Consider the following 56,588-nt stretch of genomic DNA (forward strand, 5'->3'; position numbering starts at 1 on the left):
TCGACCGTGGTGAGGTGACCGACAAGGGCTCGATCAACCAGCGCGCCGTGCTGGCCCACCGCGCCGAGACTGTCGACCTGCTGCACAGCGATGGCCTGCACGCCATCCTGAAACCCGAGTAAACACAACATGGCAACCCGCGGATTTTTCAACGCCTTCGACGACGTCTGGCTTCTCGCCGGCGTGCGCACACCCATGGTCGACTACTGTGGCGCGCTGGGCCACCTCTCGCCCACCGATCTCGGCATCAAGGCCGCGCGCGAAGCGCTGGCCCGAGCCGGCGTGCCGGGTGAACACATCGGCTCGGTGATCGCGGGCAACATGGCGCCTGGCGACTTCGACCAGTTTTTCCTGCCGCGCCACATCGGCCTGTACGCCGGTGTGCCGGTGGAGGTGCCGGCGATCATGGCGCAGCGCATCTGCGGCACCGGCTTCGAGCTGTTCCGCCAGGCGGGTGAACACATCCAGGGCGGCGCGTGCGACGCCGCGCTGGTGGTGGGCACCGAGAACATGACACGCAACCCGATCGCCGCCTTCGACCACCGCACCGGCTTCAAGCTCGGCGCGCCGGTCGGCTTCAAGGACTACATGTGGGAAGCGCTGAAAGACCCGGCGGCGGGCATCAACATGATCCAGACCGCAGAGAACCTGGCGAAGAAGTACGGCATCACGCGCGAGGAAGTGGACGCGTTCGCCTCGGCGTCGTTCGCAAAGGCCGTGGCCGCGCAGGAGAGCGGTTTCCTTGCCGGGGAAATCGTCTCGGTGATCAGCGAGAAGTTCGAACTCGCCGGCTACAAACCACGCGGCATCAAGCTTCAAGGCAAGGTGACCGAAGTGACTTCCGACACCCATCCGCGCGTCTCGCCAGTGGAGGTGCTGGCCAAGCTGCGCGCGGTGTTTGAAGGCGGCGTGCAGACCGGTGGCAACAGCTCGGCGCTGGTGGACGCGGCCGCAGCCTGCGTGGTGGCCTCCGGCTCGTACGCCAAGGAACACGGCAAGCAACCGCTGGCCCGCGTGGTCGCAGCGTCGGCGGTGGGCGTGCCGCCCGAGATCATGGGCATCGGCCCGGCGCCGGCCATTCGCCTGCTGCTGGAGCGCACCGGCCTCAAGCTCGCGGACATCGCCCGTTTCGAAGTGAACGAAGCCCAGGGCGCACAGACGCTGGCCGTGGCGCGCGAACTCGGCATGGACCTGGACCGCCTCAACGTCAACGGTGGCGCCATTGCACTCGGCCACCCGCTGGCCGCCACCGGCGTGCGCCTCACGCTCACGCTGGCGCGCGAACTGCAGCGCAGCGGCCAACGCTACGGCATCGCCAGCGCCTGCGTGGGCGGTGGCCAGGGCATGGCCCTCCTCATTGAAAACCCCTCGGCCTGAAACAAGAAGGACAAGACCATGAACATTCAAGGACATGCCGCCCTCGTCACCGGCGGTGGCTCGGGCCTCGGTGAAGCCACCGCACGCGAACTCGCGCGCCTGGGCGCCAAGGTCGCCGTGCTCGACGTGAACCTGGACAACGCCAAGCGCGTGGCCAGCGAGATCAATGGCATCGCTTGCCACTGCGACATCACCAACACCGAGAGCCTGCAGGCCGCCATGGACGCCGCCACGGCCGCTCATGGCCCGGCCCGCATCCTCATGAACATTGCCGGCATCGGCAGCGCCAGGCGCGTGGTCGGCAAGGACGGCTCGGCCGCGCCGCTGGAAGACTTTGCCAAGGTGGTCACGGTCAACCTGATCGGCACCTACAACGCCAGCCGCCTGTTTGCTGCGGCCTGCGCCAAGCTCGACCCACTGGAAGACGGCGAGCGCGGCGTGATGGTGTTCACCGCCAGCGTGGCCGCGTTCGACGGCCAGGTGGGCCAGCAGGCTTACAGCGCGTCCAAGGGTGGACTGGTGGGCATGACACTGCCGATGGCGCGCGACCTCGCTCAGCACGGCATCCGGGTCTGCACCATCGCGCCGGGCCTGTTCAGCACACCGCTCATGCGCACCCTGCCCGAGCCGGTGCAGGCCTCGCTGGCGGCCAGCATCCCGTTTCCGCCGCGCCTGGGCAAGCCCGAGGAGTTCGCATCGCTGGCCGCCTACATCGTGACCAACACGCACCTGAACGGTGAAGTGATCCGCCTGGATGGCGCCTTGAGGATGGCCCCAAGATGAGCAAGGTTGTCGTCTACGAAGTGGAAGTGATGTTCGGCGACTGCGACCCGGCCGGCATCGTGTTCTTCCCCAACTTCTCGAAGTGGATGGATGCGTCCTCGCTGAACTTCTTCGTGAAGTGCGGCGTGCCGCCCTGGCGCGAACTGGTGAAGACGCGCGGCATCGTCGGCACGCCGCTGCTGGAGATCCACACCAGGTTCATGCGCCCCGCCACCTACGGCGAACGCCTGCAGATCCACACCAGCGTGACCGAGTGGCGCGAGAAGGTGTTCATGCACAGGCATGTGGTGAAACGCGGCGACGACGTGTTGTGCGAAGGCACCGAGACCCGCGCCTTCGTGATCCACCCGCCCGAAGCGCCCGACCGCATCAAGGCCATTCCCGTGCCCGAAGACATCAAGGCACTTTGCAGCTGACCGTTTTTTTCCCCGCCTTTTCCAACCACCCAGAAGGAGACAACCATGAGCACACGCCGCCACTTCATCCAGGCCACCGCCGCCACCACTTTGCTGGGCTCGCTCGGCCTGCAGAGCGCCCACGCGCAAAACCTGGAGCAAGTCAAGATCGTCAACGGGTTTCCTGCCGGCGGCAGCGCCGATGTGACCAGCCGGCGCATTGGAGAGAAGCTGGGCGGCAGCGCCTACACAAAAAACGCCGCCGTGGTGGAAAACAAGACCGGCGCGGCCGGTCGCATTGCGGTGGAAACGGTGAAGAACGCTGCACCCGACGGTGCCACGCTGTTGCTCACGCCGTATTCCATGATGGCGATCTACCCGCACATCTACAAGCAGCTCAGCTACGACCCGTTCAAGGACCTCACCCCCGTGTGCATGGCGTCACTGCTCACGCACGGTCTGGCGGTGGGTCCGATGGTGCCGGCCTCGGTGAAGACGGTGAAAGACTACCTCGCGTGGGCCAAGGCCAACCCGAAGGACGCCAACTACGGCTCGCCGGCCGCAGGATCCACGCCCCATTTCCTGGGCGCGCTGCTCGGACTGGAGAGCGGTGTGGATCTCAAACACGTTCCCTACCGCGGTTCCATCCCCGGCATCACCGACGTGATCGGTGGTCAGCTGGCCAGCATGGTGACGCCGCACGGCGACTTTCTGCCCAACCACCGCGCGGGCAAGCTGCGCATCATCGCCACCTCGGGCAAGACGCGCTCGCCCTTTGTGCCCGAAGTACCCACCTTTGCCGAACAAGGGTTCTCCGACCTCGTGGTGGAAGAGTGGTTCGGCTTCTACGCCCCGGCCAAAACGCCCGCGGCTGTCGTGGCCAGCGCAAACACCGCGATCAATGCCGCGCTGAAGGAGAAGACGGTCATCGATTCGCTGGCCCTCTCGGGCATGGTGCCGATGGGTGGCAGCGCCGACGACATGGCCAAGAGCATGCAGCACTACTTCGAATTCTGGGGTCCGATTGTCAAGAAGATCGGTTTCACCGCCGAATCCTGAACCCGGGAACCGCGCCCATGAGTGACTACCAACCGCAGCCCGAAGCCAGCCTGCGCATCCTCGACGGCGTGTTGAAGGTGAGCGAGCAACTTGCCGCCCTGCCGGCCTTCGCCGACTTTGACGCCGCGCTCTTGCAACAGGTGCTGGGGGAAGCCGGCAAGTTCGTGGGCGAGGTGGTTGCCCCGCTGAACCAGAGCGGCGATGCGGTGGGCGCGCAGTTCAAGGCGGGCGCGGTCATCATGCCGCCAGGGTTTCGCGATGCGTACCAGGCGTTCTGGCAAGCAGGCTGGCCTTCGCTGGCCTGCGCGGTGGAAGACGGCGGCCAGGGTTTGCCCACCGTGGTGGAGGCCGTTCTGCACGAGATGCTGAACGCCGCCAACCACGGCTGGACCATGGCGCCCGGCCTGCTGCACGGCGCCTACGAATGCATTCGCCACCACGGCAGCACCGAACTGAAAGCGCGCTACCTGTCCAAGCTGGCCAGCGGTGAGTGGCTGGCCACGATGTGCCTGACCGAGCCCCACGCCGGCAGCGACCTGGGCCTGGTGCAGACCAAGGCCGTGCCGCTGCCCGACGGGCGCTTTGCACTCAGCGGCACCAAGATCTTCATCTCGGGCGGTGAGCACGACCTCACCGACAACATCGTGCATCTGGTGCTGGCCCGCTTGCCGGACGGACCGCCGGGGCCCAAAGGCCTGTCGCTGTTCCTCGTGCCGAAGTTTCACGAAGACGGCGTGCGGAGTTCAGTTCACTGCGAACGCATTGAGGAGAAGATGGGCATTCACGCCAGCCCGACCTGCGTGATGCGGTTTGACGAAGCCGCTGCGTCCATCGTGGGCGAGCCGGGCAAAGGGCTGAACGCCATGTTCGTGATGATGAACGCCGCGCGCCTGCTGGTCGGCCTGCAAGGCATTGGTCTGCTGGAGGCCGCGTGGCAGAAAGCCGATGCCTACGCGAAGGAGCGTCGGCAGATGCGCGCGCCAGGCAGCAGCAGCAAGGCGGGCGCGGCCGACGTGATCGCCATGCACCCGGCCATGCAGCGCATCCTCCAGACCCAGCGTGCCTGGATCGACGCCGGGCGCGTGATCGCTTACCGCACCGCACTCGAACTTGACCTGCAGAAACACCACCCCGACACCGCACGCCGCGAAGCCGCCGCGCGCTGGTGCAGCCTGGTCACCCCGGTGCTCAAGTCGGCCTGGACCGAGCAGGCCTTCAGCGGTGCCAGCGCGTGCCTGCAGGTGTTCGGTGGCCACGGCTATGTCCGCGAATGGGGCATCGAACAGCATGTGCGCGACGCGCGCGTGGCCATGATTTACGAGGGCACGAACGAGATCCAGGCGATCGACCTGCTGGTGCGCAAGACCCTGCCCGATGGCGCCGCGGCCCTGCAAACCCTGCTTGCCGAGCTCGCCGCCGAACCCGGCCAAAACCCCCGCACCCGGCTGGCGCTGCACGCCTTCAGCGCCTTCGTGCGCGAACAGGTGCTGCCGCGCACCAGCGAGTCGGACGCAGCGCCGGACCAGCCCTTCTGGCTCGCCGACGATTTCCTGCGCGCGCTCGCCCTGCTGCTCATGGCCTGGGCCTGGGACCGCCTGGCCACCGCACCCCACGCTGATGCCACCGCACACGCCGCGTTCTGGCGCTGGGTATGGCCCGAATTCGACATGCGCATGGGCATGATGAACACCACCTTGACGGCCGGGCAGAGCGCCCCGGCTATGCTCTGACGCCATGCCCGAGACTTCCACGCCCACCTCAACCGCCAATGCCATGCGCCGCCCCCGCGGTCCGCGCAAGAACGACACCAGCGAGAGCCTGCTGGTCGATGGCGCCACCGGCAGCGGGGCGGGCGATGCCCCCGAGGTCGACACCTCGTACCTGGAAACCCTGCTGGGCTACAACGCGCGCCGCGCCGCGCTGACCATCATTGCGCTCTTCCTGCGACGCATGGCGCCCTACGATCTGCGCCCGGTCGACTTTTCGGTGCTCACCGTGGTGGCGCACAACCCTGGCGTGACCTCGCGCCAGATCTGCGTCGCGCTGGACATCCTGCCGCCCAACCTGGTGGGCATGGTCAAGGCGCTGCACAAGCGCGGCCTGATCGAACGCCAGCCCCACCCCACCGACCGCCGCGCGCAAGGCCTGCACCTCACGCTGGCCGGCCAGCGACTGCACATCCAGGCCCAAAAGACGGCCACCGAACTGGAGCAGGAAGCCACGCACGCCCTCACGCCGGCCGAGCTGCACACGCTCAGCACCTTGCTGCGCAAGGTCTACCGCCGCCCGAGCGCCTGACAATCCGGGTAAATCCGTAGCGTCGTTCTTTGCGCCACATTGCTGCAGCGCACGCAGCTAGCAAACTGGTAGCAGCTCGCCTTCGTCTCTATAGTTCTCTTTCGGGCCTTCGAAAGGCCCCCAGGAGAATCCGCATGAGTGCCAAAGACAACGCTGCCGTGATCCAGCTCTTCGACCTGCTGGAATCGCGCTACGCCATGCGGGTGATCTGGGCGCTCTCCGACGGCCACCCCCAGACCTTCCGCCTGCTGCAGGACAGCGTGGGCGGCGTCACACCCAACACCCTGAACACCCGCATCAAGGAACTGCGCGCAGCCCGCCTGGTGGACCACAGCGGCCACGGCTACCGCCTCACCACCCAGGGGGCCGAGCTGGCGCGCCGCCTGAGCGAAGTGCAACAGTTCGCGGGCAAATGGGCGCACCAGCAGGCCCGGGTGGCGGCCAGCGCCGCGCCGCAACAGCCCGGCGCCTGATCAGGCGCCGGGGCTCGCCACCACCACCTGGCGCTGCTCACCCAGGCCTCGCGCGCCCAAGGTCATCACGTCCCCCACCTTGAGGTACGTCGGCGGCTTGTGGCCCATGCCCACGCCCGGCGGCGTGCCGGTGGGAATCACGTCGCCGGGCTGCAGCGCCATGAATCGGCTGAGGTAGCTCACGATGGTCTTCACGCCGAAGATCATGGTGCGGGTGTTGCCGGTCTGACGTCGCTCCCCGTTCACTTCAAGCCACAGGTCCACGTCTTGCGGATCGCCCAGTTCGTCGGGCGTGACCAGCCAGGGACCGATGGGGCAGTGTGTGGGGTAGCTCTTTCCCTTGGCCCACTGGCCTTCATATTCCATCTGGTAAGCGCGCTCGGACACGTCGTTGACCAGGCAGAAGCCGGCCACGCAGTCCAGCGCATCGTCTTCGCTCACGTGGAAGGCGCGCCGGCCGATCACGATGCCCAGTTCCACCTCCCAGTCCAGCTTCTGCGCGCCCGGCGGCAGCCAGACGTCGTCGTTCGGACCACAGATGGCGCCACTGTGTTTGTTGAACACGATGGGCTGGCCTGGCGGCTTCAGTCCGGCTTCGGCCGCGTGGTCGGCGTAGTTCAGGCCGATCCCGATCACGTTGCCCACACCGCCCACGCAGGGGCCCAAACGCGTGCCTGGCGGCACGGCGGGCAGGCCGGTCGGGTCGAGCGCGGCCAGCCGGGCCATAGAATCACGCCCCAGGGTGGCCGGGTGGATGTCGGGCACCACACCCGAGAGATCGCGCAGCGTGCCGCTGGCGTCAATCAGACCGGGTTTCTCGGCACCCGCGGGTCCATGGCGAAAGAGTTTCATGGGTTCAACCTGTTGAGTCGTCTGTTGGGGGCCTGTTGGAAGAGGGCCGATTGTGGGGCCCCGGCCCGCCAATCGCCTGTCGCCTCCTTGAAACCGGGCCCACCGCCCCCATGTGACCGCCTACGGCCTGCGTTGCCGACCCTTTTCACGAACTTTTCCATTCACTTCCATGAGCCAAGACAACCAGCCCGCTGACAACGCCTCCCCGGACACCAGTGCGCCCATGAGCCCCGAAGAGGCGATGGCGGCCGCCGCAGTGGCCGAGGCGGAAGCCATGAATGCCCTGAGCCACGAAGTCGCCACCCTCAAGGCACAAAACGCCGATCTGGCCGAGCAGTTCCTGCGCGCCAAGGCCGAGGCCGAGAACACCCGCCGCCGCGCCGAGGAAGAAATCAGCAAGTCGCGCAAGTTCGCCGTGGAGAGTTTTGCCGAAAGCCTGCTGCCGGTGGCCGACAGCCTGGAAGCTGGCCTCGCCATCACCGAGGCCACGCGCGAGCAACTGCGCGAAGGGTCCGAGGCCACGCTCAAGCAGCTCAAGAGCGCACTGGAGCGCCACCGCGTGCTGGAGATCAACCCGGCCGGTTCCACCAAGTTCGATCCGCACCAGCACCAGGCCATCAGCATGGTGCCGGCCGATCAGGAACCCAACACCGTGGTGAGCGTCCTGCAAAAGGGCTACTCCATCGCCGACCGCGTGTTGCGCCCGGCCCTGGTCACGGTCACCGCGCCCAAATAAGTTTTCGGTGCGGTCGCGCTCTTGAAAAGAGCCCGACTTATCCACACCTCATCCACATCGTTTTCAACAATCTTTTTTCTACACGGAGTCACAACATGGGACGAATCATCGGCATTGACCTGGGCACCACCAACTCGTGCGTGTCCATCATGGAAGGCAACACCACCAAGGTGATCGAGAACTCGGAAGGTGCACGCACCACGCCGTCGATCGTGGCTTACCAGGAAGACGGCGAAGTGCTGGTGGGCGCCTCGGCCAAACGCCAGGCCGTGACCAACCCGCGCAACACGCTCTACGCGATCAAGCGCCTGATCGGCCGCAAGTTCACCGAGAAGGAAGTGCAGAAGGACATCAACCTGATGCCCTACTCCATCGTGGCGGCCGACAACGGCGATGCCTGGGTGGAAGTGCGCGGCAAGCAGATCTCGGCCCAGCAGGTCAGCGCCGACATCCTGCGCAAGATGAAGAAGACCGCCGAGGATTACCTGGGCGAGCCGGTGACCGAGGCCGTGATCACGGTGCCCGCGTACTTCAACGACGCGCAGCGCCAGGCCACCAAGGACGCCGGCCGCATCGCGGGCCTGGACGTGAAACGCATCATCAACGAGCCCACCGCTGCGGCCCTGGCCTTCGGCCTGGACAAGCAGGAAAAGGGCGACCGCAAGATCGCCGTCTATGACCTGGGTGGCGGCACGTTCGACGTGTCCATCATCGAGATCGCCGATGTCGATGGCGAGAAGCAGTTTGAAGTGCTGTCCACCAACGGCGACACCTTCCTGGGCGGCGAAGACTTCGACCAGCGCATCATCGACTACATCATTGGCGAGTTCAAAAAGGACCAGGGCGTTGACCTGAGCAAGGACGTGCTCGCGCTGCAGCGCCTGAAAGAAGCCGCCGAGAAGGCCAAGATCGAGCTGTCCAGCTCGGCCGCGACCGACCTGAACCTGCCTTACATCACCGCCGATGCGTCGGGCCCGAAGCACCTGAACATCAAGCTCACGCGCGCCAAGCTCGAAGCCTTGGTGGAAGAGCTGATCGAACGCACGATCGCGCCTTGCCGCATGGCCATCAAGGACGCCGGCATCAGCGTCTCCGACATCCACGACGTGATCCTGGTCGGCGGTATGACCCGCATGCCCAAGGTGCAGGAGAAGGTGAAGGAGTTCTTCGGCCAGGAGCCGCGCAAGGACGTGAACCCCGACGAAGCTGTGGCCGTGGGTGCTGCCATCCAGGGTCAGGTGCTCTCGGGTGACCGCAAGGACGTGCTGCTGCTGGACGTGACTCCGCTGTCTCTTGGTATCGAGACCATGGGCGGTGTCATGACCAAGATGATCCAGAAGAACACCACGATCCCGACCAAGTTCGCGCAGACCTTCTCGACCGCCGAGGACAACCAGCCGGCCGTGACCATCAAGGTGTTCCAGGGCGAGCGCGAGATCGCCTCGGGCAACAAGTTGCTGGGTGAATTCAACCTCGAAGGCATCCCCGCTTCGCCGCGCGGCATGCCGCAGATCGAAGTGTCGTTCGACATCGACGCCAATGGCATCCTGCACGTGGGCGCCAAGGACAAGGGCACCGGCAAGGAAAACAAGATCACCATCAAGGCGAACTCGGGTCTGAGCGAGGCCGAGATCCAGCAGATGGTGAAAGACGCCGAACTCAACGCCGCCGACGACAAGAAGAAGGTCGAACTCGTGCAGGCACGCAACCAGGCCGAGGCCATGGTGCACAGCGTGAAGAAGAGCCTGGGCGAACACGGCGACAAGCTGGACGCAGCCGAGAAGGAAGCCATTGAAGCCGCCTTGAAAGACGCGGAAGAAGCGGCCAAGGGCGAGGACAAGGAAGCCATCGAAGCCAGGACCGAAGCGCTGATGACCGCCAGCCAGAAGCTCGGCGAGAAGGTGTACGCCGCCTCGCAGGCCGAGCAGGCGGCCGCGGCAGGCGCCGAGAGCGCGCAGCAAGGCAACAGCAAGGCGAACGACGACGATGTGGTCGACGCCGAAGTCAAGGAAGTGAAGAAGTCCTGATCGGCTGAGCCTTTCGATCATCCGCCGCGTCAGGGCAACCTGCCGCGGCGTTTGTGTTCCAACCGAACCCCGGGGACCGTTCCCCAAAGACCATGGCTAAACGCGATTTTTACGAAGTGCTGGGCGTGCCCAAGAACGCCGGCGACGACGAGATCAAGAAGGCGTATCGCAAGCTGGCGATGAAGCACCACCCCGACCGCAACCAGGGCGATGCGGCCAAGGCAGCGGAAGAGCGCTTCAAGGAGGCCAAAGAGGCCTACGAGATGCTGTCCGACCCGCAGAAGAAAGCGGCTTACGACCAATACGGCCACGCCGGCGTGGACCCCAACCTGCGCGGTGGTGCGGCCGGCGCAGAAGGCTTTGGCGGCTTCTCCGAGTCGTTCGGCGACATCTTTGGCGACATCTTCGGTGGCGCGCGCGGTCAGCGCAACGGTCGCCAGGTCTACCGCGGCGCCGACCTGTCGTACGCGATGGAAATCTCGCTCGAGGAAGCGGCTGGCGGCAAGGACACGCAGATCCGGATTCCGAGCTGGGACGACTGCGAAACCTGCACCGGCACCGGCGCCAAACCCGGCACCAGCGTCAAGACCTGCAGCACCTGCCACGGCCAGGGCTCGGTGCAGATGCGCCAGGGATTCTTCAGCGTGCAGCAGACCTGCCCGCAGTGCAGCGGCACCGGCAAGATCATTCCCGAGCCCTGCCCCACCTGCCACGGCCAGGGCAAGATCAAGAAGCAGAAAACGCTGGAGATCAAGATCCCCGCCGGCATCGACGACGGCCAGCGCATCCGCAGCACCGGCAACGGTGAGCCCGGCCAGAACGGCGGCCCGTCGGGCGACCTCTACATCGAAGTGCGCCTGCGCAAGCACGACATCTTCGAGCGCGACGGCGACGACCTGCATTGCACCGTGCCCGTGCCCATGACCACCGCGGCCCTGGGTGGCGAGATCGACGTGCCCACCCTGCAAGGCAAGGCCACCATCGACCTGCCCGAAGGCACCCAGAGCGGCAAGACCTTCCGCCTGCGCGGCAAGGGTGTCAAAGGCGTGCGCAGCAGCTACCCCGGCGACCTGTACTGCCACGTGGCGGTGGAAACGCCCATCAAGCTCACGGAGCACCAGCGCAAGCTGCTCAAGGAGCTGGACGAGTCGTTCAAGAAGGGTGGCCACAAGCACAGCCCGAACGACAAGGGATGGTTCGAAAAAGCGAAGTCGTTCTTCAGCTGAAGACCGGCTTCATGAACGCATCGGGGGCGCCGCTTGAGCGGCGCCCCTTTTTTTCTGCTGCGCATCTATGCGCCTCATTGCCAATATCGATTGGCTTATGTCGATAGATTTTGTCAAACTGACGGCCGTGTCTGTTTTTCCGTTTGTGAGGTTTCCATGGCCGCCCTGATCCGACAAGTCCGACCCGTCTGGGCCCAGTTGCAGGAATTCGATCTGCAGGTGCCCGCCCACGCGCTGCGCAACGCGCTGTTGGCCTTGGGTGCCGGCCTGCTGGTGATGGCGGGCTTGGCCGCGCTCAGCACCTTCTGGGCGCCCACCCGCGCCTGGTGGACGGCCGCCGACAACGGCAGCGCCATGGCCGCCGGTGTGCAGGCCTCGCTGCTCGCAGCGGTGGCCACGGCCGTGGGCGCGCTGCCGGTGTTTCTGGTACAGCGGGTGAGCAAGTTGCAGGAGGCCGCGTTGATGTCTTTCTCGGCCGGGATCATGCTGGCCGCGGCCATCTTCGCGCTGCTGTTGCCCTCACTCGATGCCGGGCGCACCCTGTTTGCCGGCATGACCGGTGGGGCCACCGGCGCGGCGGCCCTCAGCGGTGTGGGCCTGGCACTCGGCATGGGCCTGATGTTGGCGATCGACCGCTTCACGCCCCACGAACACGCGGTGCTGCCACCAGCGGCACTCGGTCATACCGGCGCCTGGGGAGCACGGAACGACAGCGCCGCTGTGCAGCGCGCGAAGCTCATGGTGCTGGCCATCCTGATCCACAACGTGCCCGAAGGTCTTGCCGTCGGCGCGGCTTACGCGGGTGTTGGAGAGCCAGGCGGTGCGCAGGCCGGTGCGTCGGTGGCGTTGGCCATCGGGCTGCAGAACATGCCCGAAGGCCTGATCGTGGCCATGGCGCTGCGCACGCTGGGCCGCAGCGCGGCGCAGGCGTGGGGCGTGGCAGCGCTCACGGGCCTGGCCGAACCGCTGGGCGCCATCGTCGGTCTGGTGGTGCTGGGCAGCGTGCCGGTGTTCTATCCGCTGGGTCTCGCACTGGCGGCGGGCGCCATGCTGTTTGTGGTGAGCCACGAGATCATTCCCGAGACGCACCGCAACGGCTTCGAGACCATGGCCACAGCGACGCTGCTCGCAGGCTTCATCTTCATGTTGCTGTTGGATGCGGTTTTGAGTTGACCCCCACGCTCCGTCGCTGCGTGGGTCGCTGCCCCCGAGGGGCGCGGCCTTGTTTGGGAGCGGCCCGGCACGGCGGCCCTCTGAAGCCGAGAGGCGGGGCGTAAGATGACCTGCATGAGCGTACACATCCGATTTCTTGGCGGCGCCGGCACGGTCACCGGCTCCAAATACCTGGTTGAGCACGAGGGCCAGAGCCTGCTGGTCGACTGCGGCTTGTTCCAGGGCTACAAGCAGCTGCGGCTGCGCAACCGCGACCCGCTGCCGGTGATGCCCAACCACATCGGTGCCGTGCTGCTCACCCACGCGCACCTGGACCACAGTGGCTACTTGCCACTGCTGGCCAAGGAGGGCTTTCACGGCAAGGTGTGGTCCACACCGGCCACGCGGGATCTGGCACAGATCCTGTTGCCGGACAGCGGCCACATCCAGGAAGAAGACGCGGCCTTCGCCAACCGCAAAGGCTTTTCCAAACACTCACCAGCGCTGCCGCTCTACACGGAGAGTGACGCGATTCAAAGCCTCAAGCTGTTTCGCACCGTGCCCATGCACCAGGCCTTTGAACCGCTCAAGGGCTGGACCGCGCAATTCTCGGGCGCGGGCCACATCCTGGGCGCAGCGAGCCTGCTGCTGGAGGTGGGCGGGCGGCGCATCCTGTTCTCGGGCGACCTTGGCCGCCCCGACGACGCGCTGATGCTCGCGCCCGACGCGCCGCCCGTGGCCGACGTGGTGGTGTGTGAGTCCACCTACGGCGACCGCGACCACCCCGACGAAGACGTGCTGGCCGAACTCGGCCCCGCCTTGACACGCGTGGCTGCGCGCGGTGGCTCGGCCGTGGTGCCGGTGTTTGCGGTCGGCCGCGCGCAGGCCCTGCTGCACGCCATCGCACAGCTCAAGGCTTCGGGCCAGCTGCCGCACAGCCTGCCGGTCTACCTCGACAGCCCCATGGCCATCCACAGCACCGAGCTGTTTGCGCGCCATCCGGGCGAGCACCGGTTGAACGCAGCGCAGTGCCACGCCATGTCGCAGGTCGCGAAGATGACGCGCACGGCCGACGAGTCCAAGGCCATCGCTCGCCAGCACGGCCCCAAGGTGATCCTGGCCGCCAGCGGCATGGCCACCGGCGGGCGTGTGTTGCACCACCTGGTGCAGTACCTGGGCGACCACCGCAACATGGTGCTGCTCACCGGCTACCAGGCCCCCGGCACGCGCGGGGCCACGCTGGCCAACGGCGGCACGAAGCTGCGCATCCACGGGCAAGACCTGCCGGTGCGCGCTGAAATCGTGCAGCTCCAGTCGGCCTCGGCGCACGCCGACGCCGGGCAGCTCATGGCCTGGCTGCGCGCCCTGCCCCAGCCGCCACGTCGCGTGTTCGTCACCCACGGTGACATGGAAGCCTCCGACCGGCTGCGCCACCGCATCGAAACCGAACTGCGCTGGCAGGCGCTGGTGCCCGAGCACGGCAGCACCTGGGCGGCCTGACACTGCCGCATTCACACCTGCACACACGGCCCATGGAACGCGGCCGCTTCTCCCCACTCTCACCCCGATGAATCTCCAACCTTCCCTCATCCTGGGCGCTGCCCTGCTGTCCTCTGCGGCCTGGGCCCAGCCCCCCACGCCAGCCGCCAACCCCGAATTCGACACCTGCCTGAACACGCTGCGCGCGCCCGCGCGTGCCGCCGGCGTGCGCGACGAGACCTTTGCCCTGCACACGCAGAACCTCGCGCCCGACATGAGCGTGATCGACAAGCTCAACTTTCAACCCGAGTTCCGCACTGCGATCTGGGACTACCTGGCCGGCCTGGTGGACGAAGAGCGCGTGGCCGAGGGCCGCGCCATGCTGGAGCGCCACGCCGAAACGCTCGCGAGGGTGAACGACAAGTACGGCGTGGATCCGGCCACGGTGGTGGCGGTCTGGGGTGTGGAGAGCAACTTTGGCCAGACCTTCGGCAAGTCGCCGCTGGTGCAGTCGCTGGGCACGCTGTCGTGCTTCGGGCGAAGGCAGGCCTACTTCCGCACCGAGTTCTACGCCACGCTGCGCATCCTGCAGGCCGGACACATCGCACCCGAGCGTCTTGTCGGCTCGTGGGCCGGCGCCTTTGGCCACACGCAGTTCATGCCCAGCACCTTCGAGCGCCTCGCAGTGGACTTCGACGGCGACGGCAAGGCAGACCTGATGGACAGCACCAGCGACGCGCTCGCGTCCACCGCCAACTTTCTGGCCAAGGCCGGCTGGCAAAGTGGTCAGCCCTGGGGCTTTGAAGTGAAGCTGCCCCAGGGCTTCAGCACCACCGGCGAAGGCCGCCGCACCAAGCGCGCCATGGGCGAATGGGCAGCGCGCGGCCTCAAACGGGTCGACGGCTCGCCACTGCCTGCCAGCGGCAGCGCCGGCCTCATGACCCCCGCAGGGGCGCAGGGCCCGGCCTTTCTGGTGCTGCGCAACTTCGACGCGATCTACAGCTACAACGCGGCCGAAAGCTACGGTCTGGCCATCGCCCACCTGGCCGACCGGCTGCGCGGCGGCGGCGTGTTCTCCACGCCCTGGCCCACCGACGACCCGGGCATTTCACGCGCCGAGCGTCGCGAAGTGCAAACCCTCTTGATCGCGCGCGGCCACGACATTGGCGCGGTGGACGGCATGCTGGGCGACAAGAGCCGCGCTGCGATCCGCGTGGAGCAGGAGCGGCTGGGGCACGAGGCGAGCGGGCGCGCCGGGCAGAAGCTGTTGAAGGCCTTGCGGGGGGGCTGAGGCTCACCCGGATCCTCACCCCAGCTTCACCGCGGTGCCGCTCACCGCGACCATCATCATCCCGTTGGTCTCACCCAGCACCTCGTAGTCGAAGTCGATGCCGATGACGGCGTTGGCGCCCATTTCGCGCGCCGCTTCGATGAGGTCTTCCACGGCAGCGTCGCGCGCGCCGGAGAGGGCGCGCTCGTAGCCGCCGGCGCGCCCGCCCACCACGTCGCGCACTGAAGAGAACATGTCGCGAAAGATGTTGGCGCCAATGATGGCTTCGCCGTTGACCACGCCCAGGTACTGCGAGCGGTCGATGCCCTCGGGCGTCGTGGTGCTGAGGAAAAAGCCGTCTTTCGCTTTGGAAAACCATCCCATGTGACATCTCCTGTTGGTTTTGCGCGTGGCGCATCGCACGGACATTGTGCAGCGCACGTGCTAGGGTCGGACACAGCCACTTCGGGAACATCCCATGCCAGGCTACCAGGTCAAGACCGAGACCCTGTCGCTCGGCGGCACCGACTGGCACATCCGCTGCCTGATCGACGACCAGCAATTCAACGACACCCACCATGCCGCGGCCGACATCGGTCTGCCTTCGGCGGGCTGGTCGCATTTTGGCCAGGTGTGGCCTTCTTCGCGCGTGCTCGCGCTGGCCATGCTCACGCACCCGCTGGCGGGGCTGCGCGTGCTGGAGATCGGTGCGGGACTGGCGCTGGCCAGCCTGGTGATGCACCGGCGCGGTGCCGATGTGACGGTGAGCGACTGGCACCCGCTGACGGAAGAATTCCTGCGCCACAACCTGATTTTGAACGACCTGGGGCCGCTGCCCTACCAGGCCGGCAACTGGGAGAGCGTGGCGGCCACCGACAACCCCGCGCTGGGCCGCTTTGATCTCATCGTGGGTAGCGACCTGCTCTACGAACGCCAGCAACCGGCGCAACTCGCCGCCTTCATCCACCGCCACGCGGCGGTGGGCGCGCAGATCGTGATCGTCGACCCCGACCGCGGCAACCGCGCCGCCTTTGGCCGCGACATGGGCATGCTGGGGTTCGTGCTCACGATGCAGGCAGCCGGGCGCCAGCTGGAGGACGGCACGGCCTACAAAGGGCGCTTTCTCAGCTTCACACGCTGAAATGCAAACAGCCCGCGGTGCGGGCTGTTTGCATTGCAACAAGTCCGGCCATCTCGGCCGAACCGGTCAGCCGCCCTTTTTGGAGCGCTTGCCGGGGTTCTTCTTGCTGCGGGTGGCCACGCCACGCTCCAGGCTCACGCGCTGACCACGGCCAGGGGAGGTCAGGGACACGCCCGCGACGGGCGTGGGGCGTGGGGTGGCTTTGCGGTCGGCTTCGGTGACGATTTTGTTGCCCATGACTGGATCCTGAGAAAGTTGCGAAAGTGACGGAACCCGCTATTAGGCCACAAGGCCCCGTGCGGGTCAGGTGGCGTTGCCGGCGTTCCAGGTGAACGACGCGTCGGTGGACAGCGCCTCCGGGCGGCGCACGGGCATCAGCCAGCCGTGGGCGGGGTTGGTCTGCGCGGAGATGTCGATGCGCGGCGCCTGGGCCGACACCGGACCGAAGATGGTGGCGAACGACGCGTCGGCCGCGTCGCGCCCCGTGCCGATGCGCACAAAGCCCATGGGAATGGCGGTGCCCGAGGGATCAAACAGGTACCAGCGGTGGCCCAGGTAGACCTCGACATAAGCATGGAAATCGGTCGGACCCAGGGCCGGGTCGGCGCCGAAGTCGATCGCGGTGGTGAAGCGCGCCGGTATGTTGAGCGCGCGACAGAAGGTGATCATGAGGTGCGCAAAGTCGCGGCACACACCTTTGCGGTCGTTGAGCGTGTCCATGGCCGAGGTCATGGAGTTGCTGGTGTTGGACTCGAACGTCACCTGGCTCTGCACCCACTTCTGGATCGCCTCCACGCGCCGGTAGCCCTGTGGCATCTGGCCAAACAACTCGTTGGCCATGGCGGTCACACAGTCGGACTGGCAGTAGCGGCTGGGGTAGATGTAGGTGAGCACATCGGTGGGCAGCTGGTTGATGGGGGTTTCAAACACACTGTCGGGCTGGTCCACGTGGTGCACGATGTCGAGCGTGGCGCGGTAGCGCAGTTGCAACGGGCCGGGATTGGCGGTCAGTCGCAGGATGCGCGTGCGCGTGGCGGCGTCGGTGTACGACACCAGGGGCACCGGCTGGCTGACCTGCAGTTCTTCCCACACCACGGTCTGCTGTGGGGAATGCGCGGCCTGCACGTTGAAGATGAAGTCGGCGCTGGGCTGGTTGACCTGGTACTGCAGGTCGATGGCGAGGTGGATGCGAACCATGGGGTCACCGTGAAAAAGAAATGGACCGGCCTGGGGGCCAGTGGAAGCGGGGATACCCGCCGGGAGACGGTGAGACAAAGATCGATTGATGGTACGCGTGCGCTGTGCTGCCGTCTGTGCGCCAAGGCACCTTGCCCCGCCGCTGCGGCAGGGCAAGGGCTTGGGCGTAAGCTCAAACACCATGCGCGCGCTGCTCTCAACCTTCTCCTTGCAAGAGTTGCGCCACCACCCGTGGCGCAACGCTTCGGCCGTGGTGGCCGTCATGCTGGGCGTGGCGCTGGCGTTTGCGGTGCATCTCATCAACGCGTCGGCACTCGCCGAATTCTCCAGCGCGGTCAGCTCGGTCAATGGCCAGCCCGATGTGGAGCTGCGCGCCCGGCAGGGTCTGCTGCCCGACACCCTGCTCGACCGCGTGGCCGCCCACCCTGACGTGGCACTGGCCAGCCCCGTGCTGGATCTGCCCACCCAGGCGGTGCTGCCCGGTGGTGAGCGCGTGGCGGTGAAGCTGTTGGGTGTGGACGCGCTGGTGGTGGCCGGCTTGTCACCCGCACTGATGCCGGTGCCCGCGGCTGCGCCCGACAACACCGCAGCGCGGCGCTTCGACCTGTTTGCACCCGACGCGGTGTTTCTCAACGCAGCCGCGTCCCAAGCGCTGGGCAACAGCACCACGCTGCAGCTGCAAAGCGGTCTGACGCTGCGAACGGTGCGCGTGGCTGGCCGGGTGAATGCACCGGGGGCGCCGCTGCTGGTGATGGACGTGGCCGCTGCGCAAGACCTCATGAACCGTGCAGGCCAACTGAGCCGGCTCGACCTGCGACTGGCGCCCGGCGCGCGGCTCGATACGGTACTGGCCTCGCTCGACCTGCCGGCGCAAGTCATCGCGCAGCGACCCGAACAGTCGGGCGAACGGGTGAGCAACCTTTCTCGCGCCTACCGGGTGAACCTCACCGTGCTTGCGCTCGTGGCGCTGTTCACCGGTGCCTTCCTTGTTTTTTCGGTGCTCTCGCTCTCGGTGGCCCGGCGCCAGCCACAGTTCGCGCTGCTCGGTGTGCTCGGTCTCTCGGGCAACGAGCGCCTGCGCCTGGTGCTGGCCGAATCGGCTTTGCTCGGTCTGCTCGGCAGCCTGCTGGGCATCGCGCTGGGCACGGCGCTGGCGGCACTCGCGCTCAAGCTGCTGGGCGGTGATCTCGGAGGCGGCTACTTTTCGGGTGTGGCACCGCCCCTGCAATGGAGCGCCTGGGCTGCGCTGGTGTACGGGCTGCTGGGTGTGGCAGCCTCGGTGGTGGGTGGCTGGTGGCCCGCACGCGCCACGGCCCGCATGGCGCCGGCCCTGGCTTTGAAGGGACTGGGCGCACCCGCTCCCGCCGGTGCGCGCCGCCACACGCTGGCTCTGGCGCTGGTGGCACTTGCTGCAGCCCTGGCCTGGGCACCGCCCGTGGCCGGCATTCCACTCGCGGCCTACCTGTCGGTGGGCCTGCTGCTGGTGGGCGGCATCGCGGCACTGCCGCTGGCGGTGGGCTGGCTGCTGGACCGCATTGCGCCCCACATCACACGGCATGCGCTGCCGGTGCTCGCGGTGGAGCGCGCGCGCCGCCTGCGCGAAACAGCCGCCGTGGCCACCAGCGGTGTGGTCGCCAGTCTGGCGCTGTCGGTGGCGCTCACGGTGATGGTGGCGAGCTTTCGGGACTCGGTCACGCAGTGGCTCGACGCCGTGCTGCCCGCGCAGCTGTACGTGCGCAGCACTGGGGGCAGCGGCAACGACACGGCCCACCTGCCGCCCGATTTCGTGGTGGCGGTCGCGCGCGTGGAGGGTGTCGGGCGCGTGGACACCCTGCGCGCCACACCGGTGCAGTTCGACCCGGTGCGCCCGGCCGTGGTGCTGCTCACACGCCCGCTCGACATGGTGCCGGGCTCGGCGCTGAGCCTGCCGCTGGTGGGCAACCCGCTGCCGGCCCCGGCTGCGGCCGAAGGCGAGAGCGTGATTGCTGTGTATGTGAGCGAAGCCATGGTGGACTTGTATGGCGCCGAACCCGGCGGCTGGCTGCCGAGCCTCGCGCAAGCCTTTGCCGAACCGAACGTGCGCAGCGTTCGTTTTTTTGTGGCGGGCGTTTGGCGCGACTACGCCCGCCAGCACGGCAGCGTGGCCATGGACCGCGCCGACTTTGTGCGCCTCACGGGCGATGCGCGCGTGAACGACCTGGCGCTGCACCTGCAGGAGGGTTCCGACGAAGAGGCGGTGCGTGAACGCATCCGCGCTCTGGCCGAAGAGCGAGGTGCACGTGACCTGATCGAGTTCGCGTCATCCGGCCAGATCCGCGCGGTCTCGCTGCGCATCTTCGACCGCAGCTTCGCTGTCACCGTGTGGCTGCAGGCCGTGGCCATCGGCATCGGGCTGTTTGGCGTGGCGGCGAGTTTCAGCGCGCAGGTGCTGGCGCGCAAACGCGAGTTCGGCCTGCTCGCACACCTGGGCCTCACGCGGCAGCAGATCCTGGGCGTGGTGGCGCTCGAAGGCCTGGCCTGGACGCTGCTCGGCGCCATCGCCGGTCTGGCGCTTGGTCTGGCGGTGAGCCTGGTGCTGGTGCACGTGGTCAACCCGCAAAGCTTTCACTGGACCATGGACCTGGTGCTGCCCTGGGCGCGGTTGCTGGCGCTGTGTGCGGCGGTGGTGGTGGCCGGCACGCTCACCGCGTGGCTGGCCGGGCAGGCCGCGGCGAGCCGCGACGCGGTACGCGCTGTGAAGGAGGACTGGTGAACATGACCACAAGCACACAACCAACCGTTCGGGCTGAGCCTGTCGAAGCCCATACCAGCCGCCGCCAGCTGTTGATCGCATCGGCGGGCGCCCTCGCCTTTCCCGGCCTCCACGCACAAGCCCCGCACCGCCCCGGCGACGCGCTCCAACCCCGTCCCCTCGTGTTCCCGCGCGACCACGGCACCCACAACGACACCCGCACCGAGTGGTGGTACCTCACAGGCCACGCGAAAGACCAGAAGGGCCGGGAGTTCGGCTTCCAGGTCACCTTCTTCCGCAGCCGCGTCGATGGCACACAGGCCCTGCAAAGCCGACTGGCCGCAAAACACCTGCTGTTCGCGCACGCCGCCATCACCGATGTGAACAGCGGCAAACTTCTGCACGACCAGCGCATGGCGCGCTGGAACGGCGAGCTGCCGATGCAAACCGAACGCGGCGTGTTCGCCAGCGAAGCCGACACGCGCGTGGTGCTGCGCGACTGGCACATCGAGCGCGCAGCGGATGGTCACTACAAGACACGCATCGGCGGTGACACGCTGAGCATCGATCTCACTGCGCAACCGCAACAGGCCTGGCTGCTGCAGGGTGACAAGGGCTTTTCGCGCAAAGGCCCCGACGCCTCACAAGCAAGCTTCTACGTATCGCATCCCCACCTCGCAGTACAGGGCACGCTGGGCATCGGCCAACAGCGCTTCGAAGTGACCGGCACCGCCTGGCTCGACCACGAGTGGAGCGAGGCGCTGCTGCATCCCGAGGCGGTGGGCTGGGACTGGATCGGCATGAACCTGTTTGACGGCCACAGCCTGACCGCGTTTCAGCTGCGCCGTGCCGACGGCAGCAAGGTCTGGGCGGGGGGATCGTTTCGGGCCGGTGTCAGTGCGCAAAGCCCCACCGACATCGTCCCCTTTCGCCCCGGCGAGGTTGACTTCAAACCGCAACGCCACTGGACCAGTCCACTCACCCGGGCGAAGTACCCGGTGCAATGGTTGATCAGCACGCCGGCCGATGTCTACACGGTCAAGGCCGTGATCGACCCGCAGGAACTCGATGGCCGCCAGGGCACCGGCACGGTGTATTGGGAAGGTCTGTCCGACCTGTTCGGGAGCAACGGCCAGCGCGTGGGCCGTGGCTACCTGGAGATGACGGGGTACGCGCAGCGGCTGGTGTTGTGAGGCGCCGCTGCGCAGCAGATCAGCGTTGCGGGACGACGATCACGGTGCCGCCGCTCGAAGGCAACGAAGTGCTGCCGGTGGCACCCGTGGCGCCGGTGTAGCCGGTGCTGCCCGTGGCGCCCGTGCTGCCCGTCGCACCTGCGCCGCCAGTGGCTCCGGTGGCACCCGTGTCACCGGTGTAGCCCGTGGCACCGGTGGCTCCGGTGGGGCCTGCGGGGCCCATGGGTGCCGAAATGCAACCGGCGAGCGCGAGCGACAGGGCGCCGGCCAACAGCAGTTTTGAATGGTTCATGGTGATTCCTTTGTGTCATCCACCGAAGGGTGGTGTGAAGGCAGCTTAGGCAGGCCATTCACCTGCGTCGGTGCGTTGACCGACATAGACCAACGGCGCGTTCAGGGGCGCGCGGGCTCGGTCTTCCACTCGCGGAAAAAACGGATGCGCTCGTCGTGGTCGGGGTGGCTGGAGATGGCGATCGGCAGCGCGGCGCTGTCATCGCCGTCATCGCCGTCATCGTCCTGGTCGGCCTGTTCCTGTTGTCGGATGCGCTCGAAGAACGCCACCATGACCGATGGGGACACACCGCTTCGATCGAGCAGCTGCGCAGCGAAGGCATCGGCCAAGCGCTCGGCATCGCGCGAATAGGCCTGCGTGGCCAGGGTGGCGGGCACGGTGGCCAGGAAGCCGCTGGCGTCGCCCAGCACCACGCCCACCAGCGCACTGATCAGGCTGGCGCGCACCATCAAATCCAGGCCGTGGCGGTGGTGCACATGACCGAGCTCGTGCGCCAGCACACCAACAATGGCATCGGGCTGGTCGGCCAGCAGCTTCACCAGGTCGTCGGTGATCACGATGTACCCGCCGGGCAAGGCGAACGCGTTCGCGCCCAAGGCTTTGGACTGGTGGAACGAAAGCTGCCAGACCGGCGCGTCGCCCTGGGGATGGGCGCGCTGCACGGCCGAGGCGAAACGCTCGCGCAAGGCTTGCTGTTGCTGCGCGGGCAGCATGCTCGGCTGCAGAAACAAGCGGTCCAGTTGCTGCATGCCTTGTTCACCCAGGCGCGCCTCCAGCGAGTGCGGCACCTGCTGCGCCAGCGCCCGACTCAGCCACGGCACACCCCAGACCCACGCGGCACCGAGAAACACCACGCTGGCCCCCATGGCCACCAGCGTGGCGCGCCAGCTCTGCATCCAGCCCACCACCGCGGCCTCGCGCGGGCCACTGGCCTGCCGCCAAGCGTCCCACGCCCCTGCATCGGCGTGCTGGATCAGGCTGCCGTCGGGCAGCTCGGTCTGGCGCTGACCGTGCGAGCGGCGTTCGGCCCAGCGCACCTGGCGCACCGGGTAGCGGCGCTCGCCGCTCACCAGCGTGAGCACAAGCTCGTTGCCTTCGATGCAGAGCTCGCAGACCTGCGCACGCGGGCTCTGACCGTCGAACCAGGTGCTGAGCAGGCGCGGCGCTGTGCTCATCACAAGCCCATGTCGATGCCGAAGAAGTCGCCCGCCGCGTCGCCCAGAATGCCTTTGTCGCCGCCCTGCGCCTTGGCAAGCCAGGCGTTCACGTCGCCCTGCACCGAAACGCCCATGGCCTCCAGCCGCAGGCGTGCGGTGTTGACCTTGGCAAACGGCCAGTACAGACCCAGCGTGAGTGCAATGAGCAGCCAGTTCTTCGCTGTCAGCAGCATCAGGGGAACAAACCTCAGTTGGCTGTCGAAACGGATGCGTCGGCTGCGGGTCTGCCCCCACAGCAGGTTCTGCAGGCGCGATGTGGTGTAAGGCATGAGCACCAGCGGGAACACCAGGTAAGCCAGGGCCAGCAGAAAGGGCAACATGATCACGGCCGCACCCGAGGAAGCACCCATGACCGCCGCCACGATAACGCCCACCCCGGCGAGCAAGGCCGAACACAGCAAGGACACGCCCATCACGCGGAACGAAAACCCATAGAAAGCCCCCAGGCCGGCGTCCAGCCGCGTGCGCTGTTGCGCGAACACGTAGCCGCCGTGCTGGTAGCGCTTGATGCGCGCCAGCAGCCAGGGCGACAGCGCGGCCATGGCCAGCACCATCAGGCCGGTGGCCGCAGCAAACACGGCGCCGGCTGCGCCTTCGTCCGCGCCCTGCGTGGCCGATGCCGCAAAACCGATCACGAATCCGACCAGCACCACCGGGATGAAGAACGGCAGCATGCACAGGTAAGCACCCTTGAGGTCGCCTTCGAAAGACATGCGCACGCCACGCCAGCTGGTGTTGCGCAGGCGGAACTGCAGCGATGCGCGCCACAGCGCGGGCCACAGCACCGCGAGCAGGAGCAAGGGCAGCCATGCAAAGGCTGGCGCAAAGTTCGACACGGCCCAGTACGACACACCGAACAGCAGCATGAGCAGGTAGCCGCGGAACATCTTCCAGGGGTCGCCGTGAAACCCCAGCGGGTCGCGGCCCACCAGCGTGTTGTTCTGGAAATAAGCGAGTCGACGCGCGCGGGCAAACGGCCAATACAGCGTGAGGGTGACCAGGGTCAACAGCAGGTTGACGATCCAGATGCGGAAATACTCGCTGCCCGAGCCGGTGAAGCGGATGTCGAGCGGGTGGGCCGGTTCGCTGCTGGGCAATCGGCTGTCGGGCAGGACCTCGGTTGCTTCAAACTCGCTGTGTTGTGCCATCCCATCCCTCCTGGTGGTTGAAAATTTGGCCGCGATCCTAGCATCAAAAATTCGTACCAATGACCTACCCCCGGCAGATGTACCCCATGCCGCTGGCCGCACAAAACCGGTGTCCACAAAACCCGGCACACTCACCCGCATGAGTTCCCCCTCCCCCTCCGACCGCCCCAAAGCCACCACCCCCACCTCACTCAGCGGCCTGCTGCCGTTTCTGCGGCCCTACCGCCTGCAGATCGGTCTGGCCATCCTGTTCCTGGTGCTGGCCGCTGCGGCCACGCTGGCGTTTCCGCTGGCCTTGCGCTTTCTCATCGACAGTGGCCTCGCACCAGCCGGGCGAGGCGAGCAGGCGCTGGCGCTGCGCGGCCACTTCGCAGCCTTGTTCGGCGTGGCCGTGGCGCTCGGCTTCTTCTCGGCCATGCGTTTTTACCTGGTGAGCTGGCTGGGTGAACGCGTCACCGCCGATTTGCGCAACGCGGTCTACAGCCATGTGCTGCGGCAAAGCCCGCAGTTCTTCGAGACCACACAAACCGGCGAAGTGCTCTCGCGCCTGACCACCGACACCACGCTGGTGCAGACGGTGGTGGGCTCCTCGCTCTCCATGGGCCTGCGCAACGCGGTCATGGGCATCGGCGCATTGATCATGCTGGTGTGGACCAATCCCTATGTGATGCTGCAGGTGCTGCTGATCATCGTGCTGGTGGTGCTGCCGAGCATGTGGTTTGGCAAACGCGTGCGCAAGCTCTCGCGCGCCAGCCAGGACCGCGTGGCCGACTCCAGCGCGATCGCCGCCGAGGTGCTGAACGCAATTCCAGTGGTGCAGAGCTACACGGCTGAGGACCGCGAGGCAGCTCGCTTCAACGAGTCGACCCAGTTCGCCTTCGACACCGCGATCAAGCGCACGCGAGCCCGCTCGGTGCTGGTGGCCTTCATCATCATCACCACCGCCGGCCTGTTGCTGTGGGGCCTGTACCAGGGCACGCAGGCGGTGCTGGCAGGCACCATCACGCCCGGTCACCTGGGGCAGACCGTGCTTTACATCATCATCCTGGCCGGTGCGGTGGCCGTGCTGGGTGAAGTCTATGGCGACCTGCTGCGCGCCGCGGGCGCCAGCGAGCGCCTGATGGAGCTGCTGGCCAGCGCCTCGCCGGTGCAGTCACCCGCACAACCGTTGAAAGCGGCCACGCCGCAAGGCGGCAGCGCGCTGGTGTTCGACGACATCACCTTCCATTACCCCTCGCGCCCGGCGCAGGCCGCGTTGGCGGGTTTCAATCTGGCGGTGCAACCCGGGCAGACGGTGGCGCTGGTGGGGCCCAGTGGCGCCGGCAAAACCACTGTGTTTGGTCTGCTGCTGCGCTACTACGACCCCGCCCTGGGCACGATCCGGCTGGACGGAGTGCCCATCCACCAGATGAGCCTGCACGAGCTGCGCAACCGCGTGGGCATCGTGCCGCAGGACCCGGTGATCTTCTCCAGCAGCGCGATGGAAAACATCCGCTACGGCAAGCCCGGCGCGAGCGACGCCGAGGTCCGCGCCGCCGCCGCAGCGGCCTTTGCCGACGAGTTCATCGACCAGTTGCCCGAGGGCTACGACACCTTCCTGGGCGAACGCGGTGTGCGCCTCTCGGGCGGCCAGCGCCAGCGCATTGCCATTGCACGCGCCATGCTCAAGAACCCACCGCTGCTGCTGCTGGACGAAGCCACCAGCGCGCTGGATGCACAGAGCGAGCGCATGGTGCAGGCCGCGCTGGAATCGGCCATGAAGGACCGCACCACGCTGGTGATTGCGCACCGCCTGGCCACCGTGCAGCAAGCCGACCTGATCGTGGTGCTGGACCACGGCCGGCTGGTGGAACAGGGCACGCACACCGAGCTGGTGGCGCAAGGCGGCGTGTACGCCGGCCTCGCCGCTCTGCAATTTCAAGTCTGATCAGCTAGCCGAGCTGGCGCAGCTCGCGCAGCGCAACCGAGACAGGCGCCAGATCGGGCGCCAGACTCGCGATGCTCTCGTGCATGTCGTTGATGCGCGCGATCGCCTTCGCATGTTGCTCCTGCCACTCGGCCAGCGTCTGCTGGCTGCTGAGCAGCGAGTGCACCAGCTGACCGGCAATCGAATACACGTCGTCGCGCGCACTGGCGCGGGCCTGCGACTGCCACAGCGAATCGGTCGGCAGTTGGCCGATGCGCTGACGCCAGCGGTCCAGGCCCAGCGTGTTCTCGATCGCAAAGTAGGTGCGCGCCGCCTGCTCCAGCGTGCTGCCGGCCTTGGCCGCCACGTCCACCAGGTCGAGCACCGGGTACAGGTGGTCCAGCACGGTGAGGTCCTCAGCGAGTTGGGCGTCCACCCCGGCCTGCACCAGGCGGGCGCTGGCGGCTTGCCATGAGGCCAGCGCGGTTGCGGGCAGCCACTGCTCGACGTGCTCTCGCAGCATGCGGGCCGCAGGTCGGTACTTGGCAATCAAGGTGGGCAGGTCGCCCTGGCCGCGGTGGCGCAGCATCCAGCGGCTGGCGCGCTGCGCGATGGTGGCCAGCTGCGTGAGCAGGCTCAGCTGCAGCTCGGTCGTGACCTTGTTGTCCAGCGCGTCGATCTGGTCCCAGATCGGCTCCAGCGCAAACACCTCACGCGCCAGCGTGTAGGCGCTGACCACCTCGGCTGCGGTGCACGATGCCTCATTGGCCAGGAAGTTGACGAAGGTCGCGCCCACCCGGTTGACCACGGTGTTGGTCATGAAGGTGGCAATGATTTCGCGCTTGAGCGGGTGTTGCGCAATGGCGTCCGCATGGCGCTCGCCCAGCACCGCGGGGAAATACATCTTGAGAACACGCGCGAAGAACGGGTCGTCGGGCAGGCTGCTCGCGCACAGCTCGTCAAACAGGTTCATCTTGGCGTACGCCATGAGCACGGCATTCTCGGGACGGGTCAGGCCCTTCCCTTCGCGCTTGCGTTTGGCCAGTTCCTCGTCGACGGGCAGGAACTCGATGGCGCGCTTGAGCAGGCCGATGTGTTCGAGCCAGCGCATCAGGTTTTGCTGTCCATCGAGCAGGTACACGGGCCGGGTGGCGGCCAGCTCGATCTGCTGCGTCTGGTAGTAGTTGTCCTGCAGCACGAGCAGCCCAACCTCGTCGGTCATGCTCGCCAGCAGGTCGTTGCGGCTCTCCAGCGTGAGCCCACCGGCTTCCTGCACGGCGCCCAGCAGGATCTTGATGTTGACCTCGTGGTCGGAGCAGTCCACGCCGGCGGAGTTGTCGATGGCGTCGGTGTAGATCAGGCCGCCGGCCTGGGCGAATTCGATGCGGCCGTTCTGCGTGCAGCCGAGGTTGCCGCCTTCGCCGAACACCTTGCAGCGCAGCTCGTTGCCGTTGACGCGGAAGGCGTCACCCGCCTTGTCGCCCACCTGGGCGTGGCTCTCGTAGCTGGCCTTCACATAGGTGCCGATGCCGCCGTTGTAGAGCAGATCCACCGGCGCCTTGAGGATGGCGTTGAGCAGCTCGTTGGGCGCCATGGCGGTGGCCTCGGTGCCGATCGCGGCGCGCGCCTGCGGGCTCAAGGGGATGGACTTGGCGCTGCGCGGGAAGACGCCACCGCCCTCGCTGATGAGCCCCTTGTCGTAGTCGTCCCAGCTCGAACGCGGCAGTTTGAACAGGCGCTCGCGCTCGGCAAAGCTGGCCGCAACGTCGGGGCTCGGGTCGATGAAGACGTGGCGGTGGTCGAAGGCCAGCACCAGCTTGATTTGGGTGGACAACAGCATGCCGTTGCCGAACACGTCGCCCGACATGTCGCCGATGCCGGCCACGGTGAAGGGCTGGGTCTGTGTGTCCACGCCGAGGCCGCGGAAATGGCGCTTGACCGACTCCCAGGCGCCGCGCGCGGTGATGCCCATCTTCTTGTGGTCGTAGCCCACCGAGCCGCCGGAGGCGAAGGCGTCGCCCAGCCAGAAGCCGTAGGCGGCGCTCACGCTGTTGGCGATGTCGCTGAAAGTGGCCGTGCCCTTGTCGGCGGCGACCACCAGGTAGGGGTCGTCCTCGTCGTGTCGCACCACATCGGTTGGCGGCACCACCGCCCCCTGGACCATGTTGTCGGTGATGTCGAGCAGACCCGACAGGAAGGTCTTGTAGCAAGTCACGCCTTCGGCCAGAAAAGCCTCTCGATCGCTGGCGAGTGGCGCCTTCTTCAGCACGAAGCCGCCCTTGGAGCCCACCGGCACGATCACCGTGTTCTTCACCATCTGCGCCTTCACCAAACCCAGGATCTCGGTGCGGAAATCTTCGCGCCGGTCGGACCAGCGCAGGCCACCGCGTGCGACCTTGCCGCCACGCAGGTGCACACCCTCGACGCGCGGGGAGTACACCCAGATCTCGAACAAGGGTTTGGGTTCTGGCACGTTGGGAATGTCGCGCGGGCTGAGCTTGAAGCTCATGCACTCTTTGCCGAGCTGGTAGGCGTTGGTGCGCAGCGTGGCCTGGAGGGTGCTGAGGAACTGGCGCAGCACGCGGTCTTCTTCCAGACTGGCCACCTCGGCGAGTTGGGCTTCCAGCACTTGCACTTTGGCATTGATGCGCTCCGCGCGCGCGTCGGCCTTCGCCGGGTCGAAGCGCGTCGCGAACAACTCGGCCAGGCCTTGCGCGATCGCCGGGTTTTTGTTCAGCGTGTCTTCGATGTAGCTCTGGCTGAACGCGAAGCCCAGTTGCTTGAAGTAGCGCACATAGGCGCGCAGCACGGAAATGGCGCGGGCATCGAGTTCGGTGGAGAGCACCAGGCGGTTGAGGGCATCGCTCTCCACCTCCTGACGCCAGACCGCGTGGAACAGTTCCTCGAAACGGAACTTGAGGCGATCCACGTCCAGCGGCTGGGCAAACTGCAGGCCCCAGTCGTGGATCCAGTAGCCGGGTGCAGCGAGGTGGTAAGGGTGCTCATCGAGGACACGAGCCCCCATGGACTCCATCACCGGCATGGCGTCCGACAGGGTGATCTTCTGCGTGGCGTAGGTCTTCAAGCGCACCTGCCCCTGGCGCTCGTAGAGCTTGAGCGCGAGGGGGTGCTGTTCGCTCAGTCCGCAGAGCACGGCCGCGTCACTGGCGGCGGTGTCGGCGTCGAAGTGCTCGCGGTAGGCGGTCGGGAACGCGGCCACCACCGCCTCCAGCCCGCTGGCGTTGCGACCGTTGTGGGCGACGAGCAGCACGGCGTTCACACCGTCCACCCAGCGCTTGCAGGCCTCGGCCACACGGGCTTCGAGCGCGGCCAGGTCCACCTGCGCCGGCAGCCTGTCGTTGGCGCGCACGATGTAGTGGATGCGCGCGAGCGCGCTGTCGGTGAGCATGGGCGTGAACTCGACCGACGCCGCGTCGAAGGCCTCGGTGAAAATCGCCCCGAGCTTCACCCGCAGCTCGGTGGTGTACACATCGCGCGGCACGTACACCAGCAGCGACGCCAGGCGGCCGAAGGCGCCGCGGCGCATGAAGAGACGCACACGTTGGCGCTCCTGCAAGCGCAGGATGCCCATGGCGTGTTGCTCCAGCGTGGCGGCGTCGATCTGCAGCATCTCGTCGCGCGGGTAGGTCTCCAGGATGGCCTGCAAGGCCTTGTGCGCATGGCTGCCCGTGACCACGCCGGCATGGGCCATCACCTGTGCCACATGCTGGCGCACCACCGGGATCTGCTCCACCGACGCGGCATACGCCGCCGAGGTATACAGGCCCATGAAACGGCTTTCGCCCACCAGCTGGCCGCTGGCGTCCAGGCGCTTGACGCTGATGACATCCAGCCAGGCCGGGCGGTGCACGGTGGAGCGGCTCATCGCCTTGGTGGACAGCACCAGACCGGGGTCGGACACAAACTGCTCTGCGGGCTGGGCCGGCAGAACCTGGGTGCCAGGGGCCTTGAGCAAGCCCAGCGCCGTGCCCGGCACAGGCACCAGCACCTTGCCCTTGAGCTCGTAGTCTTCGGCCGCCAGAAACGTGAAGTGGCCTTGTTCGAGCCAGGTCAGAAAGGACTTGGCTTCGTCGGCCACCGAAGCGTCCAGTGCGGTGAAGCTGGCGTTGAGCACCTGCACGCGAGAGAGCATGGCGCGCCAGTCCTGCACGGCCAGGCGGACATCCTGCAAGGTGTCCTCAATGGTTTTGCGCAGCGCAAGCGCCTCGGGGTCGGAGGCAAGCCGGTCGCACTCGACCAGGATGCACGAGACCACCTGCCCCTCGCCAGCGCCGGCCTGTGCAGCGCCGATGATCTCCACGACATGGCCGGCCGCGTCGCGCGTGACGCGCAACAAGGGATGGACGATCCAGTGCAAGGTGCGCCCGCTTCGGTTGACCGCCATGCCCACCGAGTCCACCAGAAACGGCAGGTCGGGGTGCACGATCTGCAACACGTGCGTGCCGCTCTCGGGTGCCTGCTCCCGGGACAGATCCAGGATCTGAACGCGCACCTCGCCCGCTGCCGAGGCGCTCAGCAACGCCTGGTGGGCAGCGGCCATGGTCTGCAGCAGGGCGGGGTCGCGACTGCGCAGCTCCTCGGGATCGGCGGCGGCAAAGTACAGGTCCTGGAAACTCGGGTTCATGGTCGGCATCCGGTCAAGCAAAGGGTGGGCAGGCTGAGCGCGATTCTAGGATTGCCCCAGCGGGCAAAACTGCCCCAGACAAGGATTGCATGGCCCCATGCCATGGCTTCATGCGACAAACGCATGATGCGCCTGCGCGCGTGACTTCGCCATGAAAAAAACCCCGCAGGGCGGGGTTGGATGGAGTCTGGATGGCGGCTACAAAAGCGCTACTGAAGGGTTTCCTTGACCGCTGGCACCAGGGGGAGCGCGATCACCTCGATGCCCTCCTCCAGCATGGCCAGGGCTTCCTGGGGACTGGCCTCGCCCCGGATGTTGCGATGCTCGGTCTCGCCGCTGTGCATCGCGCGGGCCTCGTCGGCAAAACGCTCGCCCACATCCTCGGTGTTCGCCACCACCTCGCGCAGCGCCCTGAGCATGCGGGCCTGCAGGGCAGCGAGCTCGGAACTCGTGGCGTGGTTGCTCATCGCCACGGACGTGCCGGTCGGCATGGACGGTAGGGGCTCATCTCGCCCGGAACGCAGGTTCAGGCGCGGCGCCGAGAGCTTCTTGTGGATGTGCGCATCGCCACACAGCGGGCACGTGACCAGGCCACGACCCAGCTGGCTCACGAAGTCGTCTTCGGAGCCAAACCAGCCTTCAAATTCGTGCTGGTGAGCGCATTGGAGGTTGAGAACCTTCATGAGCTGGATTGTCCCGCCAAAAGCGAGGTCGCTGCATCCTTCCATGCCAGCGGCCATTCGCCGCTCTGCACGTTCTGCAGCCACATCGACCCGATGAGCGTCTTGCTGTCGATCACCTCACCGCTGAAACACCAGGCCCGAAGCTCGGCAGGCGTGGCGGTGAACACGTCGAGAAACTCGCCGTCGTCAAGCTGTCGCTCGCCGAGCGAGAGACCACGTGCGAACCAGATGTCGATGGTCTCGTCGGAGTACGCCACGGTGGGCGCCAGGCGGCCGGCACAGGCCCACTCGCGCGCGCTGTAGCCGGTTTCCTCCAGGAGTTCTCGCTGCGCGCACATGAGGCTGTCCTCGCCTTCGTCGAGCTTGCCGGCGGGGAATTCGATCATCACCGACTGCATGGGGTGGCGAAACTGGCGCTCCAGCACCACACGGCCATCGTCGAGCAGGCCGATGACCATGACCGCACCGGGGTGCAACACGTATTCGCGTGTGGCCTCGGCGCCATTGGGCAGGCGCACCGTGTCGCGCACCACGTGAAGGAAGTTGCCGCGCAACAGCTCGGTGCGCAAGAGCGGCGTTTCGATCAGGTGGCTGTCGTCGTTCATGTCAGTGCCGCACGGCCGCCCGAAGGCAATGACTCGCCCCCTCGGGGGGCAGCGATAAGTGAAACGATGAGCGTGGGGGTGAGCAACTCAACCCCGGTGGCGGTAGAGGTAGCGGTAGACGAAGCCGGGAAAGGCCAGCGTGATGAAGAGTGCGCCGGTGGTCGCGTAGAACTCCCAGCCCTGGGGTGCGATCTGCCCGGCGCGCTGCTCCAGCCCAAGGCCAATGGCACCCACGATGAAATACATCAGCACCAGCTCGGCCAGCCGGATCCACAGCGTCTTGGGCAAGCTGCGCGGAATCACGGCGAGCCACCGTTCGTTGACAAAGGGCAGGTTGGCCGCCACCAGTGCGGCGATCAACACCAGCCAGACAGAAAAGCTTTGGTTCATGGTGAAGGTGTGAGCCGGCCCCACCGGTGAAGTTCACCGCTGCGGGCCCAGAGGTTTCAGGCGAGCAGCGCGGCCACCGCCTGTGCGCACAAGGCCATGAGGCCACCGGGCAATATGCCCAGCAACAGCACCAGCGCACCGTTGACCGACAGCACCGAGCGCGCGTCCAGTCCGGCCTCGATCTCCGCGGTCTGCGTGGGCGCGTCGAAGTACATGACCTTGACCAGGCGCAGGTAGTAAAAGGCACCGATCAACGACATGATCACGGCGAACACAGCAAGACCCACGTAGAACACGCCGCTGGAAGCCAGCAGGGCCTGCAGCACCGAGAGCTTGGCGTAAAAGCCCACGAGAGGCGGCACACCGGCCAGCGAGAACATGCAGATAGCCATGACGCCGGCGTAGAGCGGGCTGCGCTGGTTCAGGCCGGCCAGGTCGCTGATGTTCTCCGATTCAAAGCCACTGCGGGAGAGCAGCAGGATCACGCCGAAGGTGCCCAGCGTGGTCAGCACATAGGTGATGACGTAGAACATGGACGAGCTGTAGGCGTTGGCCATGTTGCCGGTATCACCGTTCACCACGCCGGCCAGCAGGCCGAGCAGCATGAAGCCCATCTGCGCAATGGTGGAAAACGCGAGCATGCGTTTGAGGTTGGTCTGGGCAATGGCAGCAAAGTTGCCGACCAGCAGCGACATGACGGCGAGCACACCCAGCATCTGCTGCCAGTCGAAGGCGAGCGGTTGAAGGCCTTCGACCAACAGGCGAATGACAATGGCGAACGCCGCCAGCTTGGGCGCGCCGCCGATCATGAGCGTGACGGCCGTGGGTGCACCGTGGTACACGTCGGGCACCCACATGTGGAAGGGCACCACGCCGAGCTTGAAGGCCAGACCGGCCACCACAAACACCAGACCGAGCGTGAGCACCTGGGCCGAGCCCTTGAGGGTGGCTTCACCGCCGGCAATGGCCTGCATCACCTCGGGCAGCGCCAACGAGCCGGTGGCGCCGTACACCATGGACAGGCCATAGAGCAGGAATCCGCTGGCCAAGGCGCCCAGCACAAAGTACTTCATGGCCGCCTCGGTGGCCTGCACATCGTCGCGGCGCAGCGCCACGAGGGCGTAGCTGGAAAGCGTGAGCAGTTCCAGGCCGAGGTAGATCACCAGAAAGTTGTGGCCCGAGATCATGACGAACATGCCCAGCAACGCGAACATGGACAGCGTGAACATCTCACCGCCGCGCAGCATGTCGCGCTGGCCAGCGTAGCCACGGCCGTAGACCAGCGTGACCATCATGGCGATTGTGGCAAAACACTTGAGCCAGTTGCCCAAGGGGTCGCTGACGATCATGCCGCCGAAGCCAGGGGTGGTGGTGCCCGAGACCGCAGCCATGGCAAGCAGCAACGCAACCGCGCCCAGCGACAGCAAGGTGAGCGCATAGGTCGCAGTGCGCAGAGCCGACTTCACCGACAGGTCGGCCAGCGCAATCACGCAGGCCATCGTCAGCAGAAGGATTTCAGGGTAGGCCGCGACCCAGCTGAGCTTGTCAATCATTGTTCGTTCTCTTGTGTCGTGTGGCGGGCCGGGCTCACTGGGGCAGCTTGGAAACCGCCACGTGGCGCAGCAACTCCGCCACGGAAGCGTCCATCACGTCGGTGAAAGGCTTGGGGTACACGCCCATGAAGAGCACCGCCACCGCCAGCACCGCCATCACGAGGAATTCGCGCGCATTGAGGTCGACCAGGTTCTTCACGTTGTCGTTGCCCACCGCACCCAGGTAGACGCGCTTGTACATCCACAGCGAGTAAGCGGCGCCAAAGATCAGCGCCGAGGCGGCGAGCAGACCAATCCAGAAGTTGGCTTTCACCGCCGCCAGAATCACCATCCACTCGCCCACGAAACCGGCCGTGCCCGGCAGGCCGCAGTTGGCCATGGTGAACAGCAGCGCAAACGCCGCGAACTTGGGCATGGTGTTGACCACGCCGCCGTAGTCGGCGATCTCGCGCGAATGCACGCGGTCGTACAGCACGCCGATGCCCAGGAACATGGCAGCCGACACAAAGCCGTGCGCGATCATCTGCACGATGCCGCCCGACACGCCGAGATCGCTGAACACGAAGAAGCCCAGCGTGACGAAACCCATGTGCGCCACCGACGAATAAGCCACCAGCTTCTTCATGTCCTGCTGGACCATGGCCACCAGGCCCACGTAAATCACGGCCACGAGCGACAGCGCGATCATGAGCCATGCCCATTCTTGCGAGGCGTCGGGCAGGATGGGCAGTGAGAAGCGCAGGAAGCCATAGGCACCGAGCTTGAGCATGATCGCCGCCAGCACGGCGGAGCCACCGGTGGGGGCTTCCACGTGCACGTCGGGCAACCAGGTGTGCACAGGCCACATCGGCACCTTCACCGCGAAGGCCGCGAAGAAGGCAAAGAACAGCAGGGTCTGGGCGGTGCCGCTCAGCGGCAGCTGGTACCAGTCGGCCAGTGCAAAACTACCGCCGGACACGGTGTAGAGGTAAATCAAAGCCACCAGCATCAGGAGCGAGCCGAGCAGCGTGTACAGGAAGAACTTGAAGGCCGCGTAGATCTTGTTCGGGCCGCCCCAGATGCCGATGATCAGGTACATCGGGATCAGTGTGGCTTCGAAGAATACGTAGAACAGCATCGCGTCCTGCGCGCTGAAGACACCGATCATCAGACCCGAGAGGATCAGGAAGGCGCCCATGTACTGGTTCACGCGTGTGGTGATCGACTCCCAGCTGGCCACGATCACCACCACGTTGATGAACGCGGTCAGCAGGACCAGCCACAGCGAGATGCCGTCCACACCCAGGTGGTAGTGGATGTTGAAGTTCTCGATCCAGGGGGCCTTTTCAACGAACTGCAGCGCAGCCGAGCCCACCTCGAAGCCGGTGTAGAGCGGCACCGTGACCGCCAGGCCCACCACCGCACCCACCAGCGCGATCCAGCGCACCATGGGTGCCTGGTCGTCACGGCCCAGGGCCAGCAGCACGACGCCAAAAGCGATGGGCGTCCAGATGGCAAGGCTCAGCAAACCCATGATGTTCTTCTTCCTCTTGTTTTATTTGGCGAGCCAGACGAAGTACGTCATGAACAGCAGCACACCCACGATCATCATCAGCGCGTAGTGGTACAGGTACCCGGTCTGCGCGCGGCGCACCACGCCGGAGACCAGGCCCACCAGCTTCCAGCTGGCGTTGACCACGCCGCCCTCGATCACCCCCCGATCGCCGCCCTTCCACAGACCGATGCCCAGACCGCGCGCGCCTTTGGCGAGCACGTTCTCGTTGAACCAGTCCAGGTAGTACTTGTTCTCCAGCACCACGACCAGCGGACGCAAGGCGCGCCCGATGGCCGCCGGCACGGCCGGGTTGATCAGGTACATGTACCACGCGCTCACCGCACCGGCCAGGGCCAGGTACAGCGGCGGCGTGAACAAGGCATGGGAGACCATGGCCAACGGGCCGTGGAATATCTCGGCGAACTTAGCCATGGCGGGGTGGGCCGCGGCGTTGATGAAGATCGCGTCCTTGAAGAAGTCACCGAACAGCATGGGCTGGATGGTCATGAAGCCGATCACCACCGAAGGGATGGCCAACAGCACCAGCGGCACCGTGACGACCCAGGGAGACTCGTGCGGCTTGCTGTCATGGCCATGCCCGTGGTCATCATGGTGACCATGGTCGTCGTGGTGGGCGTCCGGGTTCTGGTCGTAACGCTCCTTCCCGTGGAACACCAGGAAGTAGAGGCGGAACGAATAGAAGGAGGTGACGAACACACCGGCGAGCACCGCAAAGTAGGCGAAACCCGACGCCGGCAGGTTGCTGAAGTGCACCGCCTCGATGATGGAATCTTTCGAGTAGAAGCCCGAAAAGAAGGGTGTGCCGATGAGTGCGAGCGTGCCCAGCAAGGACGTGATCCAGGTGATGGGCATGTACTTGCGCACGGCACCCATCCAGCGGATGTCCTGGTTGTGGTGCAGACCCATGATCACCGAGCCAGCCGCCAGGAACAGCAGCGCCTTGAAGAAGGCGTGGGTCATGAGGTGGAACACCGCGACCGAGTAGGCCGATGCGCCGAGCGCCACCGTCATGTAGCCCAGCTGCGAAAGTGTGGAGTAGGCCACGATGCGCTTGATGTCGTTCTGGATGATGCCCAGGAAGCCCATGAACAACGCGGTGATGGCGCCGATGATCATGATGAAGTTCAGCGCCGTGTCGGACAGCTCGAACAGCGGCGACATGCGCGCCACCATGAAGATGCCGGCCGTGACCATGGTGGCCGCGTGGATCAGCGCCGAGATGGGCGTGGGGCCTTCCATGGAGTCGGGCAGCCACACGTGCAGTGGGAACTGCGCGCTCTTGCCCATGGCGCCGATGAACAGGCAGATGCAGATGACGGTGATCAGCAGCCAGTCGGTGCCGGGGAAGCCCATGGCGCCGAGTTCGGGTGCCTTGGCAAACACCTCGGTGTAGTTCAGCGTGCCGGCATAAGCCACGATCAGTCCGATGCCCAGGATGAAGCCGAAGTCGCCCACACGGTTGACCAGGAAGGCCTTCATGTTGGCGAAGATCGCCGTGGGCTTGTTGAACCAGAAACCGATCAGCAGGTAGGACACCAGGCCCACCGCTTCCCAGCCAAAGAACAGCTGCAGCAGGTTGTTGCTCATGACCAGCATGAGCATGGAGAAGGTGAACAGCGAGATGTAGGCGAAGAAGCGGTTGTAGCCCTTGTCTTCTTCCATGTAGCCGATGGTGTAGAGGTGCACCATGAGCGAGACGAAGGTGACCACCACCATCATCATGGCGGTCAGGCCATCGACCAGGAAGCCGATTTCCATCTTCAGACCACCAACCACCATCCAGGTGTAGAGCGTCTCGTTGAAGCGGGCACCGTCCATGGCCACGCTCTTGAGCGTCATCGCCGACAGGATGAAAGCGATCAACACACCCAGGATGGTGATCGTGTGCGAGGCGCGGCGGCCAATGACGTTGCCGCCGAAGGTGGTCCCGAGGATGCCGGCGAGGGCCGCGCCGATCAGCGGCGCCATGGGGACGGCGAGCAGGGTGCTGGCAGAGAGGGTGGTGCTCATGGTGTTCTTGTCCTGGGGCTGGGGCTCAGCCTTTGAGCGTGTTGAGCTCTTCGACGCTGATCGAATTCTTGTTGCGGAACAGCAGCACAAGGATGGCCAGACCGATCGCCGATTCGGCAGCGGCCACGGTCAGGATGAAGAACACGAACACCTGGCCGTGCATGTCACCCAGGTAGTGCGAGAACGCCACGAAATTCATGTTGACCGCGAGCAGCATCAGCTCGATGGCCATGAGCAGCACGATCAGGTTCTTGCGGTTAAGGAAAATGCCGACCACCGACAGCGCGAACAGGATCGCGCCGACAGCGAGGAAATGGCCCAGGGACACGCTCATGATGGTTTCCCCTCCTCGGTGTTCACCGCAACGACCGCGGGTGCGGCTTTCTGCGTGGCGTTCATCGGCAGCACCACCAGACGGTCCCGGGCGCGCACATGCACCTGAAGGCCGGGGTTGATGGCCTTGCTGTCCTTGCGCTGGCGCAGGGTGAGCGCAATGGCGGCGATCATGGCCACCAGCAGGATCACGGCGGCCACTTCGATGGGGTACAGGTACTCGGTGTAGAGCAGCAGGCCAAGTTCACGCGTGTTGGAGTAGTTGGCCGCGTTGATGCCGGTGTTCACTGCATCGGGGTTGGCCGCAAGACTCGGGAAGCCGACAAACAGCACGGCGATGAGCTCGGCCGCCACAAAACCGCCGAGGATGGCAGCGAGCGGAAAGTGCTTCCAGAAACCCTTGCGTACACCGTCCATGTTGATGTCGAGCATCATCACGACGAACAGGAACAGCACCATCACCGCACCCAGGTACACCAGCACCAGGGTGATGCCGAGGAACTCCGCCTTCAGCAGCAACCACAACGCAGACGCCTGCGAAAAAGCCAGCATCAGGAACAACACAGCGTGCACAGGATTGCGCGCGGTGATGACGCGGAAGGCTGCAAACAGCAGCACCGCGGCAAAGAGGTAAAAAAAGCCGGTCTGGTAATCCATGGCGTTGTTCTTGTGTCGTCTGTTCCGGGCAGTTCCGGACTCAGAACGGATCAGCGGTAAGGGGCGTCGGCGGCCCGGGCAGCGGCAATCTCGGTCTCGTAGCGGTCGCCCACGGCCAGCAGCATCTCTTTGGTGAAGTACAGGTCACCGCGCTTTTCGCCGTGGTACTCGAAGATGTGCGTCTCGACGATGGAGTCCACCGGGCAGCTCTCTTCGCAGAAGCCGCAGAAGATGCACTTGGTCAGGTCGATGTCGTAGCGGGTGGTGCGGCGCGAACCGTCGTCGCGCACGTCCGACTCGATGGTGATGGCCATGGCCGGGCAGACCGCTTCACACAGCTTGCACGCGATGCAGCGCTCTTCGCCATTTTCGTAGCGGCGAAGTGCATGCAATCCGCGGAAACGCGGCGACAGCGGCGTCTTTTCTTCGGGAAACTGCACCGTGATCTTGCGCTTGAAGGCGTAGCGACCGGTCAGGGCCATGCCCTTGAACAACTCCACCAGCAGGAAGCTGTTGAGGAAGTCGCGGAACGAAAACGGTGCCACGACCGCAGGGGATGCGACGGGGTTGGCAGTGATGGTGGACATGGTCAATCGCCCTCTTTATTTCCAGAGGTTCCACGACGTCTGCATCAGACCGCCGACGAGCAGCAGGTAGATGAGCGTGACGGGAATGAAGATCTTCCAGCCCAGACGCATGATCTGGTCGTAGCGGAAGCGCGGAAAGGTGGCGCGGATCCAGATGAACATGGACACCACGACGAAGGTTTTCAGGCCCAGCCAGATCCAGCCGGGAATCCAGTTGAACAGCGCACTGTCAATGGGTGGCAACCAGCCACCGAGGAACATCAACACCGCCAGCACCGAGATCAGCCACATGCTGGCGTACTCAGCCAGGAAGAAGATGGCGAAGCCCATGCCCGAGTACTCGACCATGTGACCCGCCACGATCTCGGCCTCGCCTTCGACCACGTCGAACGGATGGCGGTTGGTTTCGGCCACGCCCGAGATGATGTAGACGAAGAAGATGGGCAGCAGCGGCAGCCAGTTCCACGACAGGAAGTTCAGGCCTTGCGAGGCGGCCATGCCGCGCGCCTGGGAGTTCACGATCTCGACCAGGTTCAGACTGCCTGCAGTCATCACCACGATCAAGAAGCAGAAGCCGATGGCGATCTCGTAGCTCACCATCTGGGCCGACGCGCGCAGCGCACCGAGGAAGGCGTATTTCGAGTTCGAAGCCCAGCCCGCGATGATCACGCCATAGACCTCGATCGAGGTGATGGCCAGGATCACCAGCAGACCCGCGTTCACATTGGCCAGCACGGCTTCGGGGCCGAAGGGCACCGCCACCCAGGCGGCCAGCGCGGGCATGATGGCCATGATGGGACCGAGGCGGAACAGCCCGTTGCTCGCAGCGCTCGGACGGATCAGTTCTTTGGTCAGCAGCTTGAGCGCATCGGCAATCGGCTGCAGCAGACCGAAGGGGCCCACGCGGTTGGGTCCGTGACGCACCTGGATCCAGCCGAGCAGCTTGCGCTCCCACAGCGTGAGGTAGGCCACTGCGCCCATCAGCGGCGCCAGCACGGCCACGATCTTGATCAGGTTCCACAAAACGGGCCAGGCCGCCGTGGTCCACCATGGGGCGGCAATCAGACCCAGGCCGCCGTTGTACATCGCGTCGATCATGCGTGCACCTCGTCAGCGATCAGGGTGGCGCGAGCGTCGGCGGTCAGTTGCAGCGCAGGAGCGCGGCGCACCAGACCATCGAGCTGGTAGATGCTGGCCACGCAGGGTTCTGCCACGGCAGGAGAAAGATCGATCGATGCGGCGCTGGCGTTGTTCAGGCGGGCAGCGTCCACAACGGCGCCACTGGCCACACCCGGCAACGCGCTGGCCAACACAGCCTGCGACGAGTCGGCATCAAATCCGGCCAGGCCCAGCAGGTTGCCCAGCACGCGGATCACTTTCCAGGCCGGGCGCGTTTCCCCCAAGGGGCGCACGACCGCGTGGAAGCTCTGCAGCCGGCCTTCGGCGTTGACGAAGGAACCCGAGGTTTCGGTGAAGGGAGCGACCGGCAGCAACACGTCGCTGATGTCGAGGTTGGTCTTGAACGGGCTGAGCGTGACAACCATGCCAGCCGAGGCCAGACCTTGGGTGCCCGCAGCGCTGTCGTGCCCGGGTTCGGTGTTCAGCAGAACCAGCGCCTTCAGAGCACTGCCCAGCATCTGGCCGGCGTTCAAGCCGCCCTGCCCCGGCACGGCGTTCACAAGTTGTGCGCCCACGGTGTTGGCGGCTTCGCTCAGGTAACCCACGCTGGCGCCGGTCTGCTGAGCAATCCAATTGGCCAGCGACAGCAAGCTGGCTGCTTTTTCGTGGTGTGCGGCGGCGTTGCCGAGCAGGATGGCCTTGTGCTCGCCACCCAGCAGCGACTTGGCCACGGCACGGTGTGCGTCGGTCGCGTCGGCTTTCACCGGCGCACTCGCACCGGTCTCGGCGGCGATGGCCGCAGCAATACCCGCCAGCGCCGACACCCAGACGTCACAGTCGGCCAGCACCACGTTCTTGAGCGGCATGGCCCAGTCCTGCGCCACGGCGTTGAGCACGTTGACCTGCGCACCCTTGCGCTGTGCCTGACGGATGCGCTGCGCGAACAGCGGGTGGTCCTTGCGCAAGTTGGAGCCGACCACCAGCACACGCTGGAGGTTGGAGAGTGATGCAACGGGCAAGCCGAGCCAGCGCGCCGCACCCGCAGGGGCGGCGTTGGAAAAATCGGCGTGGCGCAGACGCGCGTCGATGTTCTGGCTGCCCAGACCGCGCACCAGCGCGCCGGCCAGGGCCAGCTCTTCGAGCGTGCTGTGCGGGCTGGCCAGCAGGCCGATGGAAGCGGCGCCGTGTTCGTTCTTGACCTGCTTCAGGCCATTGGCCACGTATTCGAGCGCGGTCTGCCAGTCGACCGTCTTCCATTCACCGCCCTGCTTGATCATGGGCGCGGTCAGGCGGTCTTCGCTGTTGACGGCTTCGTATGAGAAGCGGTCGCGGTCGGCGATCCAGCATTCGTTGACGGCTTCGTTTTCCAACGGCACCACGCGCATGACCTTGTGGTTCTTCACCTGAACGATCAGGTTGGCGCCAGTGGAATCGTGCGGGCTCACGCTCTTGCGGCGGGAGAGCTCCCAGGTACGTGCGCTGTAGCGGAACGGCTTGCTGGTGAGCGCGCCGACCGGGCAGATGTCGATCATGTTGCCCGAAAGCTCCGAGTCGACCGTGTCGCCCAGCACCGTGGTGATCTCGGCGTGTTCGCCGCGGTGGATCATGCCGAGCTCCATCACGCCGGCCACTTCCTGGCCAAAGCGGACGCATCGGGTGCAGTGGATGCAACGGCTCATCTCCTGCATGGAAATGAGTGGGCCCACGTCCTTGTGAAAGACGACGCGCTTCTCTTCTTCGTATCGCGAACCCGAACTGCCATAGCCCACGGCCAGATCCTGCAACTGGCACTCGCCGCCCTGATCGCAGATGGGGCAGTCCAGTGGGTGGTTGATGAGCAGGAACTCCATCACCGACTGTTGCGCCTTGATGGCCTTGTCGCTCTTGGTGCGCACGATCATGCCTTGCGTGACCGGCGTGGCGCAAGCCGGCATGGGCTTGGGTGCCTTCTCCACGTCCACCAGGCACATGCGGCAGTTGGCCGCGATGGACAGTTTCTTGTGATAGCAGAAATGCGGAATGTAGGTGCCGGCCTTTTCGGCCGCATGCATGACCATGCTGCCCGGGGGCACTTCCACCTTCTTGCCGTCGAGTTCGATTTCAACCATGGTGTTGCTTTTCTTCAAGCTTGGGCCGGTGCGTTGGCCGATGCGATCTTGGCCTCGAACTCGTGCCGGAAATGTTTGATCATGGCGCGCACCGGCATGGCCGCAGCATCGCCCAGGGCGCAGATGGTGCGGCCCATGATGTTTTCGGCCACGTTGTCCAGCAGCGCCATGTCGGCCGGGCGGCCTTCGCCCTCGTCGATGCGACTGACCATGCGCCAGAGCCAGCCCGTGCCTTCGCGGCACGGGGTGCACTGGCCACACGACTCGTGCATGTAGAAGTAGGACAGGCGCTTGAGCGACTCGACCATGCACCGGCTGTCGTCCATCACAATCACCGCGCCCGAGCCCAGCATGGAACCGGCCTTGGCGATCGAGTCGTAGTCCATGGTGCAGTCCATCATGATGGACGCCGGCAACACCGGCGACGAGGAACCACCGGGGATCACAGCCTTGAGCGTGCGGCCCTTGCGCACGCCACCGGCGAGCTCGAGCAGCTTGCTGAAAGGTGTACCCATCGGCACTTCGTAGTTGCCCGGCATCTCCACATCGCCGCTGACCGAGAAGATCTTGGTGCCGCCGTTGTTGGGCTTGCCGCAAGCGAGGTACGCCGCGCCGCCGTTGCGGATGATCCAGGGCACCGCCGCGAAGGTCTCGGTGTTGTTGATCGTGGTGGGCTTGCCGTACAGGCCGAAGCTGGCGGGGAACGGTGGCTTGAAGCGGGGCTGGCCTTTTTTGCCTTCGAGCGATTCGAGCAGCGCGGTTTCTTCGCCGCAGATGTAGGCACCGAAGCCGTGAAACGCGTGCAGCTGGAAGTTGAAGCCGCTGTCCAGGATGTTGTCGCCCAGCAGGCCGGCGGCCCGGGCCTCTTCCAGCGCAGCTTCGAAGCGGTCGTATGCCTCGAAGATCTCGCCGTGGATGTAGTTGTAGCCCACGCTGATGCCCATCGCGAAGGCGGCAATGGCCATGCCTTCGATCACGATGTGCGGGTTGTACATGAGGATGTCGCGGTCCTTGCAGGTGCCCGGTTCGCCCTCGTCGGAGTTGCACACCAGGTACTTCTGTCCCGGGAACTGGCGCGGCATGAAGCTCCACTTCAGTCCGGTGGGGAAACCAGCACCACCGCGACCGCGCAAGGCCGATTCCTTCAGGGTGGCGATCACCTGGTCCTGCGTCATACCCACCACCGGTGGGTCACCCGCCGGCTCGGCGCCGTCCTTGCCCAGCACCTTGCGCAAGGCCTGATACCCGCCGCGCGCCACGTAGTCCTTGAGCGACCAGTTGCCGCCATCGAGGTCGGCGTAGATCTGGGGATTGATGTGACGGCCGTGGAAGCAGGTTTGCACGCCGTTGGCACGGAACTGCGAAAGGATCTGTTCGGCGTTCATGACTGTCCCTCTGAAGCACGCAGGCCGTCAATCAACTGGTCCAGCTTGTCGTTGCTCATGAAACTGCACATGTGGCGGTCGTTGACCAGCATCACCGGCGAGTCGGCGCAGGCGCCGAGGCATTCACTTTGTTGCAGGGTGAACAAGCCGTCTGCGGTGGTGCCGCCCATGGTGATGCCGAGCTTGTGTTCAAGATGGTGCAGCGCGTTCTGGCCGTCGCGCAGCTGGCACGGCAGGTTGGTGCAGACGTTGAGCTTGAACTTGCCCACCGGCTGCTGGTTGTACATGTTGTAGAAAGTCGTCACCTCGTGCACGGCGATCGGCTCCATGCCCAGGTAGGCGGCCAGCGAGGCTTCGGCCCCCGCGCTCACAAAACCCATCTCTTGCTGGATGATGGACAGGCAGGCCATCACAGCCGACTGCGCCTGATCGGCCGGGTATTTGGCGACTTCGCGCGCGAAGCGCTCCTGGGTGGCGCTGCCGAATTCAACTGCGACAACTGCGTGGCCGGTGCTCATCGGTCGATCTCCCCGAAAACAATGTCCATGGTGCCAATGATGGCCACCGCGTCGGCCAGCATGTGGCCGCGCGCCATCTCGTCCATCGTGGCCAGGTGCGCAAAACCAGGTGCGCGGATCTTCAGACGGTAAGGCTTGTTGGCGCCGTCACTCACCAGGTAGATGCCGAACTCACCCTTGGGGTGCTCGACCGCTGCGTAGGCTTCGCCTTCGGGCACGTGGAAGCCTTCGGTGAACAGCTTGAAGTGGTGGATCAGCTCTTCCATGTTGGCCTTCATGGCCTCGCGGGCGGGTGCTGCCACCTTGTGGTTGTCGGTGATCACCGGGCCGGGATTGGCGCGCAGCCACTTCGAGCACTGTTCGATGATGCGATTGGACTGCTTCATCTCTTCCATGCGCACGAGGTAGCGGTCGTAACAGTCACCGGTCTTGCCCACGGGAATGTCGAAGTCCATCTCACCGTACACGTCGTACGGCTGCTTCTTGCGCAGGTCCCAAGCGATGCCGGAGCCGCGCAGCATGGGACCGGTCATGCCCAGGTTGAGAGCACGTTCAGGCGTGACCACGCCAATGCCCACGGTGCGCTGCTTCCAGATGCGGTTGTCGGTCAGCAGCGTGTGGTACTCGGCGAGATACGTGGGGAAGCGCTTCGTGAAGTCGTCGATGAAGTCGAGCAGCGAACCCTGGCGGTTCGTGTTCATCTGCTCCATGGCGCGCGCATTGCGGATCTTGCTGTGCTTGTACTGCGGCATGCTGTCCGGCAGATCGCGGTACACACCACCCGGACGGAAGTAGGCCGCGTGCATGCGCGCACCCGACACCGCCTCGTACATGTCGAACAGGTCTTCGCGTTCGCGGAACGCGTAGATCAGGATGGTGGAGCTGCCGCAATCGTTGCCGTGCGAGCCCAACCACATCAGGTGGTTGAGCAGGCGCGTGATCTCGCTGAACATCACACGGATGTACTGCGCGCGGATCGGCACCTCGATGCCCAGCAGCTTCTCGATCGCCAGACAGTAGGCGTGCTCGTTGCACATCATCGACACATAGTCCAGCCGGTCCATGTAGGGCAGCGACTGGATGTAGGTCTTGTGCTCGGCCAATTTTTCGGTGGCGCGGTGCAGCAGGCCGATGTGCGGATCGGCGCGTTGCACAACCTCGCCGTCAAGCTCGAGCACCAGGCGCAGCACGCCGTGAGCGGCCGGGTGCTGCGGACCGAAGTTGAGGGTGTAGTTCTTGATTTCAGCCATGACGATGTCGCAGGAAGGCCAGAGCCCTCAGTGCAGGCCCCCGTAGTTGTCTTCGCGGATGATGCGCGGCGTGATTTCGCGGGGCTCGATGCTCACCGGCTCGTAAATCACGCGCTGGCGCTCGGCGTCGTAGCGCATCTCGACGTGGCCGGACAGCGGGAAGTCTTTGCGGAAAGGATGGCCGATGAAACCGTAGTCGGTGAGGATGCGTCGCAGGTCGTCGTGACCTTCGAACACGATGCCAAACAGATCAAAGGCTTCGCGTTCGTACCAGTTGGCTGCTGCCCACAGCGGCGTGACCGAAGCCAACACAGGAAAATCGTCCTCGGGGCAGAACACCCGCACACGAACGCGGTGGTTGTGGGTGATCGACAGCAGGTGCACGACGGCGGCAAAACGCTGGCCCTCCCAACGACCTTCGCCGTAAGTCTGGTAGTCGATGCCACACAGGTCGATGAGCTGCTCGAACGCTGCAACAGGTGCATCGCGCAGGGTCTTCATGACATCAAGATAGTCGGACGCCTTGACGACCAGCGTGAGCTCTTCGCGCACCACCTCCAGCGACACAACACGATCACCGAGCAACTCGGCCAGAGCGAGTTTCAGGGCTTCCGGTGCAACTGCGTAGGAGGTCGTTGGGGTGTCGGTCATGGGTGCGTCTCTGGGGACTCGTTTCGCCGTGAAGCAGCCAGCGCTCAGGCGCGGGCAATGGTCTGGGTGCGGCGGATCTTCTGCTGCAGCTGGATGATTCCGTACAACAGCGCTTCGGCCGTGGGCGGGCAGCCGGGCACATACACGTCCACCGGCACGATGCGGTCGCAACCGCGCACCACCGAGTAGCTGTAGTGGTAGTAGCCGCCACCGTTGGCACACGAGCCCATGGAGAGCACCCAGCGCGGCTCGGCCATCTGGTCGTAGACCTTGCGCAGGGCGGGTGCCATCTTGTTGCACAAGGTGCCGGCCACGATCATCAGGTCGGACTGGCGCGGGCTGGCGCGAAACACCTCGGAGCCGAAGCGCCCGATGTCGTAGCGCGCGGCGGCCGCGTGCATCATCTCGACCGCACAGCAGGCCAGACCAAAGGTCATGGGCCACAACGAGCCGGTCTTGGCCCAGTTCACCACCGAGTCGTAGCTGGTGGTGACAAAACCTTCCTTGAATACGCCTTCAATCATGAGCCGCTCCGGTGCATTCGTGTGTGTGCAAGTCGTTCATTCCCAGTCCAGTGCGCCCTTCTTCCACTCGTAGGCAAAGCCCACGGTGAGGATGGCCAGAAACACAACGCCCGCGAGGAAACCAGTCATGCCGATGTCGGAGAAGGCCACGGCCCATGGAATGAGGAAAGCGATTTCGAGATCGAACAGGATGAACAGGATGGCCACGAGGTAGTAGCGCACGTCGAACTTCATGCGGGCATCTTCGAAGGCTTCGAAGCCGCATTCGTACGGGGAGTTCTTTTCTGCGTCCGGGAGGTTGGGGCCGAGGATGTAGCCCAACACCTGGGGGATGATCCCGATGGCAATACCCACCAAGATGAACAGGAGCACAGGTAGGTATTGTTCGAGACTCATCTTGGTCGATTCCACTGACACGGCATGGGGCCGTGTTGTCCAAAGATTGGTGCCGACGGCGAGACTCGAACTCGCACAGCTTTCGCCACTACCCCCTCAAGATAGCGTGTCTACCAATTTCACCACGTCGGCTGGTCTGCGTTGCTGGCTCACGAGGTCTGTGTGAGCCTTGCTGACAAGCATCAGAGTTTACCCTGAAACCACCCCCCTTTTGAGAGGCAGCGGGGCTTTTTCAACTCGAATGGAAGATGGCTCGGCATGCACAGTGCGATGGCATGCCTTTGCGGTCATTTCGCCGGGATCTGAGCCGGGCCGGTTGGGGCTGGCGCTGCGTCAGGTGCAGGCGCAACCGAGGGGCCAGCTCCTGGAATCTGCTGCGAGGGATCGGCGGGCTGCGCAGGCGCTGCGACACCTTCGAGCACGCTGCCCGAACTCGGCGCCTCGCGCAGGTTGCCGAAGTAGGCCAGTCCCAGCGTGCAACCCAGGAACACAGCCGCCAACACCGCAGTGGAACGCGACATGAAGTTGGCACCGCCAGAGGCACCGAACAGGCTGGCCGAACCGGCGCCACCGCCGCCGAAGGCTGCGCCCGCATCGGCGCCCTTGCCGTGCTGCATGAGGATCAGGCCGATCATGGTCAGGGCCGAGAGGATCTGCACGGCCAGCAGGATGGTCAACACAACATTCATTTTTTACTCCGGGATCACGGTTGTCGATGTGCCCTTGAAGACACGAGAAAGGTCAACGGGAAGAGGCCACGATTTGAAGGAAGTCGGCCGCCTTGAGCGACGCGCCGCCAATCAGGCCGCCATCGATGTCGGGCTGGGCCAGCAGGCTGGCGGCGTTCGCTGCGTTCATGCTGCCGCCATAGAGGATGTGCACACGCTCGGGGTGCTGCGTGGCGGCGGCCAGTTGGGCCCGCAGCACCGCGTGCACCTGCTGCGCTTGTTCGGGCGACGCGGTCTTGCCGGTGCCGATGGCCCAGACGGGCTCGTAGGCCACCACGATCTCGCTGGTGCAATGTGCCACCGCGTGAATGACCGCGGCCAGCTGTCGCTTGACGACAACTTCGGTCTGCCCTGCTTCACGCTCGGCCAGCGTTTCACCCACACAAACAATAGGCGTGATGCCGTGGGCCAGTGCCACCTTGGCCTTGTCGGCCACCAACGCGTCGGTCTCGCCGTGGTATTGACGTCGTTCGGAGTGGCCCACGATTGCATAGCGGCAGGCGAAGTCCTTGAGCATGGTGGCAGACACCTCACCGGTGTATGCCCCCTGCTCGTGGCTGGACAGGTCCTGCGCACCCCAGGCAATCGTGCTGCCGGTCAACAGCGACTGCAGTTGCGACAGGTAAGGCGCGGGTACACACAGCGCCATGTCGGTTGCGGCCGTCTGGCCGCCCAGGCCGTCGAGCATGGCTTTCACCAGCGCCTCGTTGGCGGCCAGCGAGCCGTTCATTTTCCAGTTGCCTGCGATCAGTGGTTTCATGTCTAGGGTGCCGTCATGCCCAGGTCAGGACGAGCTTGCCGATGTGGCGGTTGGATTCCATGAGCGTGTGCGCAGCCGCGGCTTCGCTGGCGGGAAACACCTGGTGGATCACGGGCTTGATCTGCCCCTGAACCAGCAGCGGCCAGACGCGTTCGCGCAGTGCTTGAGCAATGGCGGCCTTGAAGGCGATCGGGCGCGGGCGCAGGGTCGAGCCGGTGATGGTGAGGCGCTTGCGCAGCACCATGCCGGCATTGAACTCGGCCTTCACACCACCCTGCACCGCGATGATGACCAGCCGGCCATCTTCGGCCAGGCAGTCGATCTCGCGCGCCACGTAAGCGCCCGCCACCATGTCGAGCACGACGTTGACGCCCTGCCCGCCCGTGAGGTCGGCCACGGCGGCCACGAAGTCCTGCGTCTTGTAGTTGATGGCGTGATCGGCACCCAGCTCAAGGCAAGCCGCGCACTTGTCGTCGCTGCCTGCCGTGGCGATGACCCGAGCGCCCAAGGCCTTGGCCATCTGGATCGCGGTCACGCCGATGCCGCTGGTGCCGCCCTGGATCAACAGCGTTTCGCCCGCTTGCAGGCGCGCGCGGTCGAACACATTGCTCCACACGGTGAAGAAGGTCTCGGGCAGGGATGCGGCGGCGATGTCGTCCAGGCCTTCGGGCACCGGCAGGCACTGGCCCACAGGCGCCACGCACCATTGCGCATAACCACCACCGGCCACCAGCGCACACACGCGGTCGCCCACCTTCAGGCCTGCGGCAGCCATGGCTGCTGCGTCGCCCGAGGCGATCACGCCCGCCACTTCAAGGCCGGGAATGTCGGACGCGCCGGGTGGCACGGGGTAGTTGCCGGTGCGCTGCAGCACATCGGGGCGGTTCACGCCCGACGCACTGACGCGAATCAGCACCTCGCCCGCGGCCGCCACCGGCACCGGGCGCTCACCGAGGCGCAACACCTCGGGCGCACCGAAGCTGCTGATCTCGACCGCTTGCATCACCGACGGGATCACGACTGGGGCTGCTGCTGCGGCTCAACCGCGTTGCGATCGGCCAGCGCCTTCATCGACAGCTTGACGCGGCCTTTTTCGTCGGTCTCGAGCACCTTCACGCGAACGATCTGGCCTTCGGTCAAATAGTCGGTGACGCGCTCGACACGCTCGTGCGCGATCTGGCTGATGTGCAGCAGGCCGTCCTTGCCAGGCAGCAGGTTGATCAGGGCACCGAAGTCGAGGATCTTGGTGACAGGGCCTTCGTAGACCTTGCCCACTTCCACTTCCGCCGTGATCTGCTCGATGCGGCGCTTGGCTTCGTCGGCCTTGGCCGAGTCGGTCGAAGCGATGGTGATGGTGCCGTCTTCGTCGATGTTGATCTGCGTGCCGGTCTCTTCGGTCAGTGCACGAATGACGGCGCCGCCCTTGCCGATCACGTCGCGGATCTTCTCGGGGTTGATCTTCATGGTGAAGAGCTTGGGCGCGAAGTTGGAGACTTCGGTCTTGGCTTCGCCCATGGCTTCCTGCATCTTGCCCAGGATGTGCATGCGGGCTTCCTTGGCCTGGGCCAGTGCGACCTGCATGATCTCCTTGGTGATGCCCTGGATCTTGATGTCCATCTGCAGCGCCGAGATGCCGTTGGTGGTGCCGGCGACCTTGAAGTCCATGTCGCCCAGGTGATCTTCGTCACCCAGGATGTCGGTCAGCACCGCGAAGCGGTTGCCGTCCTTGATCAGACCCATGGCGATGCCGGCCACGTGGGCTTTCATCGGAACGCCGGCGTCCATCAGCGCCAGGCAGCCGCCACAGACCGAAGCCATCGACGAAGAGCCGTTGGACTCGGTGATTTCCGAAACCACACGCATGGTGTAGGGGAAGTCTTCCTTGCTCGGCAGCGCGGCGATCAACGCGCGCTTGGCCAGGCGGCCGTGGCCGATTTCGCGGCGCTTCGGGGTGCCGAAACGGCCGGCTTCGCCGGTGGCGAAGGGAGGCATGTTGTAGTGCAGCATGAAGCGGTCTTCGAACTCGCCGGCCAGCGCGTCGATGCGCTGTGCGTCGCGGTCGGTGCCCAGGGTGGCCACGACCAGCGCCTGCGTTTCACCGCGGGTGAACAGGGCCGAGCCGTGGGTGCGGGGCAGCACGCCGTTGCGGATTTCGATGGCGCGCACGGTGCGGGTGTCGCGGCCGTCGATGCGGGGCTCGCCGGCCAGGATCTGGCCACGCACGATCTTCGCTTCGATCTCGAACAGCAGGGCTTCGATGGCCACGCTGTCGAAGGCCACGCCTTCGGCTTTGAGAGCGGCGAACACGTCGGCATAGGCCGAGCGGCAAGCCTGGGTGCGGGCCTGCTTGTTGCGGATCTGGTAAGCGGCTTCGAGCTTGGCCTTGGCCAGGCCGTCGATCTTGGCGATCAGTGGCTCGTCCTTGGCAGGCGCTTGCCAGTCCCAGGCCGGCTTGCCGGCGTCACGCACCAGGTCGTTGATGGCGGCAATGGCGATGTTGCCCTGCTCATGGCCGAACACCACGGCGCCCAGCATGATCTCTTCGGACAGCTGGTCGGCTTCGGATTCCACCATCAGCACGGCGGATTCGGTGCCGGCGACCACGAGGTCCAGCTGGCTGTCCTTCAACTGGGTCTGGCCCGGGTTGAGCACGTACTGGCCATTGACGTAACCCACGCGGGCAGCGCCGATGGGGCCGTTGAACGGGATGCCGCTGACCGACAGGGCGGCCGAGGTGGCGATCATGGCGGCGATGTCGGCCTGCACTTCGGGGTTCAGGCTCACCACGTGCACGATCACCTGGACTTCGTTGTAGAAGCCTTCGGGGAACAGGGGACGGATCGGGCGGTCGATCAGGCGGCAGGTCAGGGTTTCGAGTTCGCTCGGGCGGCCTTCGCGCTTGAAGAAGCTGCCGGGGATCTTGCCGGCGGCGTACGACTTCTCGGTGTAGTCCACGGTCAGCGGGAAGAAATCCTGGCCGGCCTTGGCTTCGGTCTTGGCGACCACGGTGGCGAGCACCACGGTGTCGTCGATGTTGACCAGCACGGCGCCGGTGGCCTGGCGCGCGATTTCGCCGGTTTCCATGGTGACCGTGTGGGGGCCCCACTGGAAGGTCTTGGTGACTTTGTTGAACATGGTCATGGTTTATCTCCTGGAATTTTTTCCGCCACCCGGCGGAAATCACAGCGTGCGGCAAACCCGCACAAAACCCGGAAACACAACCCAGAACACGATGCCATTCCAGATGGATTGAGTGGCTCGCCGATGGCGCTCAACCCGCTTGGAATGACACAGCTTCGCTCTGTGATCAATGCTCCGGAATCAAAAAAGGTTCAAAAAAGCAAAAAACGCCCGAGCCAGCGAACCAACTCAGGCGTCTTCTGTGTCAACCCGTGCTCAATTACTTGCGCAGGCCCAGTTTGGCGATCAGCGCAACGTAACGCTGGGCGTCTTTGGATTTCAGGTAGTCCAGCAGCTTGCGGCGGCGGCTCACCATGCGCAGCAGGCCGCGACGACCGTGGTGGTCTTTGGCGTGCGTCTTGAAGTGGGGGGTCAGTTCGTTGATGCGTGCGGTCAGGATGGCGACCTGCACTTCGGGGCTGCCGGTGTCATTGGCGGCACGGGCGTTGGCCGCGACGACTTCGGCTTTGATGGCTTGGGGAATCATGGATTTTCCTTGGGGTTACATGCGTCCCGGCGCAGCCAGTCGGTCTGAGGAGTTGCTCCAAAGCCGGCCGCCGCATCGGGCGTGGGTATGCTGTCCTTTCGAACGGCAACTGCGGATTATAGGGCAGAAGGCGTCAAGTGCCACCACCCGGCTGGGTGGCGATCCAGCGGCGCAGGCGCGAGACGCCCTCTTCCAGCCGGTGGGTGTCGCGGCTGGCGAAGCACCAGCGCAGCCAGCCGGCCGCTTCCGGGCTGAAGGCACTGCCCGGCGCGAGGCCAATGCCGGCCTCGCGCACCAGCCTCTTGGCCACGTCCAGACAATCGTTGTGGCCTTGCAGCGTGAAGAAGGCGTACATGCCGCCCAGCGGCTCAGCCAGCGTCACGCCGGGCACCGCGCGCAACAGCGGCACCAGCGTGTCGCGGCAGGTTTTCAGGTGGGCCACCAGGGCGGGCGTGACCTCCGCGCCACGCTGCAGCGCCACCGTGGCTCCACGCTGCACGAACACCGGTGCGCACGAGGTGTTGAACTCGATCAGCTTGCCCATGGCCGCGGTCAGCGCAGGGGGCATCACCAGCCAGCCCAGGCGCCAGCCGGTCATGAGGAAACTCTTGGAAAAGCTGTGCGCCACGATGACGCGGTCGTCAGGCTCTGCCACGTCAAGGAAGCTGCTGGCCGCGCCATTGGGCGTGTCGCCAGCGTAGTACAGCCGCTCGTAGACCTCGTCGGCCAGGATCCAGCTGCCGGTGCGTCGGCAATGCGCCAGGATGGTGGCCTGCTCGTCGCGGGTCAGCGTCCAGCCGGTGGGGTTGTTGGGCGCGTTGACGATGAGCATTCGCGTGGCCGGCGTGATGGCCGACAGCAAGGCGTCCATGTCCAGCGCCCAGGCGCCAGCACGCGGTCCGTCAGTGAGCACGTGCAGCGGCACGCTCTTGACGTTCGCACCCATGATCTGCGGCTGCGCCACCAGGTTGGGCCAGGCGGGCGTGACCACCACCACCTCGTCGCCCGCCTCCACCAGCGCCTGCGACGCCAGCATCAGACCGTTCACACCGCCCGAGGTGACGGCCAGCCGGTCCATCCAGTGGGCTGCACCGCGCCCGGGGTGCAGGCCATCGGTGTAGTTGGCGATCGCCTCGCGCAGTTCGGGCAGGCCGAGGTTGTGCGCGTAGAAGGTTTCGCCCGACTGCAGCGAGGCGATGGCGGCTTCGCGGATGAAACCAGGCGTGACCTCGTCGCTCTCGCCAAACCAGAACTTGAGCACGTTGTCGCGGCCCAGGCCTTCGTTGGCCACCTCGCGGATGCGGGAGGCTTCGAGGCTTTCTACAACGGGGCGCATGAAGGGAGCGTTTTGAGACATCAGGGACGGATCATGTTGCAGCGGTGGGGCTGTTCGGCTTGTTGGGGCGCGAGGTTGCGGATGACGCGAAAGCCGTAGCCCGAGCCTTCGACGTCGAACTTCACGCCGGGCGCGCCCTGGCGGTCCATCACGGCCACCGCCAGCGGCTGCTGGAACTGGTGGTCGGCGGCTCGCATGCGGGCGGTCTGGCCGGCCAGGGTGACTTCTGCTTTCTCCAGCTGGGAGGCGATGGTGGCGGCATTGACCGGGCCGGCGGCACCCGCGCGTTCGATGGCTTGCGCCAGCGACTCAACCATGAGCTGCATGCGCATGTGCACGTAGTCGTCGGCCGGGTTGGGGAAACGCTGGCGGAACGATTGGTAGAAGGCTTCGGACTCGCGCGTGGGCACGTTGGGGAACCAATCGGCCACCGCGATCACCTTGCCGATGCCGGCCTCGCCCATGGCGGCCGGGGCACCCAGGGCGTTGCCATAGAAGGTGTAGAAAGTGCCGTCAAAGCCCACCTCGCGCGCAGCCTTCACCAGCAGCGTGAGGTCGTTGCCCCAGTTGCCGGTGAGCACGGCCTGCGCGCCGCTGGCCTTGATCTTGGCGGCGTAGGGCAGGAAATCTTTCACGCGGGCCATGGGGTGCAGCTCTTCCCCCACGATCCGGATGTCGGGCCGCTGGGCTGCCAGCTGGCTGCGCCCTTCGCGCAGCACGGCCTGGCCAAAGCTGTAGTCCTGGCCGATCAGGTAGATGTTCTTGAGTTGCTTGTCCTCGCGCAGCACGCTCATGAGTGCGGTCATGCGCATGTCGGCGTGGGCGTCAAAACGAAAGTGCCAGTAGCTGCACTTCTCGTTGGTCAACGCCGGATCCACCGCCGAATAGTTGAGGAACAGCATCTGGCGCGCAGGCTCGCGCTCGTTGTGCTTGTTGATCGCCTCGATCAAGCCGCTGGCGGCAGCCGACGAGTTGCCCTGGGTGACGATGGAGATGCCGCGGTCCACCGCCGAGCGCAGCGCCGACAAGGCCTCTTCGGTCTGGCCCTTGCTGTCGAAACGTTCGATCAGCAGCGGGCGGTTGCCGCCGGGCAGTTTCACACCGCCGCGCGCATTCACGCGCTCGGTGGCCCAGACGAGGTTGCGATACACGGCCTCGCCGGTGTTGGCGATCGGGCCGGAGAGGCCTTCGATCATGGCGATGCGGATGGGCGCAGGCGCCTGGGCGAGCACCGCCGGGGCCACGAGGGCAGCGCCCAGGGCGGCAACGAGCACGCGCCGGCGCGCGGAAATCAGGGAAGCAAGCATGTTTTTCATGAGAGGAATGTGTTCGGCCAAGGCCGTCAGGAAGCCATGGCCAGATCGGCCAGGGGCCAGCGTGGCTTCACATCGAAGCTGTAGCCCTGGCCCTCGGCCGCATCCAGTTGAACCAGGCCGGCCTGCACCCGCATGCCACCGGCCAGCGCGATCATGGCGCCGTTGTCGGTGCACAGGTGCAGCTCGGGGTAGTGCACGCGAACACCCGCCTTGGCGCAGGCAGCGCCCAGCTGTTCACGCAGCAACGTGTTGGCGCCCACGCCGCCCGCCACCACGAGGCGGCGAAGGCCGCTCTGGCGCACCGCCGCCATGGACTTTTTCACCAGCACCTCGACGATGGCGGCCTGCACGCTGGCGGCCACATCGGCCTTTTGCTGCAAAGTGAGCGGGTCGGCCAGGTGCAGCGTGGCCGGGCCGTCCAGGCTGGCATGGGCCAGCCGTTTCACCTGGGTCAACACCGCCGTCTTGAGGCCGGCAAAGGAAAAGTCGAGATCGCCGCTGTGCATCAGCGGACGCGGGAATTTGAACGCCTGGGCGTCACCCTGCAACGCCAGCCGCGCCAGCGCCGGTCCGCCCGGATACCCCAGCCCGAGCAGCTTGGCCGATTTGTCGAAGGCCTCGCCGGCCGCGTCGTCGATGGTTTCCCCCAGCAAGGTGTAGCGGCCCACGCCGTCCACCCGCATCAGCTGGCTGTGGCCGCCCGAGACGAGCAAGGCCACAAACGGAAACTCGGGCGGGTCGGCGCTCAGAAAAGGCGACAACAGGTGGCCTTCCAGATGGTGCACGCCGATCACCGGCTTGCCCAGCGCAAAGCCCAGCGCACACGCCACGCCCGACCCCACCAGCAGCGCGCCGGCCAGGCCCGGGCCGCGGGTGTAGGCCACCGCGTCCACGGCCGAGAGCGGCAGGCCGGCCTGGGCCAGCACCGCGTCGGTGAGCGGCAACACGCGGCGGATGTGGTCGCGGCTGGCGAGTTCGGGCACCACGCCACCAAAGGCGCGGTGCATCTCGATCTGGCTGTGCAGCGCATCGCCCAGCAGCCTCGGTGTCTGGCCGCCGCTGGCGTCGACCAGGGCGACGCCGGTTTCGTCGCAAGACGACTCAATTCCCAAAATCAGCATGGTTCGAGTGTACGGGCGGCATGTTTGTTGCTCCTGCTCGCGGGATGCTTGCAACGACCACACGGACATGAAATCGGGCCTGAACTTTCTGGTGGCGGCCAAACGCTGCGAAATCGCCGAGCTGCAGCAGCTCGCGCTCACCAGCGCCCTGGTGAACGTGACGGGGCGTCTGGTGCACGGCCTGCAGCGCGAGCGGGGTCTGTCCAACCTGTTTCTTGGTTCACAAGGCGTGCAGTTCGGCGAGGTGCGCAAGCACCAAATCGCCGAGTGCCGGCAGATCGAGGCCGAACTGCGCGCCTGCTTTGACGAGCTGGACACCGAGTCGGCGCGGCTGGGCAACGGCGCGCGCCTGTTCAGCCGAATCGCCTATGTGCTCCACGGACTGGACGCGCTGGACGGGCTGCGCGCGCGCGTCCAGGCGCTGGAATGGACGCCGCAGCAGGCCACCGAGGCCTATGTGAGGTTGATCGCCGGTCTGCTGGCAGTGGTGTTCGAGGCCGCCGACAGCGCCAGCGACCCGGAAATCTCGCGCCTGCTGGTGGCCTTGTTCAATTTCATGCAGGGCAAGGAGTTCGCGGGGCAAGAGCGCGCGGCCGGCTCGGCCCTGTTTGCCGCTGGCCGTGCCGTGGCCGAAGAGCAGCAGCGCCTGCTGCACCTGATCGAATCGCAAGAACGCTGCCTGGAGGTGTTTGCCGAGTTCTCGAGCCCACACGTGGTGGAGCTGTGGAACAGCACCCAG

The 56,588-nt window shown here is 65.6% G+C and carries 51 protein-coding genes and 1 tRNA gene (1 of these 52 cut by a window edge); 18 read left to right on the forward strand and 34 right to left on the reverse strand.

Features of this window, described 5'->3' with window-relative positions; all coding sequences use genetic code 11:
* The first annotated feature begins 129 nt into the window (after positions 1-129).
* The 7 genes from Q0C59_RS00695 to Q0C59_RS00725 all read left to right on the forward strand — a co-directional run bounded on the left by Q0C59_RS00695 (position 130) and on the right by Q0C59_RS00725 (position 6,385).
* Positions 130-1,377: a thiolase family protein gene (locus tag Q0C59_RS00695; RefSeq protein ID WP_291210421.1), complete on the forward strand. Its 1,248-nt coding sequence runs from the start codon at positions 130-132 to the stop codon at positions 1,375-1,377.
* A gap of 18 nt (positions 1,378-1,395) precedes the next feature.
* Positions 1,396-2,160, forward strand: a complete 765-nt coding sequence (locus tag Q0C59_RS00700; protein ID WP_291210424.1) for an SDR family NAD(P)-dependent oxidoreductase — start codon at positions 1,396-1,398, stop codon at positions 2,158-2,160.
* Complete coding sequence (locus tag Q0C59_RS00705; RefSeq protein ID WP_291210426.1) at positions 2,157-2,576, forward strand: thioesterase family protein; 420 nt, start codon at positions 2,157-2,159, stop codon at positions 2,574-2,576. The genes Q0C59_RS00700 and Q0C59_RS00705 overlap by 4 nt, the downstream gene beginning before the upstream one ends.
* Positions 2,577-2,621: 45 nt before the next feature.
* A complete protein-coding gene (locus tag Q0C59_RS00710) occupies positions 2,622-3,614 on the forward strand; it encodes a Bug family tripartite tricarboxylate transporter substrate binding protein (protein WP_291210429.1) in 993 nt (330 codons plus the stop codon).
* Positions 3,615-3,631: 17 nt separating this feature from the next.
* On the forward strand, positions 3,632-5,344 hold the full coding sequence (locus Q0C59_RS00715; RefSeq protein ID WP_291210432.1) for an acyl-CoA dehydrogenase family protein: 1,713 nt from the start codon (positions 3,632-3,634) through the stop codon (positions 5,342-5,344).
* A gap of 43 nt (positions 5,345-5,387) precedes the next feature.
* Positions 5,388-5,912 carry a MarR family winged helix-turn-helix transcriptional regulator gene (locus Q0C59_RS00720; RefSeq protein ID WP_304752622.1) on the forward strand — a complete coding sequence of 175 codons (525 nt, stop codon included), beginning with the start codon at positions 5,388-5,390 and terminating at the stop codon, positions 5,910-5,912.
* 134 nt (positions 5,913-6,046) lie between these two features.
* Entirely contained in the window at positions 6,047-6,385 is a 339-nt protein-coding gene (locus tag Q0C59_RS00725) for a helix-turn-helix domain-containing protein (RefSeq protein ID WP_291210438.1), read from the forward strand.
* On the opposite strand, the gene Q0C59_RS00730 is transcribed toward Q0C59_RS00725, so the two are convergent.
* A complete protein-coding gene (locus tag Q0C59_RS00730) occupies positions 6,386-7,237 on the reverse strand; it encodes a fumarylacetoacetate hydrolase family protein (protein ID WP_291210441.1) in 852 nt (283 codons plus the stop codon). It lies immediately after the preceding gene.
* Between the two features lie 169 nt (positions 7,238-7,406).
* On the opposite strand from Q0C59_RS00730, the gene grpE reads away from it, so the two are divergent.
* From grpE to Q0C59_RS00760, 6 genes are all read left to right on the forward strand, one after another.
* Positions 7,407-7,973 (forward strand): nucleotide exchange factor GrpE, encoded by a 567-nt coding sequence (gene grpE, locus Q0C59_RS00735; protein ID WP_291210444.1) that lies wholly within the window; start codon positions 7,407-7,409, stop codon positions 7,971-7,973.
* A 56-nt stretch (positions 7,974-8,029) separates the two neighbouring features.
* A complete protein-coding gene (gene dnaK, locus Q0C59_RS00740; protein WP_291210570.1) occupies positions 8,030-10,000 on the forward strand; it encodes a molecular chaperone DnaK in 1,971 nt (656 codons plus the stop codon).
* Positions 10,001-10,092: 92 nt separating this feature from the next.
* Positions 10,093-11,226, forward strand: coding sequence for a molecular chaperone DnaJ (gene dnaJ / locus Q0C59_RS00745; RefSeq protein WP_291210447.1), 1,134 nt, complete (start codon positions 10,093-10,095; stop codon positions 11,224-11,226).
* A 156-nt stretch (positions 11,227-11,382) separates the two neighbouring features.
* Positions 11,383-12,399 (forward strand): ZIP family metal transporter, encoded by a 1,017-nt coding sequence (locus tag Q0C59_RS00750; protein ID WP_291210449.1) that lies wholly within the window; start codon positions 11,383-11,385, stop codon positions 12,397-12,399.
* Between the two features lie 114 nt (positions 12,400-12,513).
* Positions 12,514-13,878 carry an MBL fold metallo-hydrolase gene (locus tag Q0C59_RS00755; protein ID WP_291210451.1) on the forward strand — a complete coding sequence of 455 codons (1,365 nt, stop codon included), beginning with the start codon at positions 12,514-12,516 and terminating at the stop codon, positions 13,876-13,878.
* Between the two features lie 67 nt (positions 13,879-13,945).
* Positions 13,946-15,148, forward strand: coding sequence for a lytic murein transglycosylase (locus tag Q0C59_RS00760; RefSeq protein WP_291210454.1), 1,203 nt, complete (start codon positions 13,946-13,948; stop codon positions 15,146-15,148).
* A gap of 15 nt (positions 15,149-15,163) precedes the next feature.
* Here Q0C59_RS00760 and Q0C59_RS00765 read toward each other — a convergent pair whose 3' ends face one another.
* Positions 15,164-15,511 (reverse strand): heavy metal-binding domain-containing protein, encoded by a 348-nt coding sequence (locus Q0C59_RS00765; protein ID WP_291210456.1) that lies wholly within the window; start codon positions 15,509-15,511, stop codon positions 15,164-15,166.
* 94 nt (positions 15,512-15,605) lie between these two features.
* Here Q0C59_RS00765 and Q0C59_RS00770 point away from each other — a divergent pair, with 94 nt between their 5' ends.
* Complete coding sequence (locus tag Q0C59_RS00770; RefSeq protein WP_291210459.1) at positions 15,606-16,268, forward strand: methyltransferase; 663 nt, start codon at positions 15,606-15,608, stop codon at positions 16,266-16,268.
* 66 nt (positions 16,269-16,334) lie between these two features.
* On the opposite strand, the gene Q0C59_RS00775 is transcribed toward Q0C59_RS00770, so the two are convergent.
* Positions 16,335-16,505, reverse strand: coding sequence for a hypothetical protein (locus Q0C59_RS00775; protein ID WP_172823098.1), 171 nt, complete (start codon positions 16,503-16,505; stop codon positions 16,335-16,337).
* A gap of 66 nt (positions 16,506-16,571) precedes the next feature.
* Positions 16,572-17,465: a transglutaminase family protein gene (locus tag Q0C59_RS00780; protein WP_291210462.1), complete on the reverse strand. Its 894-nt coding sequence runs from the start codon at positions 17,463-17,465 to the stop codon at positions 16,572-16,574.
* 181 nt (positions 17,466-17,646) lie between these two features.
* On the opposite strand from Q0C59_RS00780, the gene Q0C59_RS00785 reads away from it, so the two are divergent.
* Together Q0C59_RS00785 and Q0C59_RS00790 are read left to right on the forward strand one after the other, a co-directional pair.
* Positions 17,647-20,217: an FtsX-like permease family protein gene (locus Q0C59_RS00785; RefSeq protein WP_291210466.1), complete on the forward strand. Its 2,571-nt coding sequence runs from the start codon at positions 17,647-17,649 to the stop codon at positions 20,215-20,217.
* A 2-nt stretch (positions 20,218-20,219) separates the two neighbouring features.
* Positions 20,220-21,389 carry a lipocalin-like domain-containing protein gene (locus Q0C59_RS00790; protein ID WP_291210470.1) on the forward strand — a complete coding sequence of 390 codons (1,170 nt, stop codon included), beginning with the start codon at positions 20,220-20,222 and terminating at the stop codon, positions 21,387-21,389.
* A gap of 19 nt (positions 21,390-21,408) precedes the next feature.
* On the opposite strand, the gene Q0C59_RS00795 is transcribed toward Q0C59_RS00790, so the two are convergent.
* The 3 genes from Q0C59_RS00795 to Q0C59_RS00805 all read right to left on the reverse strand — a co-directional run bounded on the left by Q0C59_RS00795 (position 21,409) and on the right by Q0C59_RS00805 (position 24,046).
* Positions 21,409-21,681, reverse strand: coding sequence for a hypothetical protein (locus Q0C59_RS00795; protein WP_291210473.1), 273 nt, complete (start codon positions 21,679-21,681; stop codon positions 21,409-21,411).
* Positions 21,682-21,782: 101 nt separating this feature from the next.
* Positions 21,783-22,856 (reverse strand): M48 family metallopeptidase, encoded by a 1,074-nt coding sequence (locus Q0C59_RS00800; protein ID WP_291210475.1) that lies wholly within the window; start codon positions 22,854-22,856, stop codon positions 21,783-21,785.
* Positions 22,856-24,046 carry a YjgN family protein gene (locus Q0C59_RS00805; protein WP_291210479.1) on the reverse strand — a complete coding sequence of 397 codons (1,191 nt, stop codon included), beginning with the start codon at positions 24,044-24,046 and terminating at the stop codon, positions 22,856-22,858. Before Q0C59_RS00805 ends, Q0C59_RS00800 begins: the two co-directional genes overlap by 1 nt.
* Positions 24,047-24,185: 139 nt before the next feature.
* Here Q0C59_RS00805 and Q0C59_RS00810 point away from each other — a divergent pair, with 139 nt between their 5' ends.
* Positions 24,186-25,973 (forward strand): ABC transporter transmembrane domain-containing protein, encoded by a 1,788-nt coding sequence (locus Q0C59_RS00810; RefSeq protein WP_291210481.1) that lies wholly within the window; start codon positions 24,186-24,188, stop codon positions 25,971-25,973.
* 4 nt (positions 25,974-25,977) lie between these two features.
* Here the strand turns inward: Q0C59_RS00810 and Q0C59_RS00815 are convergent, their stop codons facing one another.
* From Q0C59_RS00815 to tsaD, 27 genes are all read right to left on the reverse strand, one after another.
* Entirely contained in the window at positions 25,978-30,597 is a 4,620-nt protein-coding gene (locus Q0C59_RS00815; protein ID WP_291210484.1) for an NAD-glutamate dehydrogenase, read from the reverse strand.
* A gap of 209 nt (positions 30,598-30,806) precedes the next feature.
* On the reverse strand, positions 30,807-31,280 hold the full coding sequence (locus tag Q0C59_RS00820) for a DUF1178 family protein (RefSeq protein WP_291210487.1): 474 nt from the start codon (positions 31,278-31,280) through the stop codon (positions 30,807-30,809).
* A complete protein-coding gene (locus Q0C59_RS00825) occupies positions 31,277-31,885 on the reverse strand; it encodes an NUDIX domain-containing protein (RefSeq protein ID WP_291210490.1) in 609 nt (202 codons plus the stop codon). The genes Q0C59_RS00820 and Q0C59_RS00825 overlap by 4 nt, the downstream gene beginning before the upstream one ends.
* Positions 31,886-31,972: 87 nt before the next feature.
* Positions 31,973-32,275: a DUF2818 family protein gene (locus tag Q0C59_RS00830; protein ID WP_291210493.1), complete on the reverse strand. Its 303-nt coding sequence runs from the start codon at positions 32,273-32,275 to the stop codon at positions 31,973-31,975.
* A gap of 56 nt (positions 32,276-32,331) precedes the next feature.
* A complete protein-coding gene (nuoN, locus tag Q0C59_RS00835; RefSeq protein ID WP_291210496.1) occupies positions 32,332-33,828 on the reverse strand; it encodes an NADH-quinone oxidoreductase subunit NuoN in 1,497 nt (498 codons plus the stop codon).
* A 34-nt stretch (positions 33,829-33,862) separates the two neighbouring features.
* Complete coding sequence (locus tag Q0C59_RS00840) at positions 33,863-35,341, reverse strand: NADH-quinone oxidoreductase subunit M (protein WP_291210498.1); 1,479 nt, start codon at positions 35,339-35,341, stop codon at positions 33,863-33,865.
* A 21-nt stretch (positions 35,342-35,362) separates the two neighbouring features.
* Positions 35,363-37,393: an NADH-quinone oxidoreductase subunit L gene (gene nuoL / locus Q0C59_RS00845; RefSeq protein WP_291210500.1), complete on the reverse strand. Its 2,031-nt coding sequence runs from the start codon at positions 37,391-37,393 to the stop codon at positions 35,363-35,365.
* 25 nt (positions 37,394-37,418) lie between these two features.
* Entirely contained in the window at positions 37,419-37,727 is a 309-nt protein-coding gene (gene nuoK, locus Q0C59_RS00850; RefSeq protein WP_291210503.1) for an NADH-quinone oxidoreductase subunit NuoK, read from the reverse strand.
* Positions 37,724-38,383, reverse strand: coding sequence for an NADH-quinone oxidoreductase subunit J (locus Q0C59_RS00855; RefSeq protein ID WP_291210506.1), 660 nt, complete (start codon positions 38,381-38,383; stop codon positions 37,724-37,726). Before Q0C59_RS00855 ends, nuoK begins: the two co-directional genes overlap by 4 nt.
* A 50-nt stretch (positions 38,384-38,433) precedes the next feature.
* On the reverse strand, positions 38,434-38,970 hold the full coding sequence (gene nuoI, locus Q0C59_RS00860) for an NADH-quinone oxidoreductase subunit NuoI (RefSeq protein ID WP_069046932.1): 537 nt from the start codon (positions 38,968-38,970) through the stop codon (positions 38,434-38,436).
* Positions 38,971-38,985: 15 nt separating this feature from the next.
* The gene (gene nuoH, locus Q0C59_RS00865) at positions 38,986-40,068 is read right to left on the reverse strand and encodes an NADH-quinone oxidoreductase subunit NuoH (RefSeq protein ID WP_291210511.1); all 1,083 of its coding nucleotides are present in this window, start codon (positions 40,066-40,068) and stop codon (positions 38,986-38,988) included.
* The gene (gene nuoG, locus Q0C59_RS00870) at positions 40,065-42,197 is read right to left on the reverse strand and encodes an NADH-quinone oxidoreductase subunit NuoG (RefSeq protein WP_291210514.1); all 2,133 of its coding nucleotides are present in this window, start codon (positions 42,195-42,197) and stop codon (positions 40,065-40,067) included. Before nuoG ends, nuoH begins: the two co-directional genes overlap by 4 nt.
* 14 nt (positions 42,198-42,211) lie before the next feature.
* Entirely contained in the window at positions 42,212-43,582 is a 1,371-nt protein-coding gene (nuoF, locus tag Q0C59_RS00875; protein WP_291210517.1) for an NADH-quinone oxidoreductase subunit NuoF, read from the reverse strand.
* Positions 43,579-44,100: an NADH-quinone oxidoreductase subunit NuoE gene (gene nuoE / locus Q0C59_RS00880; protein WP_291210520.1), complete on the reverse strand. Its 522-nt coding sequence runs from the start codon at positions 44,098-44,100 to the stop codon at positions 43,579-43,581. Before nuoE ends, nuoF begins: the two co-directional genes overlap by 4 nt.
* A complete protein-coding gene (locus Q0C59_RS00885) occupies positions 44,097-45,350 on the reverse strand; it encodes an NADH-quinone oxidoreductase subunit D (RefSeq protein ID WP_291210523.1) in 1,254 nt (417 codons plus the stop codon). Before Q0C59_RS00885 ends, nuoE begins: the two co-directional genes overlap by 4 nt.
* Positions 45,351-45,377: 27 nt before the next feature.
* Positions 45,378-46,001 carry an NADH-quinone oxidoreductase subunit C gene (locus tag Q0C59_RS00890; protein ID WP_291210525.1) on the reverse strand — a complete coding sequence of 208 codons (624 nt, stop codon included), beginning with the start codon at positions 45,999-46,001 and terminating at the stop codon, positions 45,378-45,380.
* A 44-nt stretch (positions 46,002-46,045) separates the two neighbouring features.
* Positions 46,046-46,525, reverse strand: a complete 480-nt coding sequence (locus tag Q0C59_RS00895; RefSeq protein WP_056273769.1) for an NADH-quinone oxidoreductase subunit B family protein — start codon at positions 46,523-46,525, stop codon at positions 46,046-46,048.
* Positions 46,526-46,561: 36 nt separating this feature from the next.
* Complete coding sequence (locus Q0C59_RS00900) at positions 46,562-46,921, reverse strand: NADH-quinone oxidoreductase subunit A (RefSeq protein WP_069048937.1); 360 nt, start codon at positions 46,919-46,921, stop codon at positions 46,562-46,564.
* Between the two features lie 47 nt (positions 46,922-46,968).
* A tRNA-Leu gene (locus tag Q0C59_RS00905) sits at positions 46,969-47,053 on the reverse strand.
* Between the two features lie 155 nt (positions 47,054-47,208).
* Complete coding sequence (secG, locus tag Q0C59_RS00910; RefSeq protein ID WP_291210530.1) at positions 47,209-47,610, reverse strand: preprotein translocase subunit SecG; 402 nt, start codon at positions 47,608-47,610, stop codon at positions 47,209-47,211.
* A gap of 52 nt (positions 47,611-47,662) precedes the next feature.
* Entirely contained in the window at positions 47,663-48,409 is a 747-nt protein-coding gene (gene tpiA / locus Q0C59_RS00915) for a triose-phosphate isomerase (RefSeq protein WP_291210533.1), read from the reverse strand.
* Between the two features lie 13 nt (positions 48,410-48,422).
* The gene (locus tag Q0C59_RS00920) at positions 48,423-49,412 is read right to left on the reverse strand and encodes an NAD(P)H-quinone oxidoreductase (protein WP_291210573.1); all 990 of its coding nucleotides are present in this window, start codon (positions 49,410-49,412) and stop codon (positions 48,423-48,425) included.
* An 11-nt stretch (positions 49,413-49,423) separates the two neighbouring features.
* On the reverse strand, positions 49,424-51,550 hold the full coding sequence (gene pnp / locus Q0C59_RS00925) for a polyribonucleotide nucleotidyltransferase (RefSeq protein ID WP_291210536.1): 2,127 nt from the start codon (positions 51,548-51,550) through the stop codon (positions 49,424-49,426).
* A gap of 259 nt (positions 51,551-51,809) precedes the next feature.
* Positions 51,810-52,076, reverse strand: coding sequence for a 30S ribosomal protein S15 (rpsO, locus tag Q0C59_RS00930; RefSeq protein WP_291210539.1), 267 nt, complete (start codon positions 52,074-52,076; stop codon positions 51,810-51,812).
* A gap of 133 nt (positions 52,077-52,209) precedes the next feature.
* Positions 52,210-53,433: a pyridoxal phosphate-dependent aminotransferase gene (locus Q0C59_RS00935; RefSeq protein ID WP_291210542.1), complete on the reverse strand. Its 1,224-nt coding sequence runs from the start codon at positions 53,431-53,433 to the stop codon at positions 52,210-52,212.
* Positions 53,433-54,719, reverse strand: a complete 1,287-nt coding sequence (locus tag Q0C59_RS00940) for a branched-chain amino acid ABC transporter substrate-binding protein (protein ID WP_291210576.1) — start codon at positions 54,717-54,719, stop codon at positions 53,433-53,435. The genes Q0C59_RS00935 and Q0C59_RS00940 overlap by 1 nt, the downstream gene beginning before the upstream one ends.
* Positions 54,720-54,754: 35 nt before the next feature.
* Positions 54,755-55,849, reverse strand: a complete 1,095-nt coding sequence (tsaD, locus tag Q0C59_RS00945; RefSeq protein WP_291210545.1) for a tRNA (adenosine(37)-N6)-threonylcarbamoyltransferase complex transferase subunit TsaD — start codon at positions 55,847-55,849, stop codon at positions 54,755-54,757.
* Between the two features lie 67 nt (positions 55,850-55,916).
* Here tsaD and Q0C59_RS00950 point away from each other — a divergent pair, with 67 nt between their 5' ends.
* Positions 55,917-56,588: the 5' portion of a nitrate regulatory protein gene (locus tag Q0C59_RS00950; protein WP_291210548.1), read on the forward strand. Its footprint extends 597 nt past the window's final position; 672 of the gene's 1,269 nt are visible here — the first part of the coding sequence; the start codon lies at positions 55,917-55,919; its stop codon lies off the right edge, out of view.

The sequence above is a fragment of the Hydrogenophaga sp. genome, assembly GCF_022844385.1.
In the GTDB taxonomy this organism is placed as follows: domain Bacteria; phylum Pseudomonadota; class Gammaproteobacteria; order Burkholderiales; family Burkholderiaceae_C; genus Hydrogenophaga.

Bases quoted from the DNA above. Each gene is read 5' to 3' on its own strand.
- Q0C59_RS00695 (WP_291210421.1), top strand. From the start codon at position 130: ATGGCAACCCGCGGATTTTTCAACGCCTTCGACGACGTCTGGCTTCTC.
- Q0C59_RS00700 (WP_291210424.1), top strand. From the start codon at position 1,396: ATGAACATTCAAGGACATGCCGCCCTCGTCACCGGCGGTGGCTCGGGC.
- Q0C59_RS00705 (WP_291210426.1), top strand. From the start codon at position 2,157: ATGAGCAAGGTTGTCGTCTACGAAGTGGAAGTGATGTTCGGCGACTGC.
- Q0C59_RS00710 (WP_291210429.1), top strand. From the start codon at position 2,622: ATGAGCACACGCCGCCACTTCATCCAGGCCACCGCCGCCACCACTTTG.
- Q0C59_RS00715 (WP_291210432.1), top strand. From the start codon at position 3,632: ATGAGTGACTACCAACCGCAGCCCGAAGCCAGCCTGCGCATCCTCGAC.
- Q0C59_RS00720 (WP_304752622.1), top strand. From the start codon at position 5,388: ATGCGCCGCCCCCGCGGTCCGCGCAAGAACGACACCAGCGAGAGCCTG.
- Q0C59_RS00725 (WP_291210438.1), top strand. From the start codon at position 6,047: ATGAGTGCCAAAGACAACGCTGCCGTGATCCAGCTCTTCGACCTGCTG.
- Q0C59_RS00730 (WP_291210441.1), bottom strand. From the start codon at position 7,237: ATGAAACTCTTTCGCCATGGACCCGCGGGTGCCGAGAAACCCGGTCTG.
- grpE (WP_291210444.1), top strand. From the start codon at position 7,407: ATGAGCCAAGACAACCAGCCCGCTGACAACGCCTCCCCGGACACCAGT.
- dnaJ (WP_291210447.1), top strand. From the start codon at position 10,093: ATGGCTAAACGCGATTTTTACGAAGTGCTGGGCGTGCCCAAGAACGCC.
- Q0C59_RS00750 (WP_291210449.1), top strand. From the start codon at position 11,383: ATGGCCGCCCTGATCCGACAAGTCCGACCCGTCTGGGCCCAGTTGCAG.
- Q0C59_RS00755 (WP_291210451.1), top strand. From the start codon at position 12,514: ATGAGCGTACACATCCGATTTCTTGGCGGCGCCGGCACGGTCACCGGC.
- Q0C59_RS00760 (WP_291210454.1), top strand. From the start codon at position 13,946: ATGAATCTCCAACCTTCCCTCATCCTGGGCGCTGCCCTGCTGTCCTCT.
- Q0C59_RS00765 (WP_291210456.1), bottom strand. From the start codon at position 15,511: ATGGGATGGTTTTCCAAAGCGAAAGACGGCTTTTTCCTCAGCACCACG.
- Q0C59_RS00770 (WP_291210459.1), top strand. From the start codon at position 15,606: ATGCCAGGCTACCAGGTCAAGACCGAGACCCTGTCGCTCGGCGGCACC.
- Q0C59_RS00775 (WP_172823098.1), bottom strand. From the start codon at position 16,505: ATGGGCAACAAAATCGTCACCGAAGCCGACCGCAAAGCCACCCCACGC.
- Q0C59_RS00780 (WP_291210462.1), bottom strand. From the start codon at position 17,465: ATGGTTCGCATCCACCTCGCCATCGACCTGCAGTACCAGGTCAACCAG.
- Q0C59_RS00785 (WP_291210466.1), top strand. From the start codon at position 17,647: ATGCGCGCGCTGCTCTCAACCTTCTCCTTGCAAGAGTTGCGCCACCAC.
- Q0C59_RS00790 (WP_291210470.1), top strand. From the start codon at position 20,220: ATGACCACAAGCACACAACCAACCGTTCGGGCTGAGCCTGTCGAAGCC.
- Q0C59_RS00795 (WP_291210473.1), bottom strand. From the start codon at position 21,681: ATGAACCATTCAAAACTGCTGTTGGCCGGCGCCCTGTCGCTCGCGCTC.
- Q0C59_RS00800 (WP_291210475.1), bottom strand. From the start codon at position 22,856: ATGAGCACAGCGCCGCGCCTGCTCAGCACCTGGTTCGACGGTCAGAGC.
- Q0C59_RS00805 (WP_291210479.1), bottom strand. From the start codon at position 24,046: ATGGCACAACACAGCGAGTTTGAAGCAACCGAGGTCCTGCCCGACAGC.
- Q0C59_RS00810 (WP_291210481.1), top strand. From the start codon at position 24,186: ATGAGTTCCCCCTCCCCCTCCGACCGCCCCAAAGCCACCACCCCCACC.
- Q0C59_RS00815 (WP_291210484.1), bottom strand. From the start codon at position 30,597: ATGAACCCGAGTTTCCAGGACCTGTACTTTGCCGCCGCCGATCCCGAG.
- Q0C59_RS00820 (WP_291210487.1), bottom strand. From the start codon at position 31,280: ATGAAGGTTCTCAACCTCCAATGCGCTCACCAGCACGAATTTGAAGGC.
- Q0C59_RS00825 (WP_291210490.1), bottom strand. From the start codon at position 31,885: ATGAACGACGACAGCCACCTGATCGAAACGCCGCTCTTGCGCACCGAG.
- Q0C59_RS00830 (WP_291210493.1), bottom strand. From the start codon at position 32,275: ATGAACCAAAGCTTTTCTGTCTGGCTGGTGTTGATCGCCGCACTGGTG.
- nuoN (WP_291210496.1), bottom strand. From the start codon at position 33,828: ATGATTGACAAGCTCAGCTGGGTCGCGGCCTACCCTGAAATCCTTCTG.
- Q0C59_RS00840 (WP_291210498.1), bottom strand. From the start codon at position 35,341: ATGGGTTTGCTGAGCCTTGCCATCTGGACGCCCATCGCTTTTGGCGTC.
- nuoL (WP_291210500.1), bottom strand. From the start codon at position 37,393: ATGAGCACCACCCTCTCTGCCAGCACCCTGCTCGCCGTCCCCATGGCG.
- nuoK (WP_291210503.1), bottom strand. From the start codon at position 37,727: ATGAGCGTGTCCCTGGGCCATTTCCTCGCTGTCGGCGCGATCCTGTTC.
- Q0C59_RS00855 (WP_291210506.1), bottom strand. From the start codon at position 38,383: ATGGATTACCAGACCGGCTTTTTTTACCTCTTTGCCGCGGTGCTGCTG.
- nuoI (WP_069046932.1), bottom strand. From the start codon at position 38,970: ATGTCCACCATCACTGCCAACCCCGTCGCATCCCCTGCGGTCGTGGCA.
- nuoH (WP_291210511.1), bottom strand. From the start codon at position 40,068: ATGATCGACGCGATGTACAACGGCGGCCTGGGTCTGATTGCCGCCCCA.
- nuoG (WP_291210514.1), bottom strand. From the start codon at position 42,197: ATGGTTGAAATCGAACTCGACGGCAAGAAGGTGGAAGTGCCCCCGGGC.
- nuoF (WP_291210517.1), bottom strand. From the start codon at position 43,582: ATGAACGCCGAACAGATCCTTTCGCAGTTCCGTGCCAACGGCGTGCAA.
- nuoE (WP_291210520.1), bottom strand. From the start codon at position 44,100: ATGAGCACCGGCCACGCAGTTGTCGCAGTTGAATTCGGCAGCGCCACC.
- Q0C59_RS00885 (WP_291210523.1), bottom strand. From the start codon at position 45,350: ATGGCTGAAATCAAGAACTACACCCTCAACTTCGGTCCGCAGCACCCG.
- Q0C59_RS00890 (WP_291210525.1), bottom strand. From the start codon at position 46,001: ATGACCGACACCCCAACGACCTCCTACGCAGTTGCACCGGAAGCCCTG.
- Q0C59_RS00895 (WP_056273769.1), bottom strand. From the start codon at position 46,525: ATGATTGAAGGCGTATTCAAGGAAGGTTTTGTCACCACCAGCTACGAC.
- Q0C59_RS00900 (WP_069048937.1), bottom strand. From the start codon at position 46,921: ATGAGTCTCGAACAATACCTACCTGTGCTCCTGTTCATCTTGGTGGGT.
- secG (WP_291210530.1), bottom strand. From the start codon at position 47,610: ATGAATGTTGTGTTGACCATCCTGCTGGCCGTGCAGATCCTCTCGGCC.
- tpiA (WP_291210533.1), bottom strand. From the start codon at position 48,409: ATGAAACCACTGATCGCAGGCAACTGGAAAATGAACGGCTCGCTGGCC.
- Q0C59_RS00920 (WP_291210573.1), bottom strand. From the start codon at position 49,412: ATGCAAGCGGTCGAGATCAGCAGCTTCGGTGCGCCCGAGGTGTTGCGC.
- pnp (WP_291210536.1), bottom strand. From the start codon at position 51,550: ATGACCATGTTCAACAAAGTCACCAAGACCTTCCAGTGGGGCCCCCAC.
- rpsO (WP_291210539.1), bottom strand. From the start codon at position 52,076: ATGATTCCCCAAGCCATCAAAGCCGAAGTCGTCGCGGCCAACGCCCGT.
- Q0C59_RS00935 (WP_291210542.1), bottom strand. From the start codon at position 53,433: ATGTCTCAAAACGCTCCCTTCATGCGCCCCGTTGTAGAAAGCCTCGAA.
- Q0C59_RS00940 (WP_291210576.1), bottom strand. From the start codon at position 54,719: ATGCTTGCTTCCCTGATTTCCGCGCGCCGGCGCGTGCTCGTTGCCGCC.
- tsaD (WP_291210545.1), bottom strand. From the start codon at position 55,849: ATGCTGATTTTGGGAATTGAGTCGTCTTGCGACGAAACCGGCGTCGCC.